Genomic DNA, 40,828 nt, shown 5'->3' with positions numbered 1-40,828 from the left:
GATAGTGCGGGTTCCCGTGTGAAAGTAGGTCACCGCCAGACGCCCCTCAAGACCACGCCCCGAGCCCATGCTCGGGGCGTCGTCGCTTTGCGACGGCCTCGCTTATTCCTGCCGCGAGAGTCATATCGTTATATCCGTTACGTTCTGTTATTTGTCGCCCGCTTCGGGTAGATTACGTCCTTGATGAATAGCCTTGCCCGCGCCGTGGGCGAGCGGATGGACGAGACCCGGAAGGCATCCTGACGGGCCAGACAGCACTAGGGAAAAAGAGGCCGCAGGGCCTGGCAGAAAGATGATCCAAATCAGCGAAGAGAGGCTGACTCACCTCAAGCAGTTGGAAGCAGAGTCGATCCATATCATTCGGGAAGTGGCGGCGGAGTTCGAAAATCCGGTCATGCTGTATTCGATCGGCAAGGATTCGGCGGTGATGCTGCATCTGGCCCTGAAGGCGTTCTACCCGGGCAAGCCGCCTTTCCCGCTGATGCACGTGGACACCACGTGGAAATTCCGCGACATGATCGCCTTCCGCGACCATGTGGCCGAGAAGTACGGCCTGGACCTGATCGTGCACGTGAATCAGGAGGGCGTGGACGCCGGCGTCAACCCGTTCACCGCCGGCAGCGCCAAGCATACCGACGTGATGAAGACCGAGGGCCTGAAGCAGGCGCTCAACAAGTACAAGTTCGACGCGGCCTTCGGCGGCGCCCGCCGCGACGAGGAAAAATCGCGCGCCAAGGAGCGCGTGTACTCGTTCCGCGACAAGAACCACCGCTGGGACCCGAAAAACCAGCGTCCGGAACTCTGGAACATCTACAACAGCCGCATCGACAAGGGCGAGAGCATCCGCGTCTTCCCGCTGTCGAACTGGACCGAGCTGGACATCTGGCAATACATCTTCCTCGAGAATATCGAGATCGTGCCGCTGTACTTCTCGGCCGAGCGCGAGGTGATCGAGCGCGACGGCACGCTGATCATGATCGACGACGAGCGCATCCTGCAGTATCTGAGCGACGAGGAGAAGGCCAGCATCCAGAAGAAATCGGTGCGCTTCCGCACGCTGGGCTGCTACCCGCTGACCGGCGCGGTCGAGTCGACCGCCGCGACGCTGCCGGAGATCATCCAGGAGATGCTGCTGACCAAAACCTCCGAGCGCCAGGGCCGCGTGATCGACCACGATTCGTCCGGGTCGATGGAGAAGAAAAAGATGGAAGGCTATTTCTAAGGCCGACGTTGGCCGAGCCTTCCCGTGGATTCAGGGCGGGGCGTGGGTTTGTCCGCGCCGCCCCTTGTAGATGGAACGATGTATGTCCCACCAGTCTGAACTGATCGCCAGCGACATCCTGGCCTACCTCAAGCAGCACGAGAACAAGGATCTGCTGCGCTTCATCACCTGCGGTAACGTGGACGACGGCAAATCGACGCTGATCGGCCGCCTGCTGCACGATTCGAAGCTGATCTTCGAAGACCATCTGGCCGCGATCCAGAAGGATTCGAAGAAGTACAACACCACCGACGAAGAGATCGATCTGGCGCTGCTGGTCGACGGTCTGCAGGCCGAGCGCGAGCAGGGCATCACGATCGACGTCGCCTACCGCTACTTCAGCACCGACAAGCGCAAGTTCATCATCGCCGACTGCCCGGGCCACGAGCAGTACACCCGCAACATGGCGACCGGCGCGTCGACCTCCGACCTCGCGATCATCCTGATCGACGCGCGCTACGGCGTGCAGACGCAGACCCGTCGCCACAGCTACATCGTCAGCCTGCTGGGCATCCGTCACGTGATCGTCGCGGTCAACAAGATGGACCTGCTCGACTTCGACCAGACGGTGTTCGAGAACATCAAGAAGGACTACCTCGCCTTCGCCGAGAACCTGTCGATCCCGGACATCCGCTTCGTGCCGATCTCGGCGCTCAAGGGCGACAACGTCGTCAACGTCAGCGAGCGTACGCCGTGGCACACCGACGGTTCGCTGATGCAGCTGTTGGAATCGGTCGACATCGACCGCAGCGAAGGCGTCGACGCCTTCCGCCTGCCGGTGCAGTACGTCAACCGTCCGAACCTCGACTTCCGCGGCTTCTGCGGCACCGTCGTCGCCGGCCGCGTCGCACCGGGCGACGCCATCGTCGCGCTGCCGTCGGGCAAGACGAGCCGCGTCAAGGCCATCGTGACCGCCGACGGCGAGCTGCCGTCCGCGTTCGCGGGTCAGGCGGTGACGCTGACGCTGGAAGACGAGATCGACATCTCGCGCGGCGACATGATCGTGCGCGCCGACGAAGTGCGTCCGGCGGTGTCCAACGCGTTCAGCGCCCACGTGGTGTGGATGAACGAGCAGCCGCTGGTAGTCGGCAAGGAGTACATCTTCAAGCTGGCCGGCAAGAGCGTGACCGGCAAGGTCGCAGCGATCGAGCACCGCGTCGACGTCAACACCCTGGCCGAATCGGCCGCCGAGCAACTGGCACTGAACGAGATCGCGCTGGTGACGGTGGAGCTGAACGCGTCGGTCGCCTTCGACGCCTACGCCGATTCGCGCGGCACCGGCAGCTTCATCGTGATCGACCGCCTGTCGAACGCGACCGCCGGCGCCGGCATGATCGCCAAGGCGCTCGAGGCGTACGCGCAATCGGCCGACGCCGACGAGCTGTCGCGCCTGCGCGCCTTCGAGCTCGAATTGAACGCGCTGGTGCGCAAGCACTTCCCGCACTGGGAGGCGCGCGATATCGGCGGCCTGTTCAAGTAAGCCGCCTCGGCCAACGTTGGCCGAGCCACGGAAAAAGCCCCGCTCAGGCGGGGCTTTTCGTTTGTCGGCGCGGGGGCGTGGCCAGCGCGCCCTCAGGGCTGCCGGGGCGAGGCGACGCGGCCCGGCCAAGCTCCGAGCGCGGAAAAGCGCGCGCGGAAGTAGTCGATCAAACGCGCGTCGCCGGAGGCGGCGGCCGAGAAGCGCAGGTGGCGGCTCGGTCCGCCCTGCGGCATGAACAGCCGCCCCGGCGCGAGCAGGATGCCGTTGTCGAAGGCGTCGCGCACCAGCGGGTCCACCTCGACGCCGCAGGGCAGCGGCAGCCACAGGAAGGGACCGTGCTCGGCGGCGTGGCTCGTATCGAAGCCGGCCTCGGCCAAGGTGGCGAGCGAGCGGGCGCGGGCGCGGGCCAGCTTGTCGCGCACGCGCGCGACGTGCTTGCGGAAGCGCCCGCTCTGCAACAGCTGCATCACGAGAAGCTCGTCGAGCCGCGAACCGGTCAGCACCGCGGCGACGCGTTGGCCGAGCAGAGCCTCGACGATGTCCGGCCGCGCGCACACGTAACCCAGCCGCATCGCCGGGCTGAGGATCTTGGAGAAGCTGCCGAAATAGATCACGCGGTCGAGACCGCCCAATTGGGCGAGCCTGAGCGGTTCGCCCGGGTGCAGGTCGCCGTAGACGTCGTCCTCGCCGATCAGAAAGTCGTGCCGCTCGGCCAAGGTCAGGATCCGGTGCAGCACCGGCGCGCTGGCGTCCCAGCCGGTCGGGTTGTGCAGCACGGTCTGCATGAACAGCAGGCGCGGCCGGTGTTCGCGCGCCAGCGCCTCGAGTCGCTCGACGTCGGGGCCTTCGGGGGTGCGCGGCAGCGGCAACAGCCGCACGCCGGCCTCGATCAGCCGGTCGAACAGCACGTGGTAGCCGGGCTCCTCGACGATCACCGCGTCGCCGGGCTTGAGGAAGCGGCGGCAGACGAGGTCGATCGCCTGCGTCGCGCCGTAGCTGAGCAGCAGCCGGCCGGCGTCGGCCGGGATGCCCTGGCCACGCAATTTGAGCGCCAGCTGTTCGCGCAGGCCCGGCAGGCCCTGCGGCGGCGCCGGTACGTGCGCGTGCGCGTCGCCGGCCTCGCGCAGCGCGCGGGCGATGGCGGCCGGCGACAGCGTGTCCTCCAGCCAGGCGGCCGGCATGAAGCCGCTGCCACAGGCGATCTGGCTGTCGTCGGCTTCGAGGATGCGCCGCGTCAGCCACAGCGCGTCGATTTCGCCGTCGGAGGCGAGCCTGAGCGGCTCGGCGGGCCCGGGCGCGGCGCGGCAGACGAAGAAGCCGGCGCCCTGGCGCGACGCGATGCGTCCCAGCGCGACCAGCCGGTCGTAGGCGTTGATCACCGTGTAGGGGCTGACGTCGAGCCGGTCGGCGAGCTGGCGGATCGACGGCAGCCGGCTGCCGGCGGCGAGCCGGCCGCTGGCGATGTCGTCGCTCATCGCGGCGACGATCTGTTCGGTCAGCGGCACGGCGCCGGCGCGGTCGAGTCGGAACATGGCTAGTTGGCGTGGCGGTGGATGACGGCAGTATCGGCGCTGTGCGCCGGCCTGTCGACCAGGCCGAGCAGCGCGGTGGCGAGCAGCAGCGCCGCCATCGCGCCGTTGAACGCGCGCCGGCGACGCGCGTCGGTCAGGAAGCGCGCCAGCGATACGCCGAACAGCGCCCACACCGCGATGCACGGCAGGTTGACCACCATCATCACCGCGGCGAGCGCGAGGCCGGCCGACCAAGGCGTGGCGCCGGCGGGTAGGAAGAGCGCGACGGTGCTGATCACCATAATCCACGCCTTGGGGTTGACCCACTGGAAGGCGGCGGCCTCGAGCCAGCTCAGCGGCCGCGCGCTCTGGGTGCGTTCGACGGCGCCCGAGCGCGCGACGCGCCAGGCGAGGTAGACAAGGTAGGCGGCGCCGACCCACTGCAGCGCGTCGTGCAGCCACGGCAGCCGCGCGAACAGCGAGCCGAGACCGAGCGCAACCAGCAGGATCTGCACCGCACAGCCGGCGCCGATGCCGAGCATGTGCGGCAGGGTGCGGCGAAAGCCGAAGTTCACCCCCGAGGCGGTTAGCATCACGTTGTTCGGGCCGGGCGTGACAGACAGCGCGGCGATGTAGAGCGAGAGCGGCAGCAGGTCGGGCATGGCGGGCATCCTTGACGGGGTCGATGCCGCCAGTCTAGGCGCGCGCCCGGGGCGGGGGCAGCCACAGTGGCCGCGCCGGGCGTCGCACTGTGCCGGCGGTCGCGCCGGTACAGTCACGGCGCGGCGACGTCGGCCGAGCCGTGCCGCGTGCGCCAGGCGGCGGCGGCCTCGGCCAGCTGGCCGCCGAGCTCGCGCGTCGCCGGGCCGGCGGCGTCAGCATCGGCGTAGATCAGGTAGAGCGCGCTGTGGCGGAGGCGGCCGCTGGCCAGCGGCAGCGGGGCGAGGCGGCCGTCGGCCAGTTGCGCGGCGATGCGGTGGCGCGGCAGCCACGCGAAGGCGAGGCCGGCCTCGACGGTGGCGATCGAGGTTTCGGTGTTGCCGACCGTCCAGCGCTGCCGTGCGCCGAGCCAGCCCTCGTCGCGCGGCTCGCGCGTGCCCGAGTCGCGCACGACCACCTGGGTGTGCGCGGCCAGGTCGTCCTGCGCGATGGTGCGTCCGAGCGCGAACAAGGGGTGGCACGGCGCGGCGACGGCGACGAACTCGGCGTCCAGCAGCCAGTCGCCGAGAAAGCCCGCCGGCACGCGGTTACCGACCACCAGCTCGGCCTGGCCGGCGTAGAGCGCGTCGTCGGCGCCGGACATCACCACCTCGATCAGCTGCAGCCGCGTGGTCGCGCAGTGGCCGGCGAAGGCCGACAGCGCCGACAACAAGGGCTCGGTCGGGAACAGGCTGTCGACCGCGAGGCGCACCTCGGCCTCCCAGCCCTGCGTCAGCGCGCGCGCGCGCTCTTCGAGGCGGGTCAGCGAGTCGACCAGCGGGATCGCGTCGCGCAGCAGCGCGGCGCCGGCGCCGGTCAGCACCATGCGCCGGCCCTGCGGTTCGAGCAGCGGCACGCCGAGCTGCTCCTGCAGCCGGGCGACCGCGTAGCTGACGGCCGACTGGCTGCGGTGTAGCGCCTTGGCCGCCTGCGCGAAACCGCCGGCTTCGACCACGGCCTGCAGGATGCGCCATTGTTCAGCGGCGGTGCGGGGTAGCTTCATTGATCGAATATTTCGATGGTTTTGGCGGAAAATTTGCGCTTTTTTATCGGATTATAGCGTCCGATAATGGCTTCACGACAGCGATGCGCATCGGGCGCACGCCATCTTCGAGGAGAGAAGCATGAACAATCTGGTCGATCTGGTCGCCCGCGCGCTGATGGCGCTGATCTTTATCGTCGCCGGCGTCGGCAAGCTGGGCGCCGGCTACGCCGGCACGCAAGGCTATATGGAGGCGATGGGCGTGCCCGGCTTCCTGCTGCCGCTGGTGATCCTGACCGAGCTGGGCGGCGGCCTCGCGCTGCTGGCGGGCTTCCAGGCGCGCATCGCGGCCTTCCTCCTGGCCGGTTTCTCGCTCGCCTCGGCGCTGATCTTCCACACCAATTTCGCCGAGCAGGTGCAAAGCATCATGTTCATGAAGAACCTCGCGATGGCGGGCGGCCTCTTGATGGTGACGCTGCACGGCGCCGGCGCGTTCAGCCTCGACGCGATGCGCAGCCGCAAGTAAGCCGTCGTCCCGCAACGTGATACTGGAGAGCACCATGGGCAGCACCCCCTTCATCAGTCGCGAAGTCGAACGTCTCGTCGCCGGCGTGCCGGTGTCCGACGGCGCCGGCGTCAAGCTCAAGCGCGTGTTGACGCACGAGCTGCAGCGCCGCCTCGACCCCTTCCTGATGCTCGACGAGTTCCGCTCGGACAACCCGGACGACTATCTGGCCGGCTTCCCCGACCACCCGCACCGCGGTTTCGAGACGGTCACCTACATGCTGGCCGGCCGCATGCGTCACCGCGACAGCACCGGCAACGAGGGCCTGTTGGCGCCGGGCGGCGTGCAGTGGATGACCGCCGGGCGCGGCATCGTCCACTCCGAGCTGCCCGAGCAGCAGGACGGCCTGATGCACGGCTTCCAGTTGTGGGTGAACCTGCCCGCGTGCGACAAGATGACCGCGCCCGGCTACCGCGACATCCCGGCGGCCGACATCCCAGTGACGACGCGCGACGACGGCGTGACGGTCAAGGTGATCGCCGGCGTCGCCGACGGCACCGTCGGCGCGGTGACGCGCGAGGCGACCCAGCCGCTCTACCTCGACGTCGGCCTGCCGGCCGGCGCGCGCTACGAGGCGGCGATCCCGGCCGGGCACAACGCCTTTCTCTACGTGCACGACGGCGAGCTCGCCGTCGGCGGGCGCGGCCAGAAGGTGCTCGCCGGCCAGATGGCGGTGCTGTCGAACGCGAACCCGGCCGCCACCGGCGTGGCGCTGGCGAGTGCCGGCGGCGCGCGGGTGCTGGTGGTCGCCGGCCGGCCGCTGAACGAGCCGATCGCGCAGTGGGGGCCGTTCGTGATGAACAGCCGCGACGAGCTCGAGCAGGCGTTCGACGACTTCCGCGCCGGTCGCTTCTGAGTCGCCGCGACCGGGGGAGGGCGCGGCCTTCCCCCCTTTTTCTCCCCCAGGCTTGGCCGGGCCCGCCGTACGGGCGGCCGGCGTTCTCCCATCAAGAAGGAGGCAGGACATGAATGCCGTGCTGCACGAGATCCGCGCGCTGGCGCGCGACATCGGTTTTCCGGTCAGAAGGCTGCTGCCGAGCGTCAAGGCGCAGTCGGTCGGCCCCTTCGTCTTTCTCGACCACATGGGGCCGGCGCGCTTCGCCGCCGGCACGAGCGACGGCGACGTCAGGCCGCACCCGCACATCGGGCTGGCGACCGTCACCTATCTGTTCTCCGGCGCGATGATGCACCGCGACAGCCTCGGCTCGGTGCAGCGCATCGAGCCGGGTGCGGTCAACCTGATGAGCGCCGGGCGCGGCATCGTCCACTCGGAACGCATCCCGGCCGACGTGCGCGAGACGGGCGAGACGGTCGAGGGCATCCAGATGTGGATCGCGCTGCCGATCGCCGACGAGGAGGGCGAGCCGTCCTTCGTCCACTATCCGGAAGATCTGCTGCCGCGCTGGCGCGACGGCGGCGCCGACGTGCACCTGTTGATCGGCGAGCTGCTCGGCCGACGTTCGCCGGTAGCGGTCAAGAGCGCGACGCTGTACGCGGCGCTGACGCTCGCGGCGGGCGGCGCCTTCGTCGTGCCGGACGCCGCGCCGGAGCGCGCGCTCTACGTCGCGCAGGGCGAGGTCACGCTCGACGGCGCGTCGGTCGCGCCCGGGACGCTCTTGGTGCTCGCGCCGGGCGCGACGCCGCGCGTCGAGGCAGCCGGCGGCGCGCGGCTGATGCTGCTGGGCGGCGCGGTGCTCGACGGCGAGACGGTCGGCTACGGCCGGCGCGTGATGTGGTGGAACTTCGTCTCCAGCCGCCGCGAGCGCATCGAGCTCGCGAAGGCCGACTGGCGCGACGGCCGCTTCGCGCCGGTGCCCGGCGAGACCGAGTTCATCCCGCTGCCCGAGGGCTGAGCGGCGTCACGAAAAAGGGGCCCCGATGGGGCCCCTTCGCTTCAGGCGATCCGCTGTTCGAGCGTGAACGCCGCGCCCTTGTCCTCGCCGAGCGCCTTGACGAGGTAGGGCAGCGTCGCCTCGACGCGGCCGGGCAGCGTCCACGGCGGGTTGAGCACGAACATGCCGCTGCCGTGCATGCCGAAGCCGTCGCGCGACGGCGTGCGCACCGTCAGCGACACGTCGAGCCAGCCCTTGGCCGGCAGGCGCGCGAGCGCCTTGCGCATTTCCTTGACCTCCGGGCGCTGCAACAGCGGGTACCACACCGCGTAGACGCCGGACGGGAAGCGGCGCAGCGCTTCCTCGAGCGTCTCGACCACGCGGCGGTAGTCCTTCTTGTCCTCGTACGGCGGGTCGATCAAGGTCAGCGCGCGGCGCGGCGCCGGCGGCAGCAGCGATTTCAACAAGGCGAAACCGTCGGCCTTCTCGACGCGGGCGCGCCGCTCGTTCCTGAAGTTGTCGCTCAGGTGGACGTGGTCGCTCGGGTGCAGCTCGAACAGGCGCAGCCGGTCGTCGGGCCGCAGCACCTCGCGCGCGAAGCCGGGCGAGCCCGGGTAATGGCGCAAGGCGCCGTCGGGGTTGGCCGAGCGTACGATGGAAAGATAGTGCGCGAGCGTTTCCGGCGCGTCGGCGCGCTGCCACAGCCGGCCGACGCCGGTATCGAACTCGGCGTTCTTCTGCGCGTATTCCGAATCGAGCGCGTAGTAGCCGGCGCCGGCGTGGGTGTCGATGTACCAGTAGGGCTTGTCCTTCTGGTTCAGATAGTCGGCGAGCTCGACGAGCAGCCAGTGTTTGAGCACGTCGGCGTGGTTGCCGGCGTGGAAGGCGTGGCGGTAGCTGAGCATGGGTCTGGGTCTTTGCGAAAGGGGGCGGGCGGTGCGAGCGCGAATCAGGCCGGCCAAAAACGCGGCGCGACCGCGTCGCGCCAGCCTAGCGCGGCGACGACGGCGGCGAATTCGGGCGCCAGCGGCGCGGTCAGCGTCAAGGGCTCGTCGGTGAACGGATGCACGAGGCGCATCTCGACGCAGGCGAGCAGCATCCGCTCGCTGCCGTAGCGCTCGGCGAACATGCGGTTGTGGCGGCCCTTGCCGTAGGTTGCGTCGCCGATGATAGGGTGGCTGATGTGCTTCAGGTGCCGGCGCAGCTGGTGTCGGCGGCCGGTTTGCGGCTCTAGCTTGACCAGCGCGTAGCGGCTTTGCGGGTAGCGGTCGACCGCTACCGGCAGTTCGACCGTCGCGAGCGTCTTGTAGCGGGTGACGGCCGCCTGCGGCTCGGCGCTGACGGTCTCGCCTAGCCATTCGAGGTCGTCGACGCGGCGCGTCAGCGCGTGGTCGATCTCGCCCGCGTCGGCCGGCCAGCCGCGCACCACGGCCAGGTAGGTCTTGTCGACCTCTTGGCGCTCGAAGCGCCACGACAGCTCGCGGCCGGCGTCGCGGCTTTTGCCGAACAGGAGCACGCCCGAGGTGCCCTTGTCGAGCCGGTGCGCCGGGTAGACGCGCTGGCCGATCTGCTCGCGCAGCATCTGCAGCGCGAAGCGGCGCTCGTGCTTGTCGAGCACCGTGCGGTGCACCAAGAGGTCGGTCGGCTTGTGGATGGCGATCAGCTGATCGTCTTCGTACAGGATGGGCAGCATGGCGAGGTTGGCCGAGGTCGGGGCGGCATTATCGCACGACGCCCGGCCAACCGCAGGAGGGGAGGGATCAGGCGAGCTTGAAGCGGGCGGCGCTTTCTTTGAGCGCGTGCGACAGGCCGGTCAGCTCGGACGCCGCGTCGCCCAGCTGGCGCGCGGTGCCGTTGTTGCTTTCGGCCATCTGCGCGACTTCCTCCATGCTGTGCGCCAACAGCTGGCTGGCGCTGCGCTGTTCGCCGAGCGCGCTGTGGATGTGGCGGATCGCGTCGTCGACGGTGCGCGTCGCCGCGTCGATCTCCTGCATGGCGTCGGCGGTATCGGCCGACACGCGGCCGACCACGCCGACCTGCTCTAGGCTGCGGCTCATGCTGTCCTGCGCGGTGCGGGTGCCGTGCTGGATCGCGTCGATCAGCGCGTTGATGTCCTGCGCCGCCTTGGACGAGCGCTCGGCCAACTTGCGCACCTCGTCGGCGACCACCGCGAAGCCGCGGCCCTGCTCGCCGGCGCGCGCCGCCTCGATCGCCGCGTTCAGCGCCAGCAGATTGGTCTGGTCGGCCACGTCGCGGATCAGCGCGGTGATCGCGCCGATTTCGTCGACGGTGCGCGACAGCTGGCCGAGGTTGGCCGAGGTCTCGCCGACCACGGTCGCGACCGTTTCGGCGGTTTCGCGCGAGGCGGCCGCGCTGCGGTTGCCTTGCTGGGCGCGCTCGCCGGCGCGTTGCGCCTCGACGGCGGCCTCGTCGGCGCTGTCGGCGATGTGGTTGACGCTGACGGTCAGCTCCTCGATGGTCGCCGCCGCGTTGGCGGTCGCCTCCGACTGCTGCTGCGTGCTGGCGCCGACGTCGCGCGCGATGCAGTCGAGCTTGTCGGCGGTGCCGGCGACCGCGTCGGCGTTGCGCTGCAGCAGGGACAGCGTGTCGTGTAGCTGGCCGCGCATCGTCTCGAGCGCGCGCAGCAGTGCCGTCACTTCGTCCTCGCCGCCGGCGCGCGCCGGCAGCGGTACCGCGCGGCTCAGGTCGCCGGCGGCGATGTCGTGCGCCAGCTCGGCGGCGCGCGACAGCGGCGCGCCGATCGCGCGCGCGATCAGCCAGGCGAGCGCGAGGCCGGCGGCGACGGCGAGCGCGCACAGGCCGGCCAGGAGCATGACCTGCCGCTCGTAGGCGGCCTGCGCCTCGGCCTGGGTGTCCTTCATCAGCTGTTCCTGGTACTGGCCGAGCTTTTCGGTTGCCTTCCACAGTGCTTCGTTGGCGGGCACGAAGCGGGCGTAGAGGAAGGCGAGCGCCTCCTCGTCGCGGTCGGCGCGGATCAGCTGGTAGAGCGGCGCGTACAGCGGCGCGAGCGCCTGGCGCGTGGCGGTGACCCCGGCCAGCAGCGCCTTGCCCTCGTCGGTGTGGATCAGCGCGGCGAGCTGGTTCAGCTTCTTGTCGTTGTCGGCGCGGTTGGCTTCTATGAGCGCCAGCTTGGCCTCCCAGACGCCGGGCTGCCCGGTCAGGATGCCGTCACGGATGTGGCGCGCGTTGTCGAGAATGTTGCGGATCACGTCGTCGACCATCACCACCTTGGCGTAGCGGTCGTCGACGATCAGGCCGAGCCGCTCGTGCATGTCGGACAGCTTCGCGAGGCTGAGTGCGGCGGTGCTGGCGATCAGCGCGACCATGACGCCGAAGCCGACGTAGAGTTTGTGGCGGACCTTCAATCCTTGCAGCATGCCGTTCTCCTGGTTGCGGCGCCGCCCGGTGCTAACGGCGGGCGACGATGACGTGAAGTGAATATTATATGACGTAACCGGGCCTATATTGCAGCGCAAAATGCCAATGCCTTGCTGGCGCCTCCAGCGTGAGCGTCGCGGCGGCGGCGTGCCTTAATCCAGGTCAAACAAAAAGCGCCCCGTGGGGCGCTTGCCGAGATCGTCCGCGCTCAGGCGCGGGCCGGGGCGGGCGTGGCGGGCTTGTGCCGGAACACGAGCACGTTGCCCGCCATCACCAGCGCGAGGCCGGCGAGCGCCGGCGCGGTCCAGTGGTAGCCCTCGAACCACACCGACACGTTGAGCGCGACGACCGGGAACAGCACGGTGCAGTAGGCGGCGCGTTCCGGGCCGAGCCGGCCGACCAGCATCAGGTAGGCGGTGAAGCCGATCACCGAGCCGGGAATCGCCAGGTAGGCCAGCGCGGCCAGGTAGCGCGGCGAGGCGTCGATCGCGAACGGCAGGCCGGCGACAACGGAGCCGGCGACGAGGATGGCCGCGCCGGCGAGCATCGCCCACGCGTTGGTGTCGAGCGGCGCGAGCCCCAGCGCCTGCAGCCGGCTCGACAACAGGTTGCCGATGGAAAAGCACAGCGTACCGGCCAGCGCGAGCGCCAGGCCGGTCGGCGTGCCGGCGTCGGCCGCGTGGCCGGAAAGCTGAGGCCAGAACAGCAGCGCGATGCCGGCCAGTCCCAGCGCGCCACCGATGAGCACCGGGGGCGCGACGCGCCGCCCGAGGAAGACGCGCGCGTTCAGCGCGTTCCACAGCGTCGCGGTCGAGAACACCACCGCGACGAGGCCACTCGGGATGAAGCGGCTGGCGTGGTAGAAACACAGGAAGTTCAGGCAGAACAGGAACAGCCCCTGCGCGGCGACCAGCCCGGCCGCCTCGCCGCGCGGTACGCGCAACCGGCGCGCGAGGGCGAGCAGCGCGAACAGCAGCGCCGCGGCGACGAGAAAGCGGTAGGCGATCGACAGCGGAATCGGGACTTCGCCGAGCTGCCACTTGAGCGCGATCCAGGTCGTGCCCCAGATCAGCACGGTCGACAGGTAGAGCAGCGCGTTCATGGATGGTCTCCGGGTGGACGGGAACGGCGCCAGTGTCGCCGGCGGTGGCGCCCGCGCGCTTGCAGAATCCTGCGTTTTTTTCCGCCCTCCCGCCGTCGGGCGCGCCGGCGCGGCGTACACTGGCGCTGGAGGAAAACGCCATGTCCACGCTGCAGGTCTTCGACACGCTCACCCGCTCGCACGCCGATCTCGAACGCCGCGCGCCGCTCGGCGACGGTCTCGTCGCCGCGCTCTGGCAGCGCAACCGCCTGGAGGATACCGTCTACCGCCGGCCCGGCCACCACACGCTGTCGCTGTATCTGGAGGGCGGCTTCGGCATCGTGCGCCGCGGTCTGGCCGAGCAGCGCGGCGCGCCCGACAAACTGTGCATCCTGCCGGCCGAGCACGAGTCGTACTGGCAGATCAACGGTCGCATCCGCTTTCTCCACCTCTACTTCACGCCCGAGCAGTTCGGCGCGCTCGCGGTGACGATGCTCGATCGCGAGCCGCGCGAACTCGCCCTCAACGACCGCACCTATATGGACGACGCGCGGCTCGCCGCGCTGTGCCGGCGCCTGGCCGCGCTCGACTGGCGCGACGCCGACGGCCGGCTGACCGGCAACGCGCTCGGCCACGAAGCGCTCGCCCACCTGATGCTGACGCAGACCGGCCGGCGCCGTCCGCTCGTCGTCAAGGGCGGGCTCGCGCCGGCGCAGCGTCGCCGCGTGCGCGAGCTGGTCGAGGCGAGGCTGGACAGCGCGCTGACCGTCGCCGAACTGGCGGCCGAACTCGCGCTGTCCGAATACCACTTCGCGCGCATGTTCCGCGCCTCCTTCGGCCTGCCGCCGCACGCGTGGATCATGCGCCGCCGGCTCGAGCGCGCGCGCGAGGCGCTCGCGCGGCCGGACGCGCCGCTGGCCGACGTCGCCGCCGCCTGCGGCTACGCGAGCGCCAGCCACCTCGCCAACCGCTTCCGCGCCGCGCTCGGCGTTACGCCGGGCGACTACCGGCGCTGGGCGACCGGCAGCGCGGGCGCGCGCTGATTCGGGACGGTCATGGCCGCAATCATAAAGGCTCGGCCAACTGCATGAGCTTGGCCGAGCCTTGTGGTCTGGAAAAGCCGTTCGCGCGGCGCGGCTCAGGCCGGCTGGCGCCGCGCGTTGAGGACCAACAGCGCCAGCACGCCGGCGACCAGGCCCCAGAACGCCGAGCCGACGCCGAACAGCGTGACGCCCGACGCGGTGACGAGGAAGGTGATCAGCGCCGGCTCGCGCTCGGCGTCGTCGCGCAGCGCCGCCGCCAGGCCGTTGCCGATGGTGCCCAGCAGCGCCAGCCCGGCGATCGCCAGCACCAGCTCCTTCGGAAAGGCGGCGAACAGCGCGCTGACCGTCGCGCCGAAGGCGCCGACCGCCAGGTAGAACACGCCGGCGGCGACCGCGGCGACGTAGCGGCGCGCCGGGTCCTCGTGCGCCTCGCGGCCGAGCGAAATCGCCGCGGTGATCGCCGCGAGGTTCAGCGCGTAGGCGCCGAACGGCGCGAGCAGCAAGGTCGCCACGCCGGTCCAGCCGACCAAGGGCGAGACCGGCACCTGGTAGCCCGACGCGCGGATCACCGCGACGCCCGGCACGTTCTGCGAGCCCATGGTGACGATGAACAGCGGCAGCGCGACGCCGATCAGCGCGCCCGTCGAGAAGGTCGGCATCGTGAATACCGGCGCGGCCAGCGCGAAGCTCAGGCCCGCCAGGCGCAGCTGGTCGTGGAAGAAGGCGAACGCGACGCCGGCGGCGAGCGTCGCGACGATCGCGTAGCGCGGCTGTAGCCGCCGCGCGACCAGATAGACGCAGAACATCGCGAACACCAGGCCGAACTGCGTCTTCATCGCGGCGTAGACGTCCAGGCCGAAGCGCAGCAGCACGCCGGCCAGCATGCCCGACGCGAGCGAGACCGGGATGCGGCGGATCGCGCGCTCGAACCAGCCGGTGAAGCCGAACAGCGTGATCAGCGCGGCCGAGACGAGGAAGGCGCCGACCGCGTCGCTCATCGCGACGCCGGACGCGCTGGTGATCAGCATCGCCGCGCCGGGCGTCGACCACGCGGTGACCACCGGCACCCGGTAGCGCAGCGACAGGCCGATGCAGGTCAACCCCATGCCGAGGCCGAGCGCGAGCATCCACGACGCGGTCTCGGCCGGCGTCGCGCCGAGCGTGCCGGCGGCCTGGACCACGATGACGGCGGAGCTGGTGAAGCTGACCAGCACGGTGACGAAGCCGGCGACGACGGCCGACGCGGACAGGTCCTTGAGCAAGCGCATGGGGGAGGGGGAGAGAAAAATCAGCCCGACAGCATAGCATCGGCCGGTCGTGCCGCGGGGTGGTGTTCACGGTAGGTGATTGGCCGGCGCGAAGCGATCGCGGGGAGGGCGGCCGGGTCTCGGCTCCGGCCGCGTTGGCGCTCAAAACACGCCCGGGTAGTGGCCGCCGTCGATCAGGATGTTCTGGCCGGTGAGGTAGCCGGCGTGCGCGCTGCACAGGAAGGCGCACAGCGCGCCGAATTCCTCGGGGCGGCCGAAGCGCTGCGCCGGGATGCCGGCGGCGATCCGGGCGCGCGCCTCGTCGACCGACAGGCCCTGCGCCGTCGCGCGGCCGGCCATCAGCGACGCGAGCCGGTCGGTGTCGAACATGCCCGGCAGGAGGTTGTTGATCGTCACGTTGTGGCCGACCGTCTTGCGCGCCAAGCCGGCGACGAAGCCGGTCAGCCCGGAGCGCGCGCCGTTCGATAACCCCAACTCGGCGATCGGCGCCTTCACCGCCGAGCTGGTGATGTTGACGATGCGGCCGAAGCCGCGCGCCATCATGCCGTCGACGGTCGCGCGGATCAGCTCGATCGGCGTCAGCATGTTGGCGTCGATCGCGCGCAGCCAGTCTTCGCGCGCCCAGTCGCGGAAGTCGCCCGACGGTGGGCCGCCGGCGTTGTTGACCAGGATGTCCGGCGCCGGCGCGGCCGCCAGCGCGGCGATGCGCCCGTCGGGCGTGGTGATGTCGCAGGCGACGGGCGTCACCGTCACACCGTGGCGCGCGCGGATCTCGTCGGCCGCCGCCAGCAGAGGCGCCTCGGTGCGTGCAACCAGCGTCAGGTGCACGCCGGCCTCGGCCAACGCCTCGGCGCAGCCGCGCCCCAGTCCCTTGCTCGCGCCGCAGACCAGCGCGTGTTTGCCGGCGATGCCCAGATCCATGTCGACTCCTTCTTCGGTGGAGCGGCGCGCCGCCCGTCGTTGTGCCCGCCGTCCAACATGCCGCGCGCACCGGGTGCGCGTCAAGCCGGACACGCCCGGCGGGCTCCTGTGCGGCGTGTGCTAGAACGGAACAGATTCCATCGTTTGCCGCTGCAACGGGAGGCTGCCGTGCTCGAACTGATAGACGCGCGACCCGACGGGCGCCGCGAGATCATGGTCCACGCGGAGCACAACAAGGTGCCGGTGCATTTTCATATCGCCGCCGACGCGGTCGACGACTTCCTTGGCATCGAGTCGACCGGAATCGAAAACGCGGTCGCCGGGCTGAAACGCCACTGGGAGCGTTTCGTGCCGCGCGTCGAAGGGTTCGTCGCCCGGCACGGCGGGCACGACTTCCTGCTGACGAGCGAAATGCTCAACCCCTAGCTGCGCTATCGCGGTGCGGGCCCGTTCCCGTTCCGAAGGGCAGCTTGGGCAGCCACCACAGATAGCCCACCATGCCGAACAGTTCGACCAGAGACTGGAACACGACCACCACCACGGTCGCCTCCCAGCCGGCCGGCAGCGCCAGCGCGAACGGCAACACGACGAAAGAGTTGCGGGTGCCGAAGCTGAAGGCGAGCGTTCTGCCAGCATCCGGTCGCAGACGCAGCCAGCGGCTGAGGGCGAGCGCCAGCAAGCAGGCCATCAGCAGAAAACCGACAAACAGCGGCAGCACGGTCAACAGCAGCGCGCCGGCGCCCCTGACCGCGCCGACCTGCGTCGCCGCGATCAGGAACACCACCAGCGTCAGCAGCGGGACCGGGCACCAGCCGAGGCGTTCGCGCCAGACCGATCGCGCCGCCTGCGCCTCGACCCAGCGCTCGGTCAGCGCGGCGGCGGCCAGCGGCAGGCCGACTAGGGACAGCGCGGCAGGCAGCATTTCCTCGGGGTTGAGCGCCGCGCCGAAGTCCGCGCTCGGCAGCATCAGCCATAAATAAACCGGTAGCAGCAGCAACTGCAGCAAGAGGTTCAGCGGCGTCACCGCGATGGCCCGTGCGCCGTCGCCCCGGCCAAGCTGGGTAAAGGTGATGAACCAGTCGGTGCAGGGCACCATCAGGACCAGCAGTACGCCAAGGCGCAAGGCCGGTTCGTCGGGCAAGGTCGGCAGCGCCAGCCACACCGCCAGCGGGATCAGCACGAAGTTGCCGACGAGGACGGCCAGTACGAAACGCCGGTCGCCGAAGGCGTCGCGAACGTGCAGCAGCGGCACCTGGACAAAGGTCGTGTAAAGCAGCGTCGCCAGGGACGGCCACAATAGCGCCTCCAGGGCCGGCGCAATGTGCGGCCGCAGGCTGCCCAGCGCCAGGCCGCCGGAGATGGCGGCAAGGTAGAGCCAGACCTGATGGCGTTCGAGCGTCAGGCGATTCATCGGCGGCCGACCCGGAAGATCGCCAGCGTCCCGGCCAGCATGAGGGCGGCGGCCAGCGCAAAGGCGAGCGTCGGCGAGGCCGCCGTCCAGAGCACGCCGACGGTGGCGCTGGAGAGGAACTTGGCCGAGCCGTTGACGGTACCCATAGCCCCAATGCCGAACGTCATCGTTTCGGCGGGAACCAGCTGGGCGGTGACGGTCGCCTCCAGCGCTTCTTGCACGGCGACGTAGAGGCCGGCGCAAAAGAATACGACAGCCAGCCACGCGACGCTGTCGACGCCCGCCCAGAAGGCCAGTGCCGTCAGGGTGGCCGTTGTGGCGCCCAGCGCGTAACCGGCCACCAGCACCGGCAGGTGGCCGACGTGGTCGGCCAGCCAGCCGACCGGCCACGAGGCGGCAACCTGGACCACATTGCGCCCCACATAGAGTAGCCCCGCAACCTGTGCCGCCTGTACCGCTCCCAGCGTCGGGGTCAGCAGCGTGGTTGCCGCCAGGATCAGCAGCGCGTGCGAGAAGTCGCCGACCCCGAACAGGCCGATCGCCCCGAGGTAGCGCTTGAAACGGCCGGGCAGGGCGCGCAGTGAGCCCAGAAGCTTCAGCTTGGGGTTGGCCGAGCGGCGGGGGTCCTCGACCAGAACAAGAAAAGCCAGCACGGCCAGCACGCCGGGGACGAGCGACAGCCACAACACGAAGCGGAACGGCCCGGCCGCATCGTCCCAGTGCCAGCTCTGCGCGCTACCAAGCAAAGCTACCCCGAGCAGCGGGCCGAAAACCGCCCCCACCGTATCGGCCGCGCGGTGAAAACCGAATGCCCGCCCGCGCGTTGCCGGGCTGACCGCCTGGATGACGATGGCGTCACGCAGCGGTCCGCGCAAGCCTTTGCCGAACCAGGACACCATGCGTCCGAGCAAGATCAACGGCCAGCCCGTCGCCAGCGCGATCAATGCCTGCCCGAGAGGGGTCAGCCCGTAGCCGGCCAGGACCAGCAACTTGCGGTGTCCGAGTTTGTCGGCAATATAACCCGATAGCATTTTGGTGAAGCTCGCCACCGCATCGGCGACACCCTCGATCAGGCCGAGCGCCGCCGCCGGGATGCCCAATACGGCCAGAAAGCCGGGCAGGATGACGGTAGTCGTTTCGTAGCAGAAATCTCCCAAGGCGCTGGTTACGCCGGCGCCGGCAACCGTCCGGTTCAGCCAGCTTCGCGAGGACGGTAGAGTTTTTTCGTCGGGCATAAACAATCCAACTGGCAAGTCAGAACGGGGATTGAGCGTACGTGCTGAAACAGCTCCAGGCAACAAAAAACCCGCAAAGCCAGAAGCCTTGCGGGTTTTGATCTCTCATGACACGTCATGAAAGCCGGATTTGGTGGAGGCGGCGGGAATCGAACCCGCGTCCGGAAATCCTCTACGGTGAGTTCTACATACTTAGCCGTGTCGTTTGGATTTGACCTGCTACTCCGCCGACGGGCAGGCTGAGCATAGGCGAGTCGCCTTGAGTTTCGCCCTGGGTCAAGCGACCCGACACAGAGCTAGCTGATGTAAAGTGACACTGCAGTGGTTTGACCCACCCGGCCCATCAGCGAACCGTTGCAGTGTCTGGCGCAATTAAGCGGCCAGAGCGTAAGTTTCGTCGTTTGCGACTATATAAATTCAGCGTTTTACGGGGTGACTGAAATCCCGGTATGCCCTCATCCGCTTCGCAACCCCCGTCGAAACCAGGTCGCCCCCAGATGTGGTATCGCGATTATATCGACAATCGCGCCGCGCGGATAGTTCCTCGGCACGGTCGCTTGCTTCAGCCGCCGGCCACCGACACCAGGATGTCGCTCTGGGCGTTCGCCAGCACGTGCCGGGTGACGCTGCCCAGCAGCATGTCCTCGAGCATGCTTTCGCCGTGCTTGCCCATCGCGATCAGGTCGCAGTCCTGCTCCTGCTCCTGTTCGAGGATGCGCAGCCAGGCGTCGCCGTGCAGCACGGTCGGCGTCGCCTCGCCCGGGGCCAGTCCCGCCGCGTCGGCCAACCGTGCCATTTTCTGTAGCGCGTCCTGCCGCGCGGCGGTGCGGTAATGGCCGATCGCGCCGTCGTCGACGCCGGCCAGGCGCAGCTTGCCCTCGAAGGGTACGTCGAAGGCGTGCAGCAGTACGATGTGGGCGGCCGGGGCGACGGCGCGCGCCAGTCGCAGCGCCGGCAGCGACGAGGCGGAAAAGTCCACCGGCACCAGCACGCGGCGGTAGGCGTCGTGCGGAGGCTGTTTGACGACCAGCATCGGGTGGCGGATCTTGCGCACCATCCTTTCGGCGGTGGAGCCGAGCAGAAGGTGGCGCATGAAGCTCGCGCCGCGCGCGCCCAGCACGACGAGGTCGGTGCCGGTCTTGCGCGCCGCTTCGTGGATTTCTTGCGGAATGGCGCCGTTGGCGATGCGCACGCCGGCGGCGACGCCGTACCGGACATGCAGTTCCTCGGCCAGGAGGAGGACGTCGTGACGGAGCGCGTCGAGCACCCGATCCTCGACGCCGCCGGGCAGCTCGCCGACCAGGCGGCGTAGCTTGTCCAGCGGTGCGGTGCTGGCGATGTGCAGGAGCTCGAGCGTGGCGCCGCGCTCGCGGGCCAGCAGCGCGGCGCGCTGGGCGGCGTGGCGGGCGGGGGCCGACAGGTCGGTGGCGGCCAGCAGGTGGCGGATAGCGGTCATCGTCTCTCTCCCTTGTCGTCGAGTTCGCGGGCCAGTTCGTCCGCCGCGCGCCCGGCAGCGTCGGCGTAGGGGTCGATCACCTTGTCGACGCCGGCGCGGCGCATCGTCTGGCCGTGCGCCTCGTCGCGCGCGACGCCGGCGACGCGCCCGCGAAAGCCGGCCTCGTGCAGCGCGTGCGACAGCGCGCGGGTGTCCCACTGCGGCAGGGTGCTGACCGCCCAGCGCAGTTCGCCGATCGGCAGCGACTCGAGAAAGCCCGGGTCTTCCGCGTCGCCGAAGTGCGCCGGCAGGCCGCGGCGGCGCAGCCGGCGCACGGTTTCGGGGTCGAAGTCCACGCCGAGTGCGCCTACGTTCCTCTCGTGCAGCCGTTCGAGCAGGCTGCCGCCGTAGCGGCCGAGGCCGAACACGACGACGTCGACCGGTTCAGCGTTTCGATGCCGTTTTTCCATCGCAAGTTCTCGGTGCGGGTGGCGCCGTTCGAAAATGCCCAGCCATGGCGACAGTTTTTCGTACAGCGGCTGCGAGTACAAGATCATATAGGTCGACGCGGCGATGGTGCCCAGCCCGACCAGGGTGGTCAGCCCCAGCGCCCCGACGCCGACGTGGCCGAGCGAGATGCCCATCGCGACGAAGACGATGGAGAATTCGCTGATCTGCGCCACGGTCAGCCCGGCCAGGAAGCCGGTGCGCTTGCGGTAGCCCATATAGCCCATGATGGCCATCACGATCAGCGGGTTGCCGAGCAGCACGAACAGCGACAGCACGGCGGCCGGCAGCAGTTCGCCGCCGAGCGTCGCGAAGTCGAGCCGGGAGCCCAGGTCGATGAAGAAGAACAGCAGCAGGAAGTCGCGCAGCCCGACCAGGCGCGCGTTGATCGCGTCGCGGTAGCGGGTCGAGGCCAGCGAGAAGCCGGCGAGGAAGGCGCCGGCCTCCTGGCTGAAGCCGGCCGCCTCGCCCAGCGCGGCCAGGCCCGTCCCCCAGGCGACGGCGAAGATCAGCAGCAATTCCTGCGAGCGCGCCATCAGGTGGACGAGGCCGGGCAGGATGAAGCGCATCAGCAGGTAGAGCAGCAGGGCGGCGGCGCCGACCCGCCAGGCCAGCGACAGCGCGACGGCGGACGCCGGCGCTCCGTCGCCACCGCGCAGCGCGCTCATCGCCATCATCGCCAGCACCACCGCCAGGTCCTGCACGATCAGGAAACCGACGGCGATGCGGCCGTGCAGGCTGTCGAGCTCGCGCTTGTCGGACAGCAGCTTGACGATGATGATGGTGCTGGAAAACGTCAGCGCGACGGCGATGTAGAGCGCCTCCAGCGCGCCCTTGCCCAACAGCAGCGTCAGCACGAAGCCGAAGGCGATGGTGAAGCCCAGTTGGCCGAGGCCGGTGGCCAGCGCCACCGGGCCGATATGCCGCACATGCTGCAGGTCGAGCTTGAGGCCGACGACGAACAGCAGCACCGCGACGCCCATGCGGGCCAGAAGATCGACCTGGTCCTGCGCGGCGACCAGGCCGAGCCCGGCCGGCCCGGCGAGGATGCCGATCGCGATGTAGGCGATCAGCACCGGCTGGCGCAAACGCACCGCGACGGCGCCGGCAGCCGCGGCGACGATCAGGAGCAGGGAGAGTTCGGCGAACGCGCCGTGCGGCATCGATGACGCCTCCTTCGGGTGACGCCGCCGGGGAGGGCGTCATGCTCCAGTTAAGACGGACGGCTCGCGCCGGGTCAACCGCGCCGGCCTAGACTGAAGCGTCGTCCGGCGGCGACGGCTTGTGCGGTGGCGGGGACGGCGGCACAATGCGCGCCCCGGCCTGCTGGCCACACGGCGCCGTCCCGCCACGAGCGGTCAGGCGGCCCGCGAAAACCCCACGAGGCGATTCATGACGCAAGCTGCACCTTCCGCCGTCGCCAAACCGGCGCGCGACGGCTTCACATCGAGTTTCGGCGTGCTCGCCGCCACCCTCGGCTCGGCGGTCGGGCTCGGCAATATCTGGAAATTCCCCTACCTGACCGGCGCCAACGGCGGCGCGGGTTTCCTGCTGGTTTATCTGGTCGCGACGCTGCTGGTCGCGCTGCCGGTGATGATCTCCGAGATCATGCTTGGCCGGCGCGCCAAGGCCGACGCGGTGACGACGCTGGTGCGGCTCGCGCCTCGCCGTCAGCCGTGGTGGCTGATCGGCGCCTTCGGCGTGCTGGCGGCCTTCCTGATCCTCGCTTTCTACTCCGAGGTCGCCGCCTGGGTGTTCGCCTACATCTTCAAGGCGGCCGCCGGCGACATCCTGACCACCGACCCGGCGCAGGCGTCGCAGTCCTTCGCGAGCCTGGTGTCCGACCCGGTCGCCTCGCTCGCCTGGCAGTGGGTGGTGCTGCTCCTGATCGGTGGCATCATCCTGATGGGCGTATCCAAGGGCATCGAGGCGGTCACCAAGAAGCTGATGCCGCTGCTGTTCGTGCTCTTGATCGTGATCGGCGTCAGGAGCCTCACTTTGCCGGGCGCGTCGGCCGGGCTCGAATTCCTGTTCGCGCCGGATTTCTCGCGCATCACGCCGGCGGTGGTGCTGACCGCGATGGGGCTGGCCTTCTTCAAGCTGTCGATCGGCATGGGCACGATGATGACCTACGGCAGCTACTTCCGCGCCGACGAGAACGTGCCGGCGACCGCCTTGCGCGTGATGAGCGCCGACCTGTTCGTGTCGATGCTCGCCGGCGTCGCGATCTTCCCGGCGGTGTTCGCCTTCGGCTTCAAGCCCGAGGCCGGGCCGTCGCTGCTGTTCATCACCATCCCGGCGGTGTTCGCCAACATGCCGTTCGGCCAACTGTTCCTGGTGCTGTTCTTCGTGCTGGCGGCGATCGCCGCCACCGGCGCGATGCTGTCCATCCTCGAGGTGCCGGTGTCGGTGATGAGCGAGCGGCTCGGCGTCAGCCGCAAGAAGGCGGTGGTGGTGAACCTTGCGCTGTTGGCCGCGATCGGCTCGGTCTGCGCGCTGTCGAACAGCCTGACCGCGCACTGGACGCTGTTCGGCCTGAACGCCTTCGACCTGTTCGACTACGTGTCGTCGAACATCCTGATGCCGGTCGGCGGCATTGGCCTGACGGTGTTCGTCGCCTGGGTGTGGGGCCGGCCGCGCTTCGAGGAGGCGCTGTCCAACGGCGGCCGCCTCGCCAACAGGGGCGTGCTCGACGTGCTGTTCTTCGTCACCCGCTGGGTGACGCCGCTGTTGATCCTCGCGGTGATGCTCAAGGGCCTCGGCGCCTTCTGAGCGCCGCCACGCCCGGCAAACCGGCCCGCGCGGCCGGTTTTTTCGTTTCCGGCCCGGCGCGCGGCTGGCCGCGGCGGCGCGCGCCTGCTACACTCGGCCCCTTTTCTTCGCGCCAAGTCCTTGTGATGACTGATCTTTTTTCCAGCCTGCCGCTGCCGGCAGCGCAACTGGCCAACCTCGAACGCCTCGGCTACGCGACGATGACGCCGATCCAGGCCGCCAGCCTGCCGGCGCTGCTGGCCGGCCGCGACCTGATCGCGCGCGCGCAGACCGGCAGCGGCAAGACCGCCGCCTTCGGCCTCGGCCTGCTGGCGCGCTTGAACCCGCGCTACTTCGGCACGCAGGCGCTGGTGTTGTGCCCGACGCGCGAGCTGGCCGACCAGGTCGCCAAGGAGATCCGCCGCCTGGCGCGCTTCGCCGACAACATCAAGGTGCTGACGCTGTGCGGCGGCAGCCCGATCGCGCCGCAGCGCATCTCGCTCGAGCACGGCGCGCAGGTGGTGGTCGGCACGCCCGGCCGCGTGCTCGACCATGTCGAGCGAGGCACGCTCAAGCTCGACTCGCTCAAGACGCTGGTGCTCGACGAGGCCGACCGCATGGTCGACATGGGCTTCTACGACGAAATGGCGCGCATCGCCGACGCCTGCCCGCGCGCGCGCCAGACGCTGCTGTTCTCGGCCACCTACCCGGATGCGATCCGGCAGCAGAGCGCGCGCTTCCTCGCCGATCCGCTCGAAGTGTCGGTCGAGGCGCAGCACGGCGACGAGCGCATCGCGCAGACCTTCTACGAGGTCGAGCCCGAGGCGCGCGCCGCCGCGGTCGCGCGGCTGCTGCGCCACCACCGCCCCGAGTCGGCGATCGCCTTTTGCAACACCAAGGCGCGCTGCCGCGAGCTGGTCGACGCGCTGAGCGGCGAGGGCATCGCCGCGCTGGCCTTGTCGGGCGAACTCGAGCAGCGCGAGCGCGACGAGGTGCTGGTGCGCTTCGCCAACAAGAGCTGCACGCTGTTGGTCGCCACCGACGTCGCCGCGCGCGGGCTCGACATCGCCGGGCTCGACCTGGTGATCAACGTCGACCTGACGCCCGACCCCGAGGTGCACGTGCACCGCATCGGCCGCACCGGCCGCGCCGGCGAGTCGGGCCGCGCGGTCAGCCTCGCGACGCCGCTCGACGGCCGCCGCGTCGCGCAGATCGAGGACTACCAGGGCCGCCCGGCGCGCTGGGCGCAACTGGCCGAGCTGCCGCCGGCCGACCCGGCGCCGCTGACGCCGGCGATGGTCACCGTGCAGATCCTCGGCGGCCGCAAGGACAAGGTGCGCCCCGGCGACATCCTCGGCGCGCTGACCGGCGAGGCGGGCCTGCCGGGCAGCGCGGTCGGCAAGATCGCGCTGTTCGACCACGTCAGCTACGTCGCCGTCGAGCGCGGCTTGGCGAAAAAGGCGCTCAAGCGCCTGGCCGAGGGCGGCATCAAGGGCCGGACCGCCAAGGCGCGGCTGATCGGTGCCTGAGCCGCCGGCACAACGCGGCCAGCGTTGACGCGGTGCTGCCTGTCCGGTCGCTACGCCGACACTGGCGCCGCCTCGCCCGTCCGGTTTCCTGTCCGCCCGATTTCAACCGACGCTCGGCCAACGTTGGCCGAGCCTTCGCGGGAGCAAGACCATGATGAGCTTCATCGCCGCGCGCATCGACCGTCACGAAATCATCCTGGTCAACGCGCGCCTCGACGGTTACCCGGCCAATTTCCGGCTCGAGCCGGCGGCCGTCGACGCCTTCTTCGCCACGTCGACCGGCAACGCCGACGCGGCGCTGGCGCTCGTAGAGGCGCAGTGGCCGCGCATCGCGCCGGCGCTGGAAAAGCTGGTGCGCCGCTACGGCAACGACTTTCTGGCGACCGTCGCGCTCGTGACGCCGTGAGCCGTCGTCCGGCAACGAAAAAGCCCGGCCAACCCTCAAAGGTTGGCCGAGCTTTTTTACGGGGCGCGCCGGTTCAGGCGCCGCCAGCCGCGTCGCGCTGGCCGCGCTTGATCTGGTCGAGGTCGGACAGCACCTGCCAGGTCAGGTGGTCGATGCGCTTGTGCAGCTCGTCGATCGACGCGTCGGCCCTCAGGTTGACCTCGAAGTCGCGGATCATCGTCATCCGGTCGCGCGCCGCCTGGCGGTTCTGCGACATCATGATGATCGGCGCCTGGATCGCCGCCAGCATCGACAGCATCAGGTTCAGGAAGATGTAGGGGTAGGGGTCGAAGGCCCTGGCGCCGAGCAGTTCGGAGTTGATCAGCGCCCAGCCGGACAGGAAGGCGGCGAACAGGCCGATGAAGGTCCACGAGCCGCCGAACTCGGCGACGCGGTCGGCCAGCCGCTCTCCCAGCGTCACGCCTTCCTCGGGCAGTACGGCGTCGCTGCGCGTCGCCTGCAGCCGGCGCGAGATGCGCATCAGCGCGTGCCGCTCGCGCTCGCCCAGCCCGCCGATGCCGGTGTGCAGGAGGTGTTCGGCCAGGTAGCGGATGTGTTTGTCGTCTTGCTTCATGGCGGCCTCCCGGTCATCGCGTTGCAGAAAACGCGCCGACCTTACGGACTCCGCGCTGACGCAGCAAGTGCGCGGCGGTGACAATTGGTAAGCGTCAGCGCGGCAGCTCGTACGGCCCGCCCCGGTCGAGCGCGCGGCGGTAGGCCGGCCGGTCGTGGATGCGCGCGAGGAAGGCCTTCAGGTGGCGGTGGCGCTCGGCCAGCGCGCCGCGCGTCAGCGCCGCCTCGAGCGGAAAGCTCATCTGGATGTCGGCGGCGCTGAAGGCGTCGCCGGCGAACCACGCACGCTCGGACAGCTCGGCCTCGAGGTAGTCGAGGTGCAGCCGCAGTTGCGGAGCGAGGTAGCCCTTTTGCACGCCGGCCGCGATCAGCCGCGCGACCGGCCGCAACAGCATCGGCATCGGCGGGCGGGCGAGGCGGGCGAACACCAGGCTCATCACGAGCGGCGGCATCAGCGAACCCTCGGCGTAGTGCAGCCAGTAGCGGTAGCGCAGCCGGCCGTCCTCGTCCTGCGGCTGCAGGCGGCCGTTGCCGTAGCGCTCGACGAGGTAGTCGACGATGGCGCCCGACTCGGCGACGACCCGCCCGTCGTCGACGATCACCGGCGACTTGCCGAGCGGGTGGACCGCCTTCAGCGCCGGCGGCGCCAGCAGCGTTTTCGCGTCGCGCTGGTAGTGGCGGACCTCGTAGGGCAGGCCCAGCTCCTCGAGCAGCCACAGCACGCGCTGCGAGCGGGAATGGTTCAGGTGGTGGACGGTGATCATCGCGGGGCCTTGCGCAGGGTCAGGATGCGGTCATGATAAACGCGTGGCGCCGCACGGCAAGGTTGGCCGAGCTAGTCTTAGGAGGGCGCGAGCCGTTCGCTGCGCCGCATCCGCCGGAGGCCCTTCATGCAATTTAACGACCGTGAACACGCCGCGCGCATGCTCGCCGCGCGCCTCGTTCCCGCCTACGGCACCAGCTGCCCGCTGGTGCTGGCGATTCCGCGCGGTGCCGTGCCGATGGCGCGCATCCTCGCCGACGCGCTCGGCGGCGACTGCGACGTGGTGCTGGTGCGCAAGCTCGGCGCGCCCTTGCAGCCCGAGCTGGCGATCGGCGCCGTCGACGAGGCCGGCCGCGTCTTCGTCAACGACTTCGCGCGCCAGACCGGTGCCGACGACGCCTACCTGGCCGAGCAGACCAAACGCGAGCTGGCGCGGATCCGCGAGCGGCGGCGGCGCTACACCGGCGGCCGGCGCCCCGACGTCGCCGGCCGCACGGTGATCGTCGTCGACGACGGGCTGGCGACCGGCGCGACGATGATCGCGGCCTTGTCGGCGCTGCGCCCGCAGCGGCCGGCGCGGCTGGTGTGCGCGGTGCCGGTCGCGCCGCCGGACACGCTGGCGACGGTATCGCGCTACGCCGACGAGGTGGTCTGCCTCGAAGCGCCGCCCGCCTTCCAGGCGGTCGGGCAGTTCTACCGCGATTTCCCGCAGGTCGACGACGACGAGGTCGTCGCCATCCTCAATCCGCCGTCGCCCGGGGCGCGCTGAAGCCGCCCCGTGCCCAAGCTTGGCCGAACCCGTCGGTTTGCTTGCCGGCGGCGCCGACGAAAAAGCCCGGACTTCGTCCGGGCCTGCGCGTCGCGCGCCGCCGTCAGCGCATCAGCGACGGAGCGTCTTCGCCGTCGTCGACCTCCATTTGCCGGTAGGCGTCCGCCGTCACCACGCCGAAAGCCAGGTGCGCGATCAGCATCGGCCAGCCGCGCAGCTCGGCAAACCACGGGTAGAGGGCGGTCATGCCGTAGAAGTTGACGAGGTAGACCGCCAGCCCGAACACCGCGCCGACCAGCGAGGCCATGCCCCAGCTGGAGTCGAAGTGGAACGGCGCCATGACGAGGCCGAGCAGCAAGCCCAGCGCGACCGCGAGCGCGAAGTGCACCGCCAGCGCGGCGAGCGCGACGCCGAAGTCGAACGCGGCCGGCGCGGCGAGCGCCCCCGGCCCCATCACGATCGCGGCGATGTGGTGCGTCGGCGACCACAGGCCGGCGCCCGTCAGCGACGCCATCAGCATGGCCAGCACGAGGAAGACCACGCCCCCGGCGAGGCCGGCCAGGGCGGCAGCCCGCCAGTCGGGCAGTCGGTGCGTCATCTGGTGCGAATGCATGTGAAGATCCATGGCCATCTCCCCGGTTTCGCGCGCCGCCGGATCGGCGCGCCCATGTGCCTGTTTCGACAGCGAAAAGCGGCGAAAGTGCGACGCGCCCGCTGCCTAGCCCCAGTCGTGCGGCCGCGTCGGCTCGACGGCGCCGTCGCCGACCACCGTCCTCCACTCGCGTACCCACCAGCGCGTGACCAGGCCGTGGCTCACGTAGGGGTCGGCCTGGGCGAAACGCTCGGCCACGCCGGGCGTCGGGCCGGAAAACAGCAGCACCGCGCCGTCGACCGGATCGCCCAGCGCGCCGGCCAGCAGCAGTTCGCCGCGCGCGTGCGCTTCCCAGGCCAGCGCCAGGTGGGCGTCGCGAAACTCGCCGCGGCGCAGCAGGTAGTTGCGGTCGAGCTCGTAAAACAGCAGATAGTGCATGGAATCTCTCCCGTGTAGGCCGCCGCACGGGCAGCGCATGGTCCGGCTTTAACCATAAGCCGGGCGTCCCGGGCGTGAAAGCGGCACAAGGCGCCCGCCGCCGCCGGCTAAGATGAAATGGCCGCACACCGTGCGCGGGATCGGAGGGGACGAAGATGGACGAGACGGGCAACAGCGACGCGATCCGCCGTTACCAGGCGGCGCTGGAACACATGGAAACGCTGCGCGAGCAACGCTACGGTGCCGCCTACGCGCTGGCCTCGCTGCTGCACGACGCGGTCGCGCGCGGGCCGGGCGATTCGCTGTGCGAGATGGACACCGCGCTGGCGATGGCGTTGTCGACCGAGCTGCACCGCCTCAACGGCGAACTGGCGTCGGCGGTCGACGCGCTGAACGCCGCGGCGAGCGCCGCCGGGCGGCCGCCGGTCTCCTTCGTCAAGCCGGGCGGCGAGACGCAGGATCCGGCCTGAGGCCGGCCGCGGCGATCTCCCGATCCCGGCCGCGCCGGGCAAGACGGCTCGGCCATCCCGCGTGTAACGCGGCGCGCTTACGCTGGCGTTTTTGCCGCCACGAAACGCCATGTCCGACGTCGACCTCTACTGCGAGCGCCTCGCCGCCGGCCTGTGGGCCGAGCCGGTCAACACGCTGAGCGACCTTGCCTTTCTCGCCGCCGCCGTCTGGCTGTGGCGACGCGCCGACGCCGCCGGCGCATGGCGCGCGCGCGGACGCGTGCTCGCCGGGCTGGCCGCGCTGATCGGCGCCGGCAGCTTCGTCTTCCACCTGACCGGCGCCGGCTGGGCCGAGTGGCTGGACGTGCTGCCCATCCTGCTGTTCCAGTTGACCTTCATCGCGGCTTACGCGCGCGGCGTCGCCGGCTGGCCGCGCGTCGCGGTCGCCGCCGCGCTACTGGTTTTCGTCGCCGCCGGCGTCGTCGCGTCGGGGTTCCCGGCGTGGTTGAACGGCTCGCTCGGCTACCTGCCGGCGCTGGCGGTGTTGGCGGCGATGTTCGCGGCCGAGCGCGACGCGGGCCGCGCCGGCGCGCGCGACCTGGGCGCCGCCGCCGCGCTGTTCGTCGTGTCGCTGGCGCTGCGCTCGGTCGACAACGCCTGGTGCGCCGCCTGGCCGTTGGGCACGCACTTCGCGTGGCACGGCCTGAACGCCGTCGTGCTCGCGCGCGCCGGCGCGGGCCTGCTCGCGAGCGGGCGGGCCGCGTCGGGGGGCGGTTCTATACTGGGGTACGGAAAGACTTAGCCCGCGCCGGGCGCGGGTGGAGGGCGAAATGGCGACGCTGCGACTGCCGCCGCCGGTGCGCGCCGAGCTGGAAACGGCCGCGCGCGCCGGCTATCCGCACGAGGTCTGCGGCCTGCTGATCGGCGCGCGCGACGGCGACGATTGCCGCGTCGACGCGATGCGCACGGCGCGCAATCTGAACCGCGAGCGCGCGCGCGACCGCTACGAGCTCGACCCGGCCGACTACCTGGCGGCCGAGACTGAGGCGCGTGCGGCCGGGCGCGAGATCGTCGGCGTCTGGCACACCCATCCCGACCATCCGGCTGCGCCGAGCGAGACCGACCGCGCCGCCGCGTGGGAGGGCTGGTCCTACCTGATCCTGTCGGTCGCGCGCGACGGCGTGCGCGAGCTCGCCTCGTGGCGGCTGGCCGGCTCGGCCTTCGAACGGGAGGAGATCGCGTCATGAGCGTGCGCATCCGCATTCCCACCCCCTTGCGCGGCTATACCGCCGGCGCCGCCGAGGTCGATCTCGAGGCCGCGACGGTGGCCGAGGCGATCGCGCAGCTGGCCGCGCGGCACGAAGGCATCGCCGAGCGCCTGCTCGACGAGGCGGGTCGGCCGCGCGCCTTCGTCAACCTCTACGTCGGCACGCACGACGTGCGCACGCTCGCCGGGCTGGCGACGCCGCTGGCCGACGGCGACGTGGTGTCGATCGTGCCGGCGGTCGCGGGAGGGACACGATGAAGGCGAAGGACAGGACGTTGGCCGAGCTGCGGGCGCGCATCGCCGAGGTCGGCCCGGCCGAGGCGCTGGCGCTGCAGGCCAGGGGCGCGGCGCTGGTCGACGTGCGCGAGGCCGACGAGATCGCGCAGGGCAGCCCGCCCGGCGCGCTCAGGCTCGGGCGCGGCTTTCTCGAACTACGGATCGAGGACGCGGTACCCGATTTCGATCAGGCGCTCGTCGTGATGTGCAACGGCGGCACGCGCTCCCTGTTCGCCGCCGACAGCCTCGCGCGCATGGGCTACACGACGCTCTACTCGATGGCCGGCGGCTTCGCGCGCTGGAAGGCCGAGGGCCTGCCCGTCGAGCGGCCGTCGGCACTCGGCGCGGCCGATCGCGAGCGCTACGCGCGCCACCTGGCGATACCCGAGGTCGGCGAGGCCGGGCAGGCGAGGCTCCTGGCGGCGCGCGTGCTGCTGGTCGGCGCCGGCGGGCTCGGCTGCCCGGCGGCCGTCTACCTGGCGGCGGCCGGTGTCGGCACGCTCGGCATCGTCGACCCCGACGTGGTCGAGCGCAGCAATCTGCAGCGGCAGATCCTGCACGCCGAGGCCAAGGTCGGTCTGCCCAAGGTGCGCTCGGCGCGCCAGGCGCTCGAGGCGCTGAACCCCACCGTCCGGGTCGACAGCTACGAGGAGCGGCTCAGCAGCGCCAACGTCGAGGCGATCTTCGCCGGCTACGACGTCGTCGTCGACGGCTCGGACAACTTCCCGACGCGCTACCTCGTCAACGACGCCTGCGTGAAGCTCGGCATCCCGAACGTGCACGGCTCGGTCTACCGCTTCGACGGGCAGGCGAGCGTGTTCTGGCCCGGCTATGCGAAGCGGCGCGGGCCGTGCTACCGCTGCCTGTATCCGGCGCCGCCGCCGCCGGAGTTCGCGCCCTCGTGCATGGAGGCCGGCGTGCTCGGCGTGCTGCCGGGGGTCATCGGCCTGATCGAGGCGGTCGAGACGATCAAGCTCCTGCTCGACATCGGCGACCCGCTGGTCGGCCGCCTGCTGTGCTACGACGCGCTCCGGGCCGAGTTCACCGAGCTTGCGCTCGCGCCCGACCCGCACTGCGCCTACTGCGCGCCCGGCCGCACCTTCCCCGGCTATGTCGACTACGAGCGCTTCTGCCATGCGGCTTGACGCGGCGACGCTGCCGGCGGCGGCGCGCGCGCTGATCGAGCGCATCGGCCGTACGCCGCTAGTCGAGCTGACGTTGGCCGAGCTGCCGGCCGGCAGCCGGCTGTTCGCCAAGCTCGAGAGCGTGAACCCCGGCGGCTCGATCAAGGACAGGCCGGTGGCGCGCATGCTGCTCGAGGCGTGGCAGGCCGGCACCTTCGCGCGCGGGCGGCGGCTGCTCGACTCGTCGTCGGGCAACGCCGGCATCTCGTACGCGATGCTCGGCGCCGCGCTCGGCGTCGGCGTCACCATCGTCGTGCCCGGCAACGCCAGCCGCGAGCGGCTCGAGCGGATGCGCGCACACGGTGCCGAGCTCGTCGTCACCGACCCGATCGAGGGCTACGACTTCGCGCTGCGCGAGGCGCGCCGGCTGGCGCGCGCCGACCCCGACCGCTACTGGCACTGCGACCAGTATTCGAACTGTCACAACTGGCTGGCGCACTACGACGGCACGGCCGGCGAGATCGTCGCGCAGTTGGCCGAGCGCGGACTCGGGCCGCCGGACGCGCTGGTGGCCGGCATCGGCACCGGCGGCACGCTGACCGGCGCCGGCCGGCGCCTGCGCGAACTCGACCCGGCGCTGCGCGTCGCCGCGGTGATTCCCGAGACCTTTCCCGGCATCGAGGGGCTCAAGCCCTACGGCGAACCCGGCGACATCGTGCCCGAGCTGCTCGACGAGGCCCTGATCGACGAAACCTGCCCGGTGAGCGCCGACGAGGCGGTCGCGATGTGCCGGCGGCTCGCCGCGCTGGGCCTGTTCGTCGGGCCGTCGTCGGGCGCCTTCGTGCACGCGGCGCTGCGCGTCGCCACGGCGCGCCGGCCGGCGCGCCTCGTCACCTTCCTCAACGACGGCGGCGAGCGCTACGTGTCGACCGGCATGTGGCGGCGCGACTGAGCCTCGTCCGCGTCAGGGGGCCGGGCGGCGCCTGCCCGCCCGCGCCTCGTCCCCGTCCGGCTCGAGCACCGAGCCCGACAGCGGGTCGAACCAGGCCAGATGGTCCTCGACGGCCTTGACGCCCGGCGTGTTCTCGGCGGCGACGCGCAGCGCCTCGCGCTCCCACTCTCCGGTGATCGAACCCTTGAGTGCGACGACGCCGTCGTGCACCTCGACGCTGATCAGCTTCACCGGCGCCCAGTCCGACTGCTCGAGCTCGGCCCACAGCCGGGTGCGGATCTCCTCGTCCGAGGCCGGCGTCGGCGCCTCGTCGGCGGGCGGGGCCAGCGTTTGCAGCAGGTCGGCGCGGCTGACGATGCCGACCAGCCGGCCGTTGTCGACCACCGGCACGCGTTTGACGCGCGCGCGCTTCATCGTGTCGACGATGGCCTCGAGCGGCGCCTCCGGCGTCACGACGATGACCTTGGCCGTCATCACGTCCTCGACCTTGTGGCTGTGCGTGTGCACGTACTCGGCCGCCAGCCGGCCGGGCGGCAGCAGCAGCTCGAGCCAGTGCGGGCGCTTCTTCACCGTGCCGGTTTCGACACGGCGCAGCAGGTCGCCTTCGGTCAGGATGCCGACCAGCGCGCCGGCCTCGTCGAGCACCGGCAGGCCGCTGATGCGCTGCTGCAGCATCAGCCTGACGGCGTCCTCGAGCGGCGTGTCGCGGGTGACGGTCAGTACCCGTCGCGTCATCACATCGGCGGCTTTCATGGTCGGGTGTCCTCTCGGAATGGGTCGGAAGGCAGGCCGCGCGGCGCGCGGAATCTGTAGCCAGTATAGCGGCGCGCGCCGGCCGGACCTTGGCCGCGGTCAAGGCCGCGGCCCGGCGTGCCGTCGTGCGCGTCGGGTGGTGCGGGTTTTTTGCCGGCGGAACGGGGTCGGAAACGCCGCAGGAAACGGCACGAATCGGACCGGTGCGGCGGGTGGCGAGCGGCTATCTTGAGGAGGGGCGTCGCGCGTTCGACGCGGCGCAGTGAAAGAGGAGGGCATCGCGATGCGCACCGGGCACAGCCACTATCGGCCGGGGCACGACGGTTATGTGTCGCCGTTCACCGAGTTCATGGACCACTTCCTCGAGGACCACCCGGAGGTGGTCGAGGACCAGCGGCGCGGCTGGTACCGTTTCTGGGACCACAAGGCCGACTTCGACGAGATGCTGAAGGAAAGGCAGGACAGCGTGCCGGTCAAGGGTTACGACTACTTCTGACCGTGACGCAGCAGGGCTCGGCCAACCTTGTGAACGGGTTGGCCGAGCCCTTCTTGCGGGTGGCGGGCGTGCCGCCTACCGGCCGCGCAGCGCGCGGTAGTCGCGCAGCACGGCGGCGGCGTGCCGTTCGGCGCCCGCAAGCGCCTCGGCCTGCGGCCAGCCGGCGTAGCCGGCCGGCGCCTCGAGCGCGCGCAGCGCGCGCAGGCCGGCGGTGCACAGCTCGACCGCGAGGTTGAAGTCGCCCGGGCTGAGCACGCGGCCGTTGCGGATCTTGCGGTAATGCAGCGCGCACACGCGCGCGTACTGCTGCGCCGTCTCGTGCGCGGCGAAGGCGCCACCCTTGTCCATCGTCGCGAACAGCTGCATCAGCGCCTGGCAGGCGGCCTCGGCGCGCGCGTAGCGCTGGGCCTCGGCCGACTTGGCGGCGGCGGGCGTGCCGGTCTGGGTCTTCTTCGGTCTGGCGGCCATGCGGCGGGGTCCTCGCGGGGCGGAATGGCAAAGGCGGCATTCTACCGCGCGCAGCAAAACGCCGCGCGGGCGGCGCGGCGTGCCGGGTGGGCGAGCGGGACCCTCAGTCGCGCTGGCTGAAGTGGCGGCGCTCGGCGTTCTTCATCAGCTGCATGAAGGCCTCGGTGCGCATGTGGATCAGCTTTTGGTGGTCGCCGGCCTCGAAGTAGACGTCGGGCTGGCGCAGCAGCGATTCCTCGATCACGGTGGCCATGCCGCCGTAGGCGGCGGTCAGCGGCGGGATCGCGCCGACTTCGCAGTCGCGGAACAGTTCGGACAGTTCCTCCTCGCGCGCGAAGCGCAGCTGGCGGCCGGTGTCGCGGTTGAGCTGGGCCAGTTGCACATGGCAGCTGGCCGGCAGCACCGCCGCGAGATAGCCCATATCGTCTTCGAGCAGCACCGTCTTGGCCAGCCGGTCGCCCGGGACGTGGGCGAGCTCGGCGGTCTGCATGCTGTACTGGCTGGTCGGATGCCAGACCACCTCGTAGGGCATGCCGGAGCGGTCCAGGTATTCGGACAGGGTGATTGCAATCGCCATGATGCACCTCCTCTTGCCGCCGCCCCGGCGGACCGGGGCGGCGCAGTGGCCGGCGCGCGTGCGGCCGGCGTCTTCAGGGGCGGAAGGGCGCGGGTCCGGCGGGCGATGCGCGCGGCGCGCCTTCCACCTCTTAGCATAGCCGCCGCGGGCGCCTTGCCGTAGGCGCAAAAGCGAACGGCCCGGGCGCGTGCGCCTGGGCCGTTCGGGAATGCTGGTGGAGGGAGAAGGATTCGAACCTTCGAAGGCAGAGCCGTCAGATTTACAGTCTGATCCCTTTGACCGCTCGGGAATCCCTCCAAAAGAGGAGGCGAATACTAACGGCGCGCGGCGGCCTCGTCAAGCGCGCCGCTTCGCCCGCCTTGGCCGAGGCCGTTCGACGGCCTTGCGCCCGGCGCATCGTCGAAGGGCAGTTCGCCCTGCAGCGGCGCGGGCGCCACGCTGGCGGCCGGCGCGAGGCCGGACACGCGCACGCCCAGCAGCCGCAGCCGCCGCTGCAGCGGCACGCGCCTGACGCATTCGGTCGCCGCGCGGCGGATCTCGGTCGCGTCGGCGGTCGGCGACGGCAGCGTCAGGTCGCGCGTCAGCGTCCTGAAGTCGTCGTAGCGCAGCTTGACGCCGACGGTGTGGCCGACGTAGCCCTTGCGCGCCAGGTCGTCGGCGACGCGCCGGCACAGGGCGGTGAAGGCGGCCGACAGCGCCGGGCGGTCGAGGCGCGGGTGCAGGTCGCGCTCGAAGGTGGTCTCGCGGCTCATCGACTTGGGCTCGGAATGCACCACCAGCGGCCGCTCGTCGATGCCCTGCGCGACCTCGGCCAACCACGCCGCGTAGCTGCGGCCGAAATGCGCCTGCAACACTTCCGGCGCGGTACGCGCCAGCTCGCCGACGGTATGGACGCCGAGCGCGGCCAGCTTCTCGCTCGCCTTGGGGCCGATGCCGTTCACCTTGCCGACCGGCAGCGGCCAGATGCGCAGCGGGATGTCGGCCTCGGTCAGCAGCGTCAGCCCGTCCGGCTTGTCCAGTTCCGAGCCTATCTTGGCCAGCAGCTTGTTCGGCGCGACGCAGATCGAGCAGGAGAGGCCGGTCGCCTCGCGCACCGCCCGCTTGATGCGCGCGGCGATGTCGGCCGACTCGTCCGGCAGGTCGCTCAGGTCGATGTAGATCTCGTCGATGCCGCGGTCCTGGATGCGCGGGGTGAAGGCGGCGACCGCCGCCTTGAACAGCCGCGAATAGTGCCGGTAGGCGTCGAAGTCGGCCGGCAGCAGGATGGCGTCGGGCGCCAGCTGCGCCGCCTTCATCATGCCCATCGCCGAGAACACGCCGAGCGCGCGCGCCTCGTAGGTCGAGGTCGTCACCACGCCGCGCCCGACATAGTCGCGCAGCCGCGCGAAGCGGAGCCGGCCGTCCGGCAGTTGTCGCGGCGCCGCGTCGCGGCCGCCGATCACCACCGGCAGGCCGCGCAGCTCCGGATAGCGCAACAGCTCGACCGACGCGTAGAAGGCGTCCATGTCGAGGTGGGCGATGCGGCGGGGGGCGGGGCGGGACATGTCGTCATTGTAGGGCCAAACGCACCGCGCGGGCCGGGCCGGGCGGCGCCGCCCGTCAGGCTTGTGCCGCGCCGGACGACCGCCATAATCAGAAAGCGGCCGGCCGTCGCCGCGCCGTTTCACGCAAGGAGTCGCCATGTCCGTATCCATGTACCAGGCTTCGATCCCGGGCTTGATCCGCTCGCTGGAAAGCCTGGCCGCCATTCTCGACAAGGCCGAGCGGTACGCGGCCGAGCGCGGCATCGAACCGGCGGCCTTGCTCGGCGCGCGGCTGGCGCCCGACATGTTCCCGCTGCTGCGGCAGGTGCAGATCGTCAGCGATACCGCCAAGGGCTGCGCGGCGCGGCTGGCCGGCATCGAGGTGCCCGGCTATCCGGACGACGAAACCGGTTTTGCCGAACTGAGGGAGAGGCTGGCGAGGACCGCCGCCTTCCTGCGCGGCGTGACGCCGGCGCAGCTGGACGGCAGCGAAACGCGCGAGGTGGTGCTGAAAATGCGCAGCGGCGAGCTGACCTTCACCGGGCTGGACTACCTGTTCCAGTTCGTGCTGCCGAACTTCTATTTCCACTTCACCACCGCCTACGACATCCTGCGCCACAACGGGCTGGCGATCGGCAAGCGCGACTACCTCGGCCAAGCCTGACGCCGCACCGCCGCCCGAACGAAACCCCGCCGGGGCCAGTCGCCCGGGCGGGGTTTTTGTCCTGCTGGCGCGGCGGCCGCTCAGCCTTGCGGCGGGGCGGGGTCCGGCTGGCCGGCGCGCGCACGGCGCGCCAGCCGGCTGCTGTCGATCACGCCGACGGCGCGGGCGCGCAACTGGCCGCAGCCGCCGTCGATGTCCTGTCCGGCCGAATCGCGCACCTTGGTCAGCACGCCGTGGCCGTGCAGGTAGCGTTTCATCGCGTCGATCGCTTCGCCTGCGGGGCGCTGGAAGCCGTCGCCCTCCACGCTGTTGTAGGGGATCAGGTTGAGCACCGCGTACTTGCCGCGCAGCAAGCGCACGAGCGCGTCCATCTCGTCGCGGCTGTCGTTGACGCCGGCCAGCAGCGTCCACTGGTACTGGATCGGGTAGTCCACGCTGCGCGCGTAGGCCTCGCCCAGCTCCACCAGCTCGGCCGGGGCGATGCGCGGCGCGCGCGGCAGCAGTTGGGCGCGCAGCTCGGCGCGGGTGGTGTGCAGCGACAGCGCCAGCGCCGGCTTGATGCGCTGCTGCGGCAGCCGCTCGAACACGCGCGGATCGCCCACGGTGGAAAACACCAGGTTCTTGTGGCCGATATTGCCGTCGCTGCCCAATAGGTCGATCGCGTCGAGCACGTTGTCGAGGTTGTGCGCCGGCTCGCCCATGCCCATGAACACCACCTTCTTCACCGGCCGGATGCGCCGCGCCAGCGCCACCTGCGCCACGATCTCGGCGCTGCCGAGCTGGCGCAGCAGGCCGCTCTTGCCGGTCATGCAGAAGGTGCAGCCGACCGCGCAGCCCACCTGGCTCGACACGCACAGCCCGCCGCGCGGCAACAGCACGCTCTCCACCATCTGGCCGTCGTTGAGCGCCACCAGCAGCCGCAACGAACCGTCCGCCGCCTCGTGCTGCGACTGAATGCGCGCGAGCTTGTCCACCCGCTCCGCGATCGGCGGCAAGCCGTTGCGCACCGACAGCGGGAAATAGTTTTCGCTCTTCTGGTAGCGGGTGCCGGCGTCCAGTGGCAGGCCCTTCAGCCAGGCGCGGTTGATGCGGCCGATGTGGCAGGGGAGCGCGCCGATGGCGGCGAGGGACTGGTGGAATTCTTGGAGGCGCATGGGGGTTTCTGATGCCGAGGCGGTGCAGGGCACGGGTTTTGCTCAAGGGGCGTAGGGTACCGCAAGCCGGGGCGCGGCGGGAGGGCTTGCGGGCGTGGCCAAACCTTCCGTGGCATGGCGTTTGCTGCCATAGTGGCGGGGCCGGCACTTCTCTTGCCGGCTACGACACGACAACAAGGGCCCAGCACCATGGCAAAAAACGATCTCGACCCCGAAACCCAGGCACTCATCGACTGGTGCAGCGAAGTGGAAGCGCTCTTCGTCGCCGCCGGCGCGACGTTGGCCGAGGCCCGCGCGCATATCGAGGAACAGGCCGAATGGTTCACCGACCAGTTTTACGAGGGCCTGTCGCCGGAAGAAGCGGCCAAGGCCGCGCTCAACGATTGATCCCCACTTGAGGCGCGGCGCGCTTGCCTAGTGCAGCGCCTTGCGGAGGATTCCCCGTCCGCAGGCGCCCCGAAGGCACGCAAGCCGTACCTCGACCCGTACCCCGCCCGCCGCACCATCCTTTCGCCACAGCGCTTTCACGCCTTCGATCCCGACCCGCACCGGCACGAAATCCCGTCGTATGCCGGCGGCTCTCCGTAACGCAGTCACCGATACCCCGTAGGCTTGTCGCGATGCCGCGCGCCCGATCCGCCGGCCGCGCGGTGGCGCAGGCCCGTGCCGTACCCCCAAGGGGCAAAAGCTTGGCCGAGCCCGGTTATGAGAGCACGCCGGCCGGGGCGGTTCAGGCGTCGCGCCAGTGCCGGTAGGTGGCCGCCTGCCCGTGGTATACGCCATCCTCGTCGATCAGGTTCCACACCGTCACATCCTCGATCCAGAACCGCCGTCCATCCCTGGCGATGCGCAGGCCGCGATAACCGGCGGCGAAACCGTCGCGCTGCACCGCTTCGAGCAGGCGCTGGCGCTCGTCGCGGTTCGGCGCCTCGGCCGACAGCCGCGACTCCAGCCGGGTGAACTCGTCCCAGTCGTAACCGAAACAGCGCTGCGCGGTGCGGTTGGCGTACACGAACACCGGGCTTTCCGCCGTGTCGTGCGCCAGCACGCAGAACGGCGCGTCCTCGTACAACCAGCGCATCGCCTCGGCCTCGGCCAACGTGGGGTCGAGCAGGGGTTTGCTGGTCAAGCGGTGGTGGCTGCCGATCAGCAGGCGGAAGAAATCGGGATCGGCGAATAGCGGCGGGGTCATAGGGCGTCGGGGGAAAGTGAAGAGGATGTTAAGAGCCGCTAACAAAACCTCAATCGAGCAACCGTAAGGTCTTGATCCGGCATGCACCGGCTCGCGGGGAAAGTAGGTTTTGTTAGCGGCTCTAAGCATGCCTCGACTGGCGAGTGCTACGCCATACCCATCGCAGAGCGCGCTAGCAGGGGCAAGGGTGCGCTTGTAGGAAGGCTCGGCCAATCTTCGAGGCAAAGAAAGGATGGCCGAGGGAGCGAGCAACAAGGCGGGATGCCGCTGTGTGGCTTCCCCCTGCCTGATTTGCAAATTCCGGGCTGCTGGCTGGGCTATTGCCCAAATTTTTTTAATTACGCTGTGGTAACAAATCTTGGGTGAGAGATGGTCTTGCTAAAGACGTGGTCAAAATAATTTCCGAGCCAATAGTATTTTTCTCGGACGTTGTCAGATGTGACTGTCTGGCTAAGCAGAGAGGCAACTTTACCTTCGACTTCTGTTACGTTCCTTTCTTTGAAGTAATCTATAAATTTTATGCCATCACTTTCTTCTAGAATGTAAATTTCGCTAGGTATTGTTTTGTCAGGGAAGACCAAGTCAAGTAGGTCGTCCGATAGGATTATTCTTGGAAATCGTGCCCTTGAGCTCTCAAGGTGGTAAGCCCCAATTAGCCCATCGCTGAACAGGAAAGTCCCATCAATAAAGTGCTTTCCATGCGCAACACCTCCCCGACACAAAAAACCAGCCAAAAACAAGCGATATTGATAATCAGCAATTTCCGTGACGAATGATCCGAACGAATTTTTTTCGTTGTTAAAAGGGGCTGATATAACAATGGAGTCAGAAAATTGTGTTATTTGATAGCCTTTTTCAGAGAAAACTTTGGCAGTCTCATCGTGAATTTGCTTTAATTTCTCCACGTATTTTCTCTTGCCGGGTGGTTGCTTGCAGTCGTGAAGCACCATTTCGGAGAAGCCGAGTAGGTCAATAAATGCCACAAAATTCAACTCTAACGCAACGGCCACGTCACTCTCCCAGCTGCGCAGAAATTGTATTCAGTAGACTCTCGTAGTTGCTGATCCGCTCGTGAGCCTGATCCCAAGTAACCCCTGTCCACGTTGTATCATCTGACGTTAATTCAAAAATTGGTTTTCCTGTTTCATGCATGATGGGCCCCAAGCCGCCAAAATCAGGGATTTGTGCAATTAAACATGTTTCTTTTTCTAGTCCGGAAGTTAAGTCTAGGTCAGGGGATGAATATTTCCTTAGTATTGGTAGTAAGTTGCTGTCAATCGCATCGGGGATTTGTTTTATCCAGTATTGGTAGCTTTTCTTTGGCACCCCTTTGTATGTTTTAAAGAATTGGGAGATGACGCCTAAAAATTTAGGTTTTCCAAGTCGAATGGGGAGTCCCATCGCTTTAAAGTCTTCATATATCTGTTCGTGCTCAAGCATCCA

At 69.6% G+C, this 40,828-nt stretch carries 45 protein-coding genes, 1 tRNA gene and 1 other RNA gene (1 of these 47 running past the window's edge); 20 read left to right on the top strand and 27 right to left on the bottom strand.

Annotation, left to right across the window (positions count from 1 at the left end):
- Positions 1–295: 295 nt before the first annotated feature.
- Both cysD and cysN read left to right on the top strand, forming a co-directional pair.
- A complete protein-coding gene (gene cysD / locus EV683_RS07495; RefSeq protein WP_331709427.1) occupies positions 296–1,222 on the top strand; it encodes a sulfate adenylyltransferase subunit CysD in 927 nt (308 codons plus the stop codon).
- An 82-nt stretch (positions 1,223–1,304) separates the two neighbouring features.
- A complete protein-coding gene (gene cysN, locus EV683_RS07490) occupies positions 1,305–2,741 on the top strand; it encodes a sulfate adenylyltransferase subunit CysN (RefSeq protein ID WP_131862368.1) in 1,437 nt (478 codons plus the stop codon).
- Between the two features lie 92 nt (positions 2,742–2,833).
- On the opposite strand, the gene EV683_RS07485 is transcribed toward cysN, so the two are convergent.
- The 3 genes from EV683_RS07485 to EV683_RS07475 all read right to left on the bottom strand — a co-directional run bounded on the left by EV683_RS07485 (position 2,834) and on the right by EV683_RS07475 (position 5,954).
- Positions 2,834–4,273, bottom strand: a complete 1,440-nt coding sequence (locus EV683_RS07485; RefSeq protein ID WP_131862367.1) for an aminotransferase-like domain-containing protein — start codon at positions 4,271–4,273, stop codon at positions 2,834–2,836.
- Positions 4,274–4,275: 2 nt separating this feature from the next.
- A complete protein-coding gene (locus EV683_RS07480; RefSeq protein ID WP_131862366.1) occupies positions 4,276–4,914 on the bottom strand; it encodes a LysE family translocator in 639 nt (212 codons plus the stop codon).
- 113 nt (positions 4,915–5,027) lie between these two features.
- Entirely contained in the window at positions 5,028–5,954 is a 927-nt protein-coding gene (locus tag EV683_RS07475) for a LysR family transcriptional regulator (RefSeq protein WP_131862365.1), read from the bottom strand.
- A gap of 121 nt (positions 5,955–6,075) precedes the next feature.
- Here EV683_RS07475 and EV683_RS07470 point away from each other — a divergent pair, with 121 nt between their 5' ends.
- From EV683_RS07470 to EV683_RS07460, 3 genes are all read left to right on the top strand, one after another.
- Positions 6,076–6,459 carry a DoxX family protein gene (locus tag EV683_RS07470; protein ID WP_131862364.1) on the top strand — a complete coding sequence of 128 codons (384 nt, stop codon included), beginning with the start codon at positions 6,076–6,078 and terminating at the stop codon, positions 6,457–6,459.
- Positions 6,460–6,493: 34 nt separating this feature from the next.
- A complete protein-coding gene (locus tag EV683_RS07465; RefSeq protein ID WP_131862363.1) occupies positions 6,494–7,354 on the top strand; it encodes a pirin family protein in 861 nt (286 codons plus the stop codon).
- 109 nt (positions 7,355–7,463) lie between these two features.
- Complete coding sequence (locus EV683_RS07460) at positions 7,464–8,351, top strand: pirin family protein (RefSeq protein WP_131862362.1); 888 nt, start codon at positions 7,464–7,466, stop codon at positions 8,349–8,351.
- A gap of 41 nt (positions 8,352–8,392) precedes the next feature.
- Here the strand turns inward: EV683_RS07460 and EV683_RS07455 are convergent, their stop codons facing one another.
- The 4 genes from EV683_RS07455 to EV683_RS07440 form a co-directional block, all read right to left on the bottom strand.
- Complete coding sequence (locus EV683_RS07455) at positions 8,393–9,235, bottom strand: 23S rRNA (adenine(2030)-N(6))-methyltransferase RlmJ (protein WP_131862361.1); 843 nt, start codon at positions 9,233–9,235, stop codon at positions 8,393–8,395.
- A gap of 44 nt (positions 9,236–9,279) precedes the next feature.
- Positions 9,280–10,023: a pseudouridine synthase gene (locus EV683_RS07450; protein WP_131862360.1), complete on the bottom strand. Its 744-nt coding sequence runs from the start codon at positions 10,021–10,023 to the stop codon at positions 9,280–9,282.
- Positions 10,024–10,090: 67 nt separating this feature from the next.
- On the bottom strand, positions 10,091–11,728 hold the full coding sequence (locus tag EV683_RS07445; RefSeq protein WP_131862359.1) for a methyl-accepting chemotaxis protein: 1,638 nt from the start codon (positions 11,726–11,728) through the stop codon (positions 10,091–10,093).
- Positions 11,729–11,937: 209 nt separating this feature from the next.
- Complete coding sequence (locus EV683_RS07440; RefSeq protein ID WP_066613735.1) at positions 11,938–12,831, bottom strand: DMT family transporter; 894 nt, start codon at positions 12,829–12,831, stop codon at positions 11,938–11,940.
- A 140-nt stretch (positions 12,832–12,971) separates the two neighbouring features.
- On the opposite strand from EV683_RS07440, the gene EV683_RS07435 reads away from it, so the two are divergent.
- Entirely contained in the window at positions 12,972–13,853 is an 882-nt protein-coding gene (locus tag EV683_RS07435; RefSeq protein ID WP_131862358.1) for an AraC family transcriptional regulator, read from the top strand.
- A 95-nt stretch (positions 13,854–13,948) separates the two neighbouring features.
- Here EV683_RS07435 and EV683_RS07430 read toward each other — a convergent pair whose 3' ends face one another.
- Both EV683_RS07430 and EV683_RS07425 read right to left on the bottom strand, forming a co-directional pair.
- Complete coding sequence (locus EV683_RS07430; protein WP_131862357.1) at positions 13,949–15,121, bottom strand: benzoate/H(+) symporter BenE family transporter; 1,173 nt, start codon at positions 15,119–15,121, stop codon at positions 13,949–13,951.
- A 141-nt stretch (positions 15,122–15,262) separates the two neighbouring features.
- Positions 15,263–16,042, bottom strand: coding sequence for an SDR family oxidoreductase (locus EV683_RS07425; RefSeq protein WP_131862356.1), 780 nt, complete (start codon positions 16,040–16,042; stop codon positions 15,263–15,265).
- 168 nt (positions 16,043–16,210) lie between these two features.
- On the opposite strand from EV683_RS07425, the gene EV683_RS07420 reads away from it, so the two are divergent.
- Positions 16,211–16,468, top strand: coding sequence for a hypothetical protein (locus EV683_RS07420; protein WP_131862355.1), 258 nt, complete (start codon positions 16,211–16,213; stop codon positions 16,466–16,468).
- Here the strand turns inward: EV683_RS07420 and EV683_RS07415 are convergent.
- From EV683_RS07415 to EV683_RS07395, 5 genes are all read right to left on the bottom strand, one after another.
- A complete protein-coding gene (locus EV683_RS07415; protein WP_131862354.1) occupies positions 16,458–17,453 on the bottom strand; it encodes an arsenic resistance protein in 996 nt (331 codons plus the stop codon). The genes EV683_RS07420 and EV683_RS07415 overlap by 11 nt on opposite strands.
- Positions 17,450–18,688, bottom strand: coding sequence for an MFS transporter (locus tag EV683_RS07410; protein WP_131862353.1), 1,239 nt, complete (start codon positions 18,686–18,688; stop codon positions 17,450–17,452). The genes EV683_RS07415 and EV683_RS07410 overlap by 4 nt, the downstream gene beginning before the upstream one ends.
- A 131-nt stretch (positions 18,689–18,819) precedes the next feature.
- Positions 18,820–19,183: a transfer-messenger RNA gene (gene ssrA / locus EV683_RS07405) on the bottom strand.
- A 67-nt stretch (positions 19,184–19,250) separates the two neighbouring features.
- The gene (locus EV683_RS07400; RefSeq protein WP_066609648.1) at positions 19,251–20,144 is read right to left on the bottom strand and encodes a universal stress protein; all 894 of its coding nucleotides are present in this window, start codon (positions 20,142–20,144) and stop codon (positions 19,251–19,253) included.
- Positions 20,141–21,793 carry a cation:proton antiporter gene (locus EV683_RS07395; RefSeq protein ID WP_131862352.1) on the bottom strand — a complete coding sequence of 551 codons (1,653 nt, stop codon included), beginning with the start codon at positions 21,791–21,793 and terminating at the stop codon, positions 20,141–20,143. The genes EV683_RS07400 and EV683_RS07395 overlap by 4 nt, the downstream gene beginning before the upstream one ends.
- Before the next feature lie 229 nt (positions 21,794–22,022).
- On the opposite strand from EV683_RS07395, the gene EV683_RS07390 reads away from it, so the two are divergent.
- From EV683_RS07390 to EV683_RS07380, 3 genes are all read left to right on the top strand, one after another.
- Entirely contained in the window at positions 22,023–23,402 is a 1,380-nt protein-coding gene (locus EV683_RS07390) for a sodium-dependent transporter (RefSeq protein ID WP_131862351.1), read from the top strand.
- 125 nt (positions 23,403–23,527) lie between these two features.
- Positions 23,528–24,910, top strand: coding sequence for an ATP-dependent RNA helicase DbpA (gene dbpA / locus EV683_RS07385; RefSeq protein WP_207910419.1), 1,383 nt, complete (start codon positions 23,528–23,530; stop codon positions 24,908–24,910).
- 151 nt (positions 24,911–25,061) lie between these two features.
- The gene (locus EV683_RS07380; protein WP_131862349.1) at positions 25,062–25,316 is read left to right on the top strand and encodes a hypothetical protein; all 255 of its coding nucleotides are present in this window, start codon (positions 25,062–25,064) and stop codon (positions 25,314–25,316) included.
- Positions 25,317–25,389: 73 nt separating this feature from the next.
- Here EV683_RS07380 and EV683_RS07375 read toward each other — a convergent pair whose 3' ends face one another.
- Entirely contained in the window at positions 25,390–25,929 is a 540-nt protein-coding gene (locus tag EV683_RS07375; protein WP_066609635.1) for a DUF1003 domain-containing protein, read from the bottom strand.
- 94 nt (positions 25,930–26,023) lie between these two features.
- Positions 26,024–26,692 (bottom strand): glutathione S-transferase family protein, encoded by a 669-nt coding sequence (locus EV683_RS07370; RefSeq protein WP_131862348.1) that lies wholly within the window; start codon positions 26,690–26,692, stop codon positions 26,024–26,026.
- A gap of 126 nt (positions 26,693–26,818) precedes the next feature.
- On the opposite strand from EV683_RS07370, the gene EV683_RS07365 reads away from it, so the two are divergent.
- Positions 26,819–27,460, top strand: a complete 642-nt coding sequence (locus EV683_RS07365) for a phosphoribosyltransferase (RefSeq protein WP_131862347.1) — start codon at positions 26,819–26,821, stop codon at positions 27,458–27,460.
- A 103-nt stretch (positions 27,461–27,563) separates the two neighbouring features.
- Here the strand turns inward: EV683_RS07365 and EV683_RS07360 are convergent, their stop codons facing one another.
- Both EV683_RS07360 and EV683_RS07355 read right to left on the bottom strand, forming a co-directional pair.
- On the bottom strand, positions 27,564–28,085 hold the full coding sequence (locus tag EV683_RS07360; protein WP_131862346.1) for a hypothetical protein: 522 nt from the start codon (positions 28,083–28,085) through the stop codon (positions 27,564–27,566).
- Positions 28,086–28,178: 93 nt separating this feature from the next.
- Positions 28,179–28,490 carry a YciI-like protein gene (locus EV683_RS07355; RefSeq protein WP_131862345.1) on the bottom strand — a complete coding sequence of 104 codons (312 nt, stop codon included), beginning with the start codon at positions 28,488–28,490 and terminating at the stop codon, positions 28,179–28,181.
- A 155-nt stretch (positions 28,491–28,645) separates the two neighbouring features.
- Between EV683_RS07355 and EV683_RS07350 the strand changes: the two genes are divergently transcribed.
- From EV683_RS07350 to EV683_RS07325, 6 genes are all read left to right on the top strand, one after another.
- Entirely contained in the window at positions 28,646–28,960 is a 315-nt protein-coding gene (locus EV683_RS07350; RefSeq protein ID WP_066609627.1) for a hypothetical protein, read from the top strand.
- A gap of 109 nt (positions 28,961–29,069) precedes the next feature.
- Complete coding sequence (locus EV683_RS07345; RefSeq protein ID WP_131862344.1) at positions 29,070–29,741, top strand: ceramidase domain-containing protein; 672 nt, start codon at positions 29,070–29,072, stop codon at positions 29,739–29,741.
- A gap of 28 nt (positions 29,742–29,769) precedes the next feature.
- Positions 29,770–30,186 (top strand): M67 family metallopeptidase, encoded by a 417-nt coding sequence (locus EV683_RS07340; RefSeq protein ID WP_131862343.1) that lies wholly within the window; start codon positions 29,770–29,772, stop codon positions 30,184–30,186.
- Positions 30,183–30,464, top strand: coding sequence for a MoaD/ThiS family protein (locus EV683_RS07335; RefSeq protein ID WP_131862342.1), 282 nt, complete (start codon positions 30,183–30,185; stop codon positions 30,462–30,464). Before EV683_RS07340 ends, EV683_RS07335 begins: the two co-directional genes overlap by 4 nt.
- Positions 30,461–31,627 (top strand): molybdopterin-synthase adenylyltransferase MoeB, encoded by a 1,167-nt coding sequence (gene moeB, locus EV683_RS07330; RefSeq protein ID WP_131862341.1) that lies wholly within the window; start codon positions 30,461–30,463, stop codon positions 31,625–31,627. Before EV683_RS07335 ends, moeB begins: the two co-directional genes overlap by 4 nt.
- Positions 31,617–32,558: a PLP-dependent cysteine synthase family protein gene (locus EV683_RS07325; RefSeq protein WP_131862340.1), complete on the top strand. Its 942-nt coding sequence runs from the start codon at positions 31,617–31,619 to the stop codon at positions 32,556–32,558. The genes moeB and EV683_RS07325 overlap by 11 nt, the downstream gene beginning before the upstream one ends.
- A gap of 12 nt (positions 32,559–32,570) precedes the next feature.
- Here the strand turns inward: EV683_RS07325 and EV683_RS07320 are convergent, their stop codons facing one another.
- Entirely contained in the window at positions 32,571–33,311 is a 741-nt protein-coding gene (locus EV683_RS07320) for a CBS domain-containing protein (RefSeq protein WP_131862339.1), read from the bottom strand.
- Positions 33,312–33,594: 283 nt separating this feature from the next.
- Here EV683_RS07320 and EV683_RS07315 point away from each other — a divergent pair, with 283 nt between their 5' ends.
- Positions 33,595–33,807 carry a DUF3460 family protein gene (locus EV683_RS07315; RefSeq protein ID WP_131862338.1) on the top strand — a complete coding sequence of 71 codons (213 nt, stop codon included), beginning with the start codon at positions 33,595–33,597 and terminating at the stop codon, positions 33,805–33,807.
- 75 nt (positions 33,808–33,882) lie between these two features.
- Here the strand turns inward: EV683_RS07315 and EV683_RS07310 are convergent, their stop codons facing one another.
- From EV683_RS07310 to dinB, 4 genes are all read right to left on the bottom strand, one after another.
- Positions 33,883–34,275 carry a hypothetical protein gene (locus EV683_RS07310; protein ID WP_066609616.1) on the bottom strand — a complete coding sequence of 131 codons (393 nt, stop codon included), beginning with the start codon at positions 34,273–34,275 and terminating at the stop codon, positions 33,883–33,885.
- Positions 34,276–34,378: 103 nt separating this feature from the next.
- Positions 34,379–34,852: an aminoacyl-tRNA deacylase gene (locus tag EV683_RS07305; protein ID WP_066609614.1), complete on the bottom strand. Its 474-nt coding sequence runs from the start codon at positions 34,850–34,852 to the stop codon at positions 34,379–34,381.
- Positions 34,853–35,064: 212 nt separating this feature from the next.
- Positions 35,065–35,149, bottom strand: a tRNA-Tyr gene (locus EV683_RS07300).
- A 17-nt stretch (positions 35,150–35,166) separates the two neighbouring features.
- Positions 35,167–36,396, bottom strand: coding sequence for a DNA polymerase IV (dinB, locus tag EV683_RS07295; protein ID WP_131862337.1), 1,230 nt, complete (start codon positions 36,394–36,396; stop codon positions 35,167–35,169).
- Between the two features lie 136 nt (positions 36,397–36,532).
- Between dinB and EV683_RS07290 the strand changes: the two genes are divergently transcribed.
- Positions 36,533–37,039 (top strand): DUF1993 domain-containing protein, encoded by a 507-nt coding sequence (locus EV683_RS07290; RefSeq protein WP_066609611.1) that lies wholly within the window; start codon positions 36,533–36,535, stop codon positions 37,037–37,039.
- A gap of 80 nt (positions 37,040–37,119) precedes the next feature.
- Here the strand turns inward: EV683_RS07290 and EV683_RS07285 are convergent, their stop codons facing one another.
- A complete protein-coding gene (locus tag EV683_RS07285) occupies positions 37,120–38,193 on the bottom strand; it encodes an RNA methyltransferase (protein WP_131862336.1) in 1,074 nt (357 codons plus the stop codon).
- A 189-nt stretch (positions 38,194–38,382) separates the two neighbouring features.
- Between EV683_RS07285 and EV683_RS07280 the strand changes: the two genes are divergently transcribed.
- Positions 38,383–38,580, top strand: a complete 198-nt coding sequence (locus EV683_RS07280; protein WP_066609608.1) for a hypothetical protein — start codon at positions 38,383–38,385, stop codon at positions 38,578–38,580.
- Positions 38,581–38,923: 343 nt separating this feature from the next.
- Here the strand turns inward: EV683_RS07280 and EV683_RS07275 are convergent, their stop codons facing one another.
- The 3 genes from EV683_RS07275 to EV683_RS07265 form a co-directional block, all read right to left on the bottom strand.
- A complete protein-coding gene (locus EV683_RS07275) occupies positions 38,924–39,385 on the bottom strand; it encodes an MEKHLA domain-containing protein (protein ID WP_131862335.1) in 462 nt (153 codons plus the stop codon).
- Positions 39,386–39,723: 338 nt separating this feature from the next.
- On the bottom strand, positions 39,724–40,395 hold the full coding sequence (locus EV683_RS07270; RefSeq protein WP_131862334.1) for a hypothetical protein: 672 nt from the start codon (positions 40,393–40,395) through the stop codon (positions 39,724–39,726).
- A gap of 1 nt (position 40,396) precedes the next feature.
- Positions 40,397–40,828 carry the 3' portion of a ParA family protein gene (locus tag EV683_RS07265; protein ID WP_131862333.1) on the bottom strand. 603 nt of this gene lie beyond the right edge of the window, so only the last 432 of its 1,035 coding nucleotides appear in the window; its start codon lies off the right edge, out of view; the stop codon is at positions 40,397–40,399.

Origin of the sequence: Crenobacter luteus, from assembly GCF_004345725.1 — a bacterium.
GTDB classification, from domain to species: Bacteria; Pseudomonadota; Gammaproteobacteria; order Burkholderiales; family Chromobacteriaceae; genus Crenobacter; species Crenobacter luteus.
The sequence above is the reverse complement of the archived record's forward strand: the minus strand, read 5'-3'. Positions and strand labels throughout refer to the sequence as shown.

What these genes read in the sequence shown, in the direction of transcription:
- cysN (WP_131862368.1), top strand. Translation starts at nt 1,305, where the DNA reads ATGTCCCACCAGTCTGAACTGATCGCCAGCGACATCCTGGCCTACCTC.
- EV683_RS07485 (WP_131862367.1), bottom strand. Translation starts at nt 4,273, where the DNA reads ATGTTCCGACTCGACCGCGCCGGCGCCGTGCCGCTGACCGAACAGATC.
- EV683_RS07480 (WP_131862366.1), bottom strand. Translation starts at nt 4,914, where the DNA reads ATGCCCGACCTGCTGCCGCTCTCGCTCTACATCGCCGCGCTGTCTGTC.
- EV683_RS07475 (WP_131862365.1), bottom strand. Translation starts at nt 5,954, where the DNA reads ATGAAGCTACCCCGCACCGCCGCTGAACAATGGCGCATCCTGCAGGCC.
- EV683_RS07470 (WP_131862364.1), top strand. Translation starts at nt 6,076, where the DNA reads ATGAACAATCTGGTCGATCTGGTCGCCCGCGCGCTGATGGCGCTGATC.
- EV683_RS07465 (WP_131862363.1), top strand. Translation starts at nt 6,494, where the DNA reads ATGGGCAGCACCCCCTTCATCAGTCGCGAAGTCGAACGTCTCGTCGCC.
- EV683_RS07460 (WP_131862362.1), top strand. Translation starts at nt 7,464, where the DNA reads ATGAATGCCGTGCTGCACGAGATCCGCGCGCTGGCGCGCGACATCGGT.
- EV683_RS07455 (WP_131862361.1), bottom strand. Translation starts at nt 9,235, where the DNA reads ATGCTCAGCTACCGCCACGCCTTCCACGCCGGCAACCACGCCGACGTG.
- EV683_RS07450 (WP_131862360.1), bottom strand. Translation starts at nt 10,023, where the DNA reads ATGCTGCCCATCCTGTACGAAGACGATCAGCTGATCGCCATCCACAAG.
- EV683_RS07445 (WP_131862359.1), bottom strand. Translation starts at nt 11,728, where the DNA reads ATGCTGCAAGGATTGAAGGTCCGCCACAAACTCTACGTCGGCTTCGGC.
- EV683_RS07440 (WP_066613735.1), bottom strand. Translation starts at nt 12,831, where the DNA reads ATGAACGCGCTGCTCTACCTGTCGACCGTGCTGATCTGGGGCACGACC.
- EV683_RS07435 (WP_131862358.1), top strand. Translation starts at nt 12,972, where the DNA reads ATGTCCACGCTGCAGGTCTTCGACACGCTCACCCGCTCGCACGCCGAT.
- EV683_RS07430 (WP_131862357.1), bottom strand. Translation starts at nt 15,121, where the DNA reads ATGCGCTTGCTCAAGGACCTGTCCGCGTCGGCCGTCGTCGCCGGCTTC.
- EV683_RS07425 (WP_131862356.1), bottom strand. Translation starts at nt 16,042, where the DNA reads ATGGATCTGGGCATCGCCGGCAAACACGCGCTGGTCTGCGGCGCGAGC.
- EV683_RS07415 (WP_131862354.1), bottom strand. Translation starts at nt 17,453, where the DNA reads ATGAATCGCCTGACGCTCGAACGCCATCAGGTCTGGCTCTACCTTGCC.
- EV683_RS07410 (WP_131862353.1), bottom strand. Translation starts at nt 18,688, where the DNA reads ATGCCCGACGAAAAAACTCTACCGTCCTCGCGAAGCTGGCTGAACCGG.
- EV683_RS07400 (WP_066609648.1), bottom strand. Translation starts at nt 20,144, where the DNA reads ATGACCGCTATCCGCCACCTGCTGGCCGCCACCGACCTGTCGGCCCCC.
- EV683_RS07395 (WP_131862352.1), bottom strand. Translation starts at nt 21,793, where the DNA reads ATGCCGCACGGCGCGTTCGCCGAACTCTCCCTGCTCCTGATCGTCGCC.
- EV683_RS07390 (WP_131862351.1), top strand. Translation starts at nt 22,023, where the DNA reads ATGACGCAAGCTGCACCTTCCGCCGTCGCCAAACCGGCGCGCGACGGC.
- dbpA (WP_207910419.1), top strand. Translation starts at nt 23,528, where the DNA reads ATGACTGATCTTTTTTCCAGCCTGCCGCTGCCGGCAGCGCAACTGGCC.
- EV683_RS07380 (WP_131862349.1), top strand. Translation starts at nt 25,062, where the DNA reads ATGATGAGCTTCATCGCCGCGCGCATCGACCGTCACGAAATCATCCTG.
- EV683_RS07375 (WP_066609635.1), bottom strand. Translation starts at nt 25,929, where the DNA reads ATGAAGCAAGACGACAAACACATCCGCTACCTGGCCGAACACCTCCTG.
- EV683_RS07370 (WP_131862348.1), bottom strand. Translation starts at nt 26,692, where the DNA reads ATGATCACCGTCCACCACCTGAACCATTCCCGCTCGCAGCGCGTGCTG.
- EV683_RS07365 (WP_131862347.1), top strand. Translation starts at nt 26,819, where the DNA reads ATGCAATTTAACGACCGTGAACACGCCGCGCGCATGCTCGCCGCGCGC.
- EV683_RS07360 (WP_131862346.1), bottom strand. Translation starts at nt 28,085, where the DNA reads ATGGATCTTCACATGCATTCGCACCAGATGACGCACCGACTGCCCGAC.
- EV683_RS07355 (WP_131862345.1), bottom strand. Translation starts at nt 28,490, where the DNA reads ATGCACTATCTGCTGTTTTACGAGCTCGACCGCAACTACCTGCTGCGC.
- EV683_RS07350 (WP_066609627.1), top strand. Translation starts at nt 28,646, where the DNA reads ATGGACGAGACGGGCAACAGCGACGCGATCCGCCGTTACCAGGCGGCG.
- EV683_RS07345 (WP_131862344.1), top strand. Translation starts at nt 29,070, where the DNA reads ATGTCCGACGTCGACCTCTACTGCGAGCGCCTCGCCGCCGGCCTGTGG.
- EV683_RS07340 (WP_131862343.1), top strand. Translation starts at nt 29,770, where the DNA reads ATGGCGACGCTGCGACTGCCGCCGCCGGTGCGCGCCGAGCTGGAAACG.
- EV683_RS07335 (WP_131862342.1), top strand. Translation starts at nt 30,183, where the DNA reads ATGAGCGTGCGCATCCGCATTCCCACCCCCTTGCGCGGCTATACCGCC.
- moeB (WP_131862341.1), top strand. Translation starts at nt 30,461, where the DNA reads ATGAAGGCGAAGGACAGGACGTTGGCCGAGCTGCGGGCGCGCATCGCC.
- EV683_RS07325 (WP_131862340.1), top strand. Translation starts at nt 31,617, where the DNA reads ATGCGGCTTGACGCGGCGACGCTGCCGGCGGCGGCGCGCGCGCTGATC.
- EV683_RS07320 (WP_131862339.1), bottom strand. Translation starts at nt 33,311, where the DNA reads ATGAAAGCCGCCGATGTGATGACGCGACGGGTACTGACCGTCACCCGC.
- EV683_RS07315 (WP_131862338.1), top strand. Translation starts at nt 33,595, where the DNA reads ATGCGCACCGGGCACAGCCACTATCGGCCGGGGCACGACGGTTATGTG.
- EV683_RS07310 (WP_066609616.1), bottom strand. Translation starts at nt 34,275, where the DNA reads ATGGCCGCCAGACCGAAGAAGACCCAGACCGGCACGCCCGCCGCCGCC.
- EV683_RS07305 (WP_066609614.1), bottom strand. Translation starts at nt 34,852, where the DNA reads ATGGCGATTGCAATCACCCTGTCCGAATACCTGGACCGCTCCGGCATG.
- dinB (WP_131862337.1), bottom strand. Translation starts at nt 36,396, where the DNA reads ATGTCCCGCCCCGCCCCCCGCCGCATCGCCCACCTCGACATGGACGCC.
- EV683_RS07290 (WP_066609611.1), top strand. Translation starts at nt 36,533, where the DNA reads ATGTCCGTATCCATGTACCAGGCTTCGATCCCGGGCTTGATCCGCTCG.
- EV683_RS07285 (WP_131862336.1), bottom strand. Translation starts at nt 38,193, where the DNA reads ATGCGCCTCCAAGAATTCCACCAGTCCCTCGCCGCCATCGGCGCGCTC.
- EV683_RS07280 (WP_066609608.1), top strand. Translation starts at nt 38,383, where the DNA reads ATGGCAAAAAACGATCTCGACCCCGAAACCCAGGCACTCATCGACTGG.
- EV683_RS07275 (WP_131862335.1), bottom strand. Translation starts at nt 39,385, where the DNA reads ATGACCCCGCCGCTATTCGCCGATCCCGATTTCTTCCGCCTGCTGATC.